The sequence below is a fragment of the Salirhabdus euzebyi genome (genome assembly GCF_014207435.1).
Classification (GTDB): domain Bacteria; phylum Bacillota; class Bacilli; order Bacillales; family Alkalibacillaceae; genus Salirhabdus; species Salirhabdus euzebyi.
In genome coordinates this window covers 1-57,671 of the sequence record NZ_JACHGH010000015.1, presented here as the reverse complement: position 1 = coordinate 57,671, position 57,671 = coordinate 1, and the positions used below count along the sequence as shown (strand labels likewise).

Below are 57,671 nucleotides of genomic sequence, written 5' to 3'. Positions count from 1 at the left end.
GCTGTCTAGAGGAAATTCGCTTAGGAAAAACGAGGCGTGAAGCCTTATCAGGAATCCGAGAGCGACTCGACGTCGATGAAATTAAAATGCTTATTAGTAGCATTTTACAAGCCGAAAAACTCGGAATTGGTATGGTTCAAGTGTTGCGGGTCCAATCAAGCGAAGTACGGGAGCAACGAAAGCAACGTGCCGAAGAAGAAGCGATGAAAGCACCGATTAAAATGCTCTTCCCACTCGTGATTTTCATCTTCCCTACTATTTTCATCGTCTTACTAGGGCCAGCAGTGATTGATTTTCTCAATGCATTTTAGAAAGGTTTACTTCTACTCTTTACTACTTACGAACATCGCTCTTTCTAGTAAAAGGGCGATGTTTTTACATTAGTTAAATGTAATGGCATGACTTCCCATTTGCTCCCACCCAGCAATGAATTTCTGTTTATCTATTTGTCTATTTTTTTCATGCGTTAATGGATCATTAATATATATAAACTCCTCATCATAGCCGGTTATTACGACACTATGTTCTTTGTATGTAATATCGATTTTACCAGTTGCCGTTTCCCAAGTTTCCCAATATTCATTCGGTACTGTTGTAAACCAAGTATTATTTATAACCCAGACAGGTTGTTTATCGTTTAAGGCTTTATAAATAGCATCAAAGCTTTTCCCAGATAGGTTTTTTATTTTTCCAGGTAAATATTTTTCTGCAAGTTCATATATTGGTTCATTATATACACCAAGACCTGGTTGATCGATGGTAGTCATACTCCCTACAAATCCATCATTGGGATTGCCCGATAATCCATCTTCCAGAAATGGCACTTTATCTATTTCATTGGCAAGCTCCATTTTATTAACATCGATGCCTTTATATTGTAGCATCATGGCTAATGATGTCACTTCACAGCCTCTAGGTAATTCAGGCAATTGTGAAATAAGGGGAACATTTAATATAATACTTTCCTCTCTTATGAAACTAGTTACTTTATCTTGATTGAACATAAAAAATAATATAATTAAAAGGAAAACTAGCATCCTTCCCTTTCGATTTAATTTTCTCCGTCTCCTTCTATTTCTCATATGTATATAGTCCCCTCTATTTTGTTCTATAGTTTAGAACGGAAATAGAGTAGGGAAAAACTACAAAAAAAGAGATTATTTTTAAAATAACCTCTTTCCTACTTAAATTGTTTTATTTGAAAATCTAGTTCCCAGCCCCGCGATAACGCTTCACACCCGTATTCCAGACAAAAATAGCGAGCATAAAAAACACGATACCTACAATTGGGGTTAGAAAGGCATATCCATACCATTCTTCCCTTCCTAAAAAGTACGCAGAAGGGTAAACACCGACAAATGCGAACGGTAAAATCCACGTTAAAATAAAGCGAATAACGCCATTATAAATATCCACTGGGTACCGTCCGTAGTTTCCGATGTTATACATCATTGGCATGATCGCCGTTTTGGCATCAGCCCAAAACCCGATGCTTGCTAGCATCACGAAAATACCACCATACACGAGTGCTCCGCCGATAACCATGACGATAAACAATAGTGGATCGTACCAGGATAAACTTAAATCGAGCTGCGCCCCAGCGTAAAACATAATCGCAATACCAGTGATTGCTCCGAAAAGAGACTCCAATTCCATTCGTTCCAAAATGACCTGAAACAGACTGTGAATCGGTCTCGTTAAAATTCGGTCCATTTCCCCTTTTACGATATAACGATCATTAAAATCCCAGATGTTAAAGAATGAGGAAAAAAGAGCATATGGGACGAGAAAGAAGCCGTAAATAAAAATAATTTCTTCCCGGTTCCATCCAGCTAATAGCTGTGTATGACCAAAGACAACTAGAATGAAAATTAAATTTACTGCTTGGAACATCAAATCAGATAAAAACTCCACCACAAGGTCCGTACGGTATTGTAGTCTTGTTTTGATGTATTGCCCGATATATTGACCAAACATGCTCACATAAAACATAGGCTACCCTCCTTGTACGACTAGTCGTTTTTTTGCTACACGCCATAATACGAAGATCGGAATGAGTAAAAGCACCGACCACATCAACTGAAACATAATGGCATCGTATAATGCGTTCCCTTGAAAGCCGTTCGTGAAGATCATACTCGGAATATAACTAATTGCTTGAAAAGGGAAAAAAGCCATTACATCCTGAGCCCAAATAGGGTAAAAGCTTATTGGTAATAATAAACCGGAAAACAAATCAATAATGACCCGCTTCGCTCGGATTAAGCCGTCATTGTTAAAAAAGAAAAACGTTAGTACACCTGTAATTAAGTTAATTTGAGTATTAATAATGAAGCTAAAAATTATTGATAATCCGAAAAATAGCCACGTTGATAGGTTTGCCGCAAAGGATAACGGAAAAATGAGCGAAACGATGAACATACCAGGGACCGAGAAAAAGAATAAACGGAAAAGCCCTTCCCCCAGTCCTTGCATCGTTTTCATCCCTAAATAACTGTAAGGACGAATCATTTCAACCGCTACTTTTCCCTCTTTTATTTCTTGGGCAATTTCCCGGTCAATATTATTAAAGTAAAAAGCCCTCGCCATCCATGCTACCGCAATGTACGTCACCATTTGAATGACAGAAAGACCTTCAATATCAGACTTTCCTCCATAAATGGCTGTCCATAAAAAGTAGTACGCACCAATGTTAATACTATAAATAATAATTCCTGTGTAATAATTGGTTCGATAGGCAAGCATCATTAAAAAGCGTATCCTTATCATTTCCAGGTACTTACTCACGGACAGCACCCTCTTCATAAATGTTCCGGACAATTTCTTCTGTCGTAATCGACTTAATGTTGACATCAATTATTTTTAATTCATTCACAACACGGGCGATAATATCGGAGATGACTTCATCATTATCTTCAACGTGACCAATCCACAAGTCCTTTCGTTTTCCAGGCTGCCAATCAACCGTAATTCCATTTGATAGCTTTGTTAGCTCATCCTTTTCCACTTCACGCTTAAACTGAAAATGGATCTCTTTTCCTTCCATCCATCTCGCGCGTAAGTCATTGATTGATCCATCATAAATGACCTTCCCTTGATCGAGCATCACGACTCGCTCGCACAGTGCCTCAATATCTTGTAAATCATGGGTCGTTAACAAAATCGTCGTATTATAACGTTCATTTATTTCCTTTAAAAAGGTGCGAATTTTATTTTTCACTAGTACATCCAATCCGATTGTTGGCTCATCTAAAAAGAGCAATGGTGGATTATGAATAAGGGCCGCAGCTAGCTCACAACGCATACGCTGACCTAACGATAATTTCCGTACTGGCTTGTCCAGTAATGGCGCGATATCTAACGTATCAATCACATGCTCCATATGGCTTGCGTAATCCTCGTCTGACACTCGGTAAACCTTTTTTAGCAGTCGAAAAGATTCTTGGACTGCAATATCCCACCAAAGCTGTGATCTTTGACCGAAGACAACACCAATCGTCCGCACAAATTCTTCTCTCTCTTTATGTGGATTCATTCCATTGACGATGACCTCTCCACTAGTAGGCGTTAAAATCCCTGTTAACATTTTAATGGAGGTGGACTTCCCGGCTCCGTTCTCCCCAATGTATCCAACCATTTCTCCTGGTTTAACGTTAAAAGAAATGCCATCAACGGCACTTAATATTTTATAATTTCGTGTAAACAGATCCCGAAATGCCCCTTTTAAACCCGATCTACTAGAATATGATTTAAAATCCTTCCGCAAATTGTTTACATATATCATCTGATTTTCTTTCATCATGTTTTCCTCCTGCTTGAACCTACCTCATCTAAAATAGTTTATTGAAACTTTACTAGAAATACAAATTTCCGAATTGTTTCATTTCATTCGGATTAACTCAATTTCGCTAATGCAGGAATGTGAGTTAGGCAATATCGGTCTGTAGATGGAGACAAAAACCACCAGTAGACCCTCTCTTCTCCCTTTCAAGTTTTATAAGCTATACTTAACAACTTAAAAAGAAACGGGGAATAAAAATGAAAAATCTATTTAAGCTTTTCCAAAAAAGTAATTATCGGAATCTATTTTTAGCCACCCTAACCTCCCAAATGGGTAGCGTCATCGGTATGACTGCCTTCATGTTTTATCTCCTTGACCGCTTCAGTGAACAACCCGCCTATGCAACAATTACAGAGCTCATGTATTCATTACCGACATTAGCCGTATTTTTCCTCGTTGGTGTCCTTGCAGACAAAATGGATCGCCAAAAAATAGCTGCGAACTGTGACTGGATCAGCTCCATTCTTTCCATCGTCCTATTAGGTGCCGTTTATATTGGTTGGATGCCTCTTATTTTCACTATTCTGTTTGTCAGAAGTGCCATTTCCAAGTTTTTTGGGCCAGCAGAAACTTCTCTTGTCCAAGGTGTGTTAAGTAAAGATGAGTATGCATCTGCAGCTGGACTTAACCAAATGACTCAAAGCATGTTCAATCTGTTCGGTAGCGCGATCGGTGCCATCATTTATTGGAATCTAGGACTTTTTGGTGCAATTATACTTGATGCTGTTACCTTTGCAGCTTCAGCATTATTTATTAGAGCATGTAAGATTTCTGAAGATGTTCGATTACCTAACGGCGCACATAAATTCAAAGAGTTAAAAGTGAAAGCAGTGCTCGTAGATTTTAAAGCAGGTATGACTTATATACTTGGACATAAGTTATTGCTTACTCTCATTTCAGGTTTCTTCTTTTTTGGTATCGTAAACGGTGGTCTTAGTGTTATGCCTGCCTTTATTTTAAAATACAAGCTCGCACCTGAAACGTATGAACAAATCATGGTCATGCTTAGTATCGTTTTTGGTATAGGAATTCTCGTTGGCAGTGTCGTTGCTTCTATCGTGGCGAACAAGCTTAAGCTTCGGCTGATGCTCGTCATTGGACTTATCGTTAGCGGAAGCTTCATCGCCACCCAAGCGCTTGTAAGTGAAATTTATGCTTTATTTATATTGAACGCTATTGTCGCTTTATTTTTACCTTTCATCAACATCGCTATCGGCGGATGGTTGCCGAGTATTGTCAATCCGAAAATGATGGGTCGTGTTCAAGGCTGGATAAGTCCCCTAATGATGTTATCCCATTCTACGACTCTAGGAATTATCGCTTTAACATTTCAAAAAAGCTTAACGATTGAAGCTTTATTTTGGATCGTCGGAGGATGTTTAACGGTAGTGGGTGTATTCTTTGCCCTTTTATTACCACGATTTGACGAGGAAGATCCTGATCAAGCAGGCGAAGATGTACCAATAAAGGAGACGAAAGAAATCGAATACGCTTAAAATAATTGGGAATACTCCAGTCTACATCGGCTGGAGCTTTTTTATGTTGTAGCTGGATGTACCGGTTCTGTCCCCACATACACTAATCAGCTAATATGCTACAATACAATGGAACAAATTAATGGAGGGTTTTAGATGAAATTTGATAAATCAGAAGCTTTATATCAAGAAGCTCAAAATCATATAGTTGGTGGCGTGAACTCCCCTTCCAGAGCCTATAAGGGAGTCGGTGGAGGCTCGCCTGTTTTTATGAAAAAAGCCCAAGGAGCGTATTTTTGGGATGTAGATGGAAATAAATACATTGATTATTTAGGTGCATACGGTCCAATCATAACTGGACATGCCCACCCTCACATAACAGAGGCCATTACAAAAGCAGCACAAAATGGTGTCCTTTATGGTACTCCAACTGCGCTTGAAAACAAATTTGCTAAAATGCTGAAGGAAGCTATCCCGTCAATGGACAAGGTTCGGTTTGTCAATTCAGGAACAGAAGCAGTGATGACGACGATTCGCGTTGCTCGTGCTTATACGAACCGCACAAAAATCATCAAATTTGCTGGCTGTTATCATGGACATTCCGACTTAGTATTAGTTGCAGCTGGTTCTGGACCTGCTACTTTAGGTACGCCAGACTCTGCTGGAGTTCCAGCTTCTATTGCCCAAGACGTCATCACCGTTCCTTTTAATGAAGTAGAACCGTTTAAGGAAGCACTTGAAAAATGGGGAAATGAAATTGCTGCTGTTTTAGTAGAACCGATTGTCGGTAATTTTGGTATTGTAGAACCGAAAGAAGGCTTTTTAGAAGAAGTGAAAAGATTGACACACGAAGCAGGATCCTTGCTTATATTTGATGAAGTTATTACCGCATTCCGCTTTACATATGGAAGTGCACAAAAACTGTTAAATATAGAACCTGACATGACCGCATTAGGGAAAATTATTGGTGGTGGCCTTCCGATTGGAGCTTACGGTGGAAGAGCCGATATTATGGAACAGGTTGCCCCACTTGGACCTGCCTATCAAGCAGGGACAATGGCTGGTAATCCCGCTTCGATGTCAGCAGGTATTGCTTGTTTAGAAGTGCTTCAAGATGAAAGCATTTATGAGAAAATGGATCAGTTAGGCGCGAAACTAGAAGCTGGAATTTTAGAACGTGCAAAAAAACACCAAGTAGACATAACAATTAACCGCTTAAAAGGGGCCCTAACTATTTATTTTACGAATGAAAAAGTCGTAAATTACGAGCAGGCAGAAGCAACGGATGGAGAACAATTTGCGACATTTTTCAAACTAATGTTAAAGCAAGGAATTAACTTAGCTCCATCAAAATACGAAGCTTGGTTTCTCACGCTATCCCATACCGAAGAAGACATTATCCAAACACTAGATGCGGTGGATTATGCCTTTTCTAACATGACAAAAAAGTAAAATATACACATTTTATGCAGCCTCTGTCGAAAAGTTTTTGACAGGAGTTTTTTGAAAATTTTATGAAAACGCTTACTATCAACATTCACAGGCTGTACACCCCTCCAAAATTAACTCGAATTATCTGATTCTTCATGCATATAAATGAATATATAATTGATTTCCATCTGTTGCTATGCTAAAATAAGACTTACAATTCAGAAAATTTACGCGCTTTATTAAGTTACTGTCACTTTCATTTCTTACCTTTTAGTAGTTTGAGTATTTGCAGGTACTCAAACTCCCTTCCTTTTACGTTTTTCCTTACGAAGGCTTTTGCATATCCATTGCGAAAGCTTTTTTTTTCAAAGTAAGTAAGGATGTAGCTATTCGAACTAAGTTGTTCCAATAACTACATATAAAAAGAGTCGTAAGCTAAGTTTTCCCACAAAAGCTTAGACTTTCTTTAAGTCACTCTTTTCTTACTTTTAACATAGGCGCGATATCTTCTAGGAGGTGAAGGCCTTTTGGCCGATTATATGTATTCACAATGGAAACCTAGTTCTTTCAAAGATTTCCACAAGCATGAACATGATGCATGTGGGATTGTCTCATGTATTCAAAAAGAGAACATTCCAACAAAGGAAAATGTTGATGCAGTCATTAAAGCATTAACGACGATGAACCACCGAGCAGGATTTGTAAATCAAGAAGGCGATGGAGTCGGTATTCATATTGATCTTCCTAAAAAACTATGGGAAGAAAAATTACAAGAAGCAAACCAAGATTCTTCCATCGTACATGAAAAGCAATTTTCTGTAGGTCATCTTTTTATTAACCGCACGAATCATACCGCTACTATTCAATCAAAAATTCGCAACAAACTTAGTGATAGTAACTTAACTATTTTATTTGAAAGTACTTCTGTTACAAATCCCGAAGCTTTAGGACCTCTTGCTACAAAAGAAGAACCTGTTTTTTGGCAATTCGCGATTTTACCAACAGAAGAAGTAGAAAATCTCGAAAGTTTATTATTTGACCTAACACTTGCGTTTGAAGAGGACGAAGATGTACATGTTGCATCCCTTTCTTCCCACCATGTTGTATACAAACTAATGGGTGCTGCTGATCAATTACCAAAGTATTATGCTGATTTAGCAAGTCCTTCTATTGCATCCAGCATGACACTTGGACATAACCGTTACTCAACAAATACAAAGACAAACTTCTTCCGTGTACAACCGTTTAGCGTTATCGGTCATAACGGGGAAATTAACACGATTGCTAAGCTACGTGATGAAGCAAAAATGCTAGATGTTCCACTGACAAAAGGTGGTAGTGACTCACAAGATGTCAACCGTACGTTGGAAACATTTATTAAGCGACATGGTTTAAGCTTGTTTGAAGCGCTGGATGTTATGTTTCCACCAATCGTAAACGAAATCAGAAAATATCCGGACCATTTACAAGATATGTACACATACTTAAGAGAAGCGTGGGGGCATTTTGCACAAGGCCCAGCAGGAATTATATCTCGCTATGAAAAGGAAGCAGCTTTTAGCCTTGATTCTCTTGGCTTACGTCCTTTATGGCAATTAGAAACGGAAAATGCATTCATGTTCTCTAGTGAGCCAGGCATTGTGCCAAACTCACAATATGTGGAGGATCCTAAGCCACTTTCTCCAGGGGAAAAAGTTGGGTTATCTTATGATGAAAACGGAAAAATTAAAGTCTATCAGAATCGTGAATACCAGGAAGAAGTATATAATCGAATTCAACATAAAGTAGATTTTACGCAATTCAAAGAACGATTACAGCCAAACACATCTATTAAAGCGAAAGCGAACCCTACGATTCAAAGTGTCCATAACGGTTGGTACTCTGCGTATGGATGGGATCGTGAACAAGTTCAATTGCTTGAGCAAATGGCTGATAAAGGAGCAGAACCAATTCGCTCCCTAGGACATGATGTGCCTCTAGCTGCGATGCAAGAAAACCGTAAAAACATAGCAGATTACTTTAAGGAAAGTGTGGCAGTTGTTACAAACCCGGCGATTGACCGTGACCGGGAAGCTGAGCATTTTTCAACTAGAACAATTTTAGGTAGACGCCCTTCCCTTTTCCAAAAAGAAGAGGCTCCATTAACGTTGGAGTTATATTCCCCTATTTTAATAGAGGGAACACAGGCTAAGCTTGTTACAGAATCAGATAAACAACCTACATTCGAACAAGTTCGTAATCTCTATTTGGAGAATGATAAATTAAAAGAAATAAGCATCACTTGTCACGATGATGAAGATGTGAAGTCGGCTCTTTCCCGTATTGCATTTGAAGCTGAAAATGCTGTTAAAGAAGGAAAGGAACTAATCATTTTAAATGATGCCCTTTCTCATAAGGAAGGACATTTGTGGTTAGATCCACACTTAGTTATTTCCAAAGTCGATCAACAATTAACAGAAAAGCAGTTAAGAAGAAACGTTTCCCTCATTCTTCGCTCTGCTGCTATTCGCTCCTTACATGATTTTATTACGGCATTTGGACTAGGTGCGGATGCGATTAATCCGTATTTAATGTTCGCAACCGTTGCAGGTGAAAAAAGCGAGCCGATTCACAACCTATACGAGGCTTTAAATAAAGGCTTAGAAAAGGTTATCTCTACGATCGGTATTCATGAGCTTAGAGGATATGCACGATTATTTTCTGCGATTGGGCTTCATGAAGATTTTGCGGACATTTTGAATATTGTCAACTTCTTGGGCGCTGATCACTTAGCTTATAACTGGGAAGCTTTAAAAGACGATGCGATTAAGCGAAGAGAAGATTTTGCCGATGAAAAAGCAAAACCTACTAGAAGCTTCCATGTTCTACCGAGAATTTGGAAATCTATTGGTGATATTGCCCGTGGAAATTCTTACGATACACTACGAGAAAAGCTGGCAGAAATAGAAGAAAGCAACCCATTGTCTATTCGTCATTTAACTAGCTTAAAAGAATCAGAGAAAAAAGCAAAACCAAGTGAAGTGGATATAAAAGTTGGGGACCATAACTTCCCGTTTATGATTTCTTCCATGTCATTCGGTTCTCAAAACGAGACAGCATTCCGCTCCTATGCAGAAGCTGCTGACCGCTTGAACATGATCTCCTTTAACGGGGAAGGTGGAGAAATCAAGGATATGCTCGGTAAATACCCGAACACTCGTGGACAGCAAATTGCATCCGGACGTTTTGGTGTTAACGCAGAGCTACTTAATTCTTCTAATCTATTAGAAATTAAAATTGGCCAAGGGGCAAAGCCTGGTGAAGGTGGTCACCTCCCTGGTTCAAAAGTTACCGAAAAAATTGCAGAAGCACGTAATGCGACGATTGGATCTGATTTAATTTCGCCATCCAATAACCATGACATCTACTCGATTGAAGACTTAGCACAAATGATTTCTGAGTTAAAAACGGCTAACGATAAAGCAAAAGTGGCAGTAAAGGTTCCTATTGTACCTAACATCGGGACAATCGCTGTTGGTATCGCTAAAGCCGGTGCAGACTTTATTACATTAAGTGGGTTTGATGGTGGTACTGGTGCTGCTAGGGTTCATGCTCTTCAACACGTTGGATTGCCTGCAGAAATTGGTGTGAAAGCTGCTCATAACGCTTTAACAGAAGCTGGCCTTCGTCATAAAGTAGAGGTTTGGTGTGACGGTGGGGTTAGAAGCTCTTTAGATGCTATTAAGCTTATGCTTCTTGGTGCAAACCGAATAGGTTTCGGTACGTTATCGATGATTGCAGTAGGTTGTACTGCTTGTCGTGGCTGTCACTTAGACACATGTCACGTAGGTATCGCTACACAAATCGATACAGAAGCACAAGCGAAAGAGCATGGGTTAAGACGTTTCGTTCCACGTCAATACGATCCATCTGTAGAAGGCTTAATGAACATGTTTACGGCTTTTGGTGAAGAGCTGAAGGCTTTAACAGCTTCTTTAGGCTATACGAATACGCAAGAAATTGTAGGTCGTTCTGATTTACTTGAACAAATCAAAGGGCAAGAAATGATGGACCTAAGCCCACTTCTTGAAAAATTAGAAGTGAAAGAAATGGAAGCATACCGTAGACAAGAAGAAAAAATTGAACAACGCCTTGCAATGGCTGTTGGGGCAGAGTATTTGGATAAAGATGAACAAATGCTTATGGAATCCCGTGAATTTTCATCCGTTACAAGTGAACAACGAAACCTTGGAAGCAGAGTATCCTGTGTAAGGGTTCGAGGACGTCTAGACGGATCTTACCGTCAATTAGAGCCGACTACACTCAAGTATGACAAAGGCTCTATCGTCGGTAATGGTTTTGCCGCTTATATTACAGACGGCATGAACTCCAAAGTTTCAGGCGGGGCTCAAGATGGTGTTGGTAAAACGGCTTTCGGTGGTCTAGTAGCCATCACTAAATCAAAAGGGGCAAACGGCAAATACATTAACGGATCTGTCGGAAAAGGCTTTGGATATGGTGCACAAAAAGGTATGCTAATCGTTCAAGGCTATGCTGATTCCCGTGCTGGTATCCGTTTATCCGGAGCTGACATGATTATTGGTCAGCAGCTTGTGAAGCCACTACCAGAGGTGCAACAAGGTAATATCGGCTGTAACAGTAGCATTAAAGGCTTTGCGTTCGAATACATGACGAACGGACGCGGACTCGTTCTTGGAGATCCAGGTCCGTGGGCATGTGCTGGTATGACTGGTGGAGTCGTTTACTTCCGTCACCAACCAGAAATGGGCCTTACGAAAGAAGCATTGTATGAGCGAATCGCAAAAGGAGCAAAAGTTAAAATAGAGTCTCTTAATGAAGCAGGTAAAAAAGACGTTGAAGAAATGTTATCAGCTTATATCAACGTACTGAAAGAAACGGGACAACAGGAAGAAGTTTTAGAATTACAAAATCTACTACAAAATGCAGACGAAAACTTCTTACAAGTCGTACCAGAAAAAATTCAAGCAGACCCATCCGTTTCAACAGAATAATCATGTTAAAGGGAGAAAACCTATTGTTTTCTCCCTTTTTTATGGGGACTGTCCCCCATTACGGTAAAGTGTTAAAATGTGAGTATTATACATATAGGAGCGTTTTAGATTATGGACTTATCGGTATTTCAATCTATTCACAACTTAGCACGAAAAAATGAATTGCTAGATTCTATCATGATATTCTTCTCAGACTGGGGTATTGTTTTGTTTATTGGAATAATATTTTCTCTATTCATTTTCTCTCCTACAAGAAAAGTTGGACTTATTGGATTCCTATCACTCGTAGCTGGATTACTGATAAACCGGATATTGAAAATCTTGTTTGATAGACCAAGACCATTCATGGAACATGACATTGATCTATTAATTCCGAAAGACCCCTCCCCTTCTTTTCCGAGTGATCAAGCATTAATTGCAGGAATTTTCGCCACAACCTTTTGGTTGTTAGGACCAAGGTACCGCTGGCCAGCACTCATTTTAGCTGTATTAGTTCTTTTTTCAAGGGTTTTAGTGGGGCATCATTATCCGTCTGATGTGTTGGTAGGGCTTTTACTTGGGGCTTTGTTTACATTTATCATAACTATGTCCTTTAAGAGAAAGTCAAAACAGTCACATAATACTCTAACTATATAAATCTATAAACAAAAATCACTCTTCCATAAAAAGGAAGAGTGATTTTTAATCTTGATTGTTTACTTAGCTTTTTTAAACAATTTATTTAGTTCATGTTCAATTTTTTCTTTTTCTACTGAACTATTACCTTTATTTTGTTCAATTTTTTCTAACGATTTGACTATATGTTTAAGCGTTGAAGAAATGTGCTGACTAGTATTGCCTTTTGTGATTACTTTATCAGTAAGCTCCATTTTTAACATTTCAGACACTGTCATAATACCTAAGTGTGGCGCAGCATCTAGAAGCTTTGCTTTTGCATTAGCTGCCGTTTCCCCACTTAAATCTTCACTCACAAACTGTAATTTTGTCGCATCATCAGCAAAGCGAGGTAGTAATTTGTATTGTCCATAAGTGTAAGTTAACACCCCAACAAGGCTTTTATACGTAGTGCCAACCTCTACGAATTTAGTGTTGTCAATAACAAAGCTTCCTTGAGCGTCTTCTGCTGAGTATTCGCCAAACCCGTCTACAGCATTTACTGTAACGTATTTTAGACTAACTAACTGTCCTTCTAACTCTTCTCCTAATTCAGTAGAGTTAATTTCTTTAGGTGCAGGTACCCCAACCGCTTCTTCTACTACTTTTACATTTTGTAATGTCGGGATAATTTGTAGTAATTCAAAATACTCTTCTGTTCTAGCTTTTGCACGAATTTTATCTCCAACGTTTGCAGTAAAGCCCTTCTCTTCCACTCGCACAACAATTCCTGCCGTTTCATCTTGAACAAAGTAGTTTTTACCGTCAATCGCTGTTACAACACCTTCAATTTGCACTTTTGTATCAAGTGCAACTTTACGAGCTTCGTCTATCGTAATAACTGGAATATCTTCAACAACATCTCTAATAAATAAACGATAATCACTGAACGCATACTGAATTACCCCAGTAAGCGTGTCATATTTTTGACCAACATTCAATGCAGTATCTTCAGAATAAATAACAAACGTTTTCCCTAACGCATCGCTAGCAATATACTCATCGTATTTTTCTGCAGAAATAATAGTTACTTCCTCCACTGCAACAAACTTAGCTTCATTCTTTTCCACAAAATCCGCTGCCTTTATATAAGCCGGCCCAGGTTCCCCAACTCCCGCTTCTACTACTTTCACGTCACTTGTTACTACTTGAAGAAGACCATAATATTCAGAAGTCTTCCCTGAAGCACTAATTTTGTCCCCAACTTGCGCATCTAAATTATAAGAACGTACAACAATTGCAGCTGTTTCATCTTGAATGTAATAGTTACTGCCATCAATTTGCGTGACAACACCTTCCACCGTCACCACAGAACCGACTGGTGCATAGCGAGCATCCGCAATATTTGCTTCCCGCTCAAATGCTGGCGTATATTCATTTGCAATTGCCTGTTCTTCCGAGAAGAAAACACGCTTATCAACTGGTACTAAAGAAAAATCTTGTGGTTGTACATATTGTTTTGTTTCATAGTTACCTACATAACGTAACAAACCTTTACCTTGCTCACGTGCACGAAATTCAAATGGAAATTCAAGTACATCCGTGTTATTGTCTGACCAAATTCCTAAGTTGTTGTCATAAGCATACTTTGCTGCTGATTGGAATTCAAGGTATGTCGCTTCCTCACCTATTGGCCAAATAAAATAAGTCGAAGCATAACCTTGCTTAACCATCTCTAAATTGGTATTTAATCCGTCTGACTTACGGATAACTTGTGCTAAAATACGTCCATACGCATCTGTAATTTCTTCCCCAACCTTCAGGACAACCTCATCACCTGGCTGAAGAAGTGTTTTTAAATGTTCTTTTGCTAATTCACCATGATACTTTTGTGCATGATCTGGATTTGTATTTACTAGATTTATATCATAATCACCTAAATGATATGTTTCTGGCGTGTCGATGTTTAAATAACGAACTGTCGTACCACCCATAACAGCTGGTTCAAAATGAATCGTATCGCCGTCTACCACACTAGTAACTGTAACTGTATATTCTTCTTGCGGCACTTCTGGTGCTGGTGGTTCTACATCAGCATGAAAAGAACCTAAATAATCATACGTGTCTTTAGGGAATGCAATCCACTCAGCAGAAGGATCATAATCATCATTAACATTTGTATCGCCACTTACGATAGCAGGATTACGAACTAATGAAGCATCTTGTGTTTTTACATCTTGCCCCCAATAACTACCTGGGTCAGCTCCCACTTGCCCAATCGAATCAATAATCGTTCCCTGACGCGTAGAAGCATCATAGTTTTTAAACAATACTAACGCATCGTCACCATTAAACTGAAGAACAGCGGCATTACCTGTTACGTCTGCTATCGCTTTAATAGCGTCGTTAGCAGTTGAGTGGGCAATAACAAAAACATCCCCCGCTTTTACTATTCCGCTTAACGGCAACTCACTAGCTGTACCATTACCAGCTTGGTCAGCGCCATTAATAAAACCAACCAAAGAATAACCCATTAAGTCAATATCTTGACTAGTACCATTATAAATTTCAATTGCCTTGTTATAAGAACTACCCTCTATATACTCAGAAAAAATCAAGTCCCCTGCTTGTACTACGTTTTCATCCGCACTTACAACCGTTGAAACTACTCCTGAAAAATTTGAAAAGACTAACGATAAAACTAAGAAAATATTAAACAATTTCATAGATGTGATACGTCTCATGTTTCTCCCCCTTGTTCCCCATATTTTATTAGTACAGAATTAATATTATGTACAAAATAATAACAAGTCAACATTTTGTTCGTAAATACTATGTAAATTTTTATTAAATATATGTTAAATGTCGTTAATTTTAACAAAAACCGAACATTATACCTATTTACAATGAATTAACCCTTTAAGAAATACGTAAAATATTATGTATTTTTTGTGAATACAAACCTTTTTCCATGAAATGATGTATAATACGTGTTTGAAAGGTTTATTGAAGAGCTTTTGGAGGAATTAAGTTAAGAAGAACTTATTACTTTGTTTTTCTTATACAAGGAAGGACTATTTTTGCAATGAAATTTGGATTTGGGGCAAGAGTATTAAAAACTGGCTTAGCAGTGTCCATCGCAATGTATGCAGCGATGATGTTTGATTTTACTTCTGCTGTTTTTGCAGGAATTGCTGCCGTGTTTTCTATTCAGCCGTCTATATTTCGCTCATTCAAAACGATTATTGAGCAAGTTGAGGCTAACCTAATCGGGGCTATAAGTGCAGTGTTGATGGTTTACTTACTTGGGAATGACCCGTTTGTGATTGGGTTTACGATCATATTAGTTATTACAGTATGCAGAAGTTTTGGTATGAAACAAGAAATTATTATGCTCGCTATTGTAGCTGTTATCGGTATTATGGAAACAACTGATGTACCTTTAATTGAATTTGCATTTACTCGTTTTTCCTCTGTTTTCATTGGTATTTTTGCAGCTTTTATTGTGAATATGCTGTTTTTACCACCTAAATATGAAACGAGGTTATTTAAAGAAATTGAAAAAACAACGAACGAAACGCTTCAATGGATTCGCATTACATCAAGACACCTTTCTGATCAACCCGCTTTAAAAGACGAAATCAAGAAACTAATTAATGACATTACAAAATTAGATCACACATACATGCTTTATTCGGAAGAACGCGTTTATTCTAAAAAAACTCGTTACATGAGAGCAAGAAAGCTCGTGCTATTTCGCCAGCTCATTCAGTCGGCGAAAAAAAGCTTAGATGTTTTACGTATTTTGCATCGCTTCGATAACGAGGTGGAGCATACGCCATTCGAGTTAAGAACACACATTATCGATGAAATTGACAAAGTTATTCATATACATGAAAAGCTAATCTTGATGTGCTCAGGAAAAATAAGGGACATAGAAGATGATATAATTGAAAAACATACTAGCCCTGAAATAACAAAATTAATAGAAGAATTGGTAGATTGTAATCAGCTAAGAGAGGGCAATAGGGATCATCTTCAATTCCTACCATTAGCAGCTAAGTTAATGGATTACGATTATCAGTTGGCCCATTTAAATAGGCTAATAAATAGTTATCAGCATTACCATCGTAAAGAACAGTTTAATCTGAAAGAAAAAGAAGTGTAAAAACGAAGAACCAAGTTGCGATAACAGCAACTTGGTTCTTTTTATACTTCTGACGTTTCCATATCCAAATCTTGTACTTGGAACAATTGATAGTAACTTCCCCTTTGTTTCATCAACAGCTCATGGGTACCTTCTTCTTTTATTTCTCCATCTTCAATTAATATAATCTTATCAGCGTGGGTAATCGTAGCTAATCTATGCGCCACGATAAAGGTAGTACGATTATGAGCAAGTTTTTCTAACGCTTCCTGAATTAAGTGCTCACTTTCTAAATCTAATGCAGATGTTGCTTCATCCAAAATTAAAATTGGTGGATTTTTAAGAAATACTCTCGCTATTGCGACTCTTTGCTTCTGACCTCCAGATAGCTTCACACCTCGTTCTCCCACAAGCGTGTTGTACCCGTTTGGAAAATTCATTATAAATTCATGGGCATTGGCTAACTTTGCAGCCTCGATAACTTCTTCCTCTGTCGCATCTGGTTTTCCCATCTTAATGTTCATCGCAACTGAATCACTAAACAAAATGTTGTCCTGAAGTACCATACCAATTTTATCTCGTAATGACCTTACTTGATAGTCTCGAATATCCTTACCATCGATTAAAATTCTACCTTTCGTTACGTCATAAAACCGAGGGATGAGACTGATTAACGTGGATTTACCTCCACCACTCATGCCCACAAAAGCAGCTGTTTCTCCCTTTTTAACTTGCAAGGTAACGTCTTTTAATACCTCACTTTCATTATCCGCGTATCGGAAAGAAACATGGTCAAACTGTACTTTTCCATCTACATGCTTTAGTTCTTTTGAATCCGGCGTATCCGCTATATCATACTTTTCATCTAAAAATTCAAAAACTCGATCCATGGATGCGATAGATTGAGTAAGTAACGTAGCAGAGTTTACTAATCTTCTTAATGGATTATAAACACGGTCCATATAGCCCACAAAAGCAACCATAGTTCCGATCGTTAAATCCAACATCACCACTTGATATCCGGCAAAAGCAATGACGAACAGTGGAGCAAGATCAGTAATGGTGTGTGTAACAGAATAAGCTTTTGCATTCCATGACGTATGATCAATTGCACGATCCAAATACTTGTTATTTTGCCTATCAAATTGCTTCTGCTCATAATCTTCTAGGGCAAAGCTTCTGATAACTGGCATCCCTTGTACTCTCTCGTGCAAATGGCCCTGTACTTCGGCTAACGCCTGTGATCTATCCCGCGTCAATTTTCGAAGTCTGGAATAAAAATATTTGACTGAAAAACCATACAACGGAAACAGCAAAACCGCTACTAACGTTAACCAACCATTCATCGACCACATAATTGCAATCGCAATCACTATCGTAAGCATATCCAACCAAATATTCATTAAGCCTGTAATAACAAACGTCTTCGTCTGCTCAACATCATGAATGACTCGAGAAATAACTTCTCCCGTTTTCGTTTCCGAATAAAATCGCAAGCTGAGCCTTTGAATGTGGTCAAATAGTCGATCCCGAATATCGTATAGAATTTTACTACCCGTCCACTGGGCTAAGTACTGGCGAAAATATTCTACTGGTGGGCGTACGATGAGGAAGAAAAAGAAAGCCACTCCCATAATGTAGTAAAGCTGATTCATTTTCTCATCCTGCGTCAGATGTGTTGCCCCAATAATATCGTCAATAACATATTTTATAATTAAAGGCATTAATAATGGGATGCTAAATTTTATGATCCCAATGCCTATCGTTAATACAATTTTCCATTTATAAGGCTTTACAAATTGTAAGTACCGCCTGATGCTCCCCAAAATTCCTCACCCCTAAAATCTTCCTGTTATCTATTTGAAGTAAAATGCTTTATTAGTGTAATTAATCCATGTTTTCCTTCAATCCCGGGCCTGTTCGTGCAATTATTCCCTGTGTTCCTTAAAAATCCCGACCCATTCCGTGCAATTATTCCCTGTGTTCCTTAAAAATCCCGATCCATTCCGTACAATTATTCCCTGTGTTCCTTCAATTTCGCTCCCGTTCCCTGCAATTAAAGCCCAGTTCCCTTCACTTGTGCTCCTGTTCCGCTTCAATTCCTCTCCTACTCCGTGCAATTCCCCATTTACCTCGGCTCTAAGCACTTAATAAAACGAAAAAAGGGCTCCTTTCTCAATCCTGCTAGGAAACCCTCACTGATTACATATTCTCTTTCGAAAATATTATGTTAGATACGTTAAGTATCTTTCATACCATTGGTCAATAAATTCAGGTGCAAATGGACCTTTGCGTTGACGTATCCATCTTTCTAAAATTTCTACGTTATTTCTTAAAATAGAGTCTAACACTTTTGGATAATTCATCTGACGTTTATGTAGCTCATACTCATCTTCATCCAACAAAGCGAAAGTCATATCTGGATACACTTTTATATCTAAATCATAGTCGATATACTTTAATGCTTCTTCGTCAAAAACAAATGGCGATCCTATATTACAGTAATAGTATACACCACCTGTGCGTATCATGCCGATAACATTAAACCAATACTTTGCATGAAAATAACAGATTGCTGGCTCACGTGTTATCCAAGTTCTGCCATCACTTTCTGTAACCATTGCTCGGTCGTTTCCACCAATTAAGACATTACGGTTTGCCTTCAGGACTGTCGTTCGATCCCAAACTCGGTGAAGTTGTCCATTATGTTTATAGCTTTGTATTTCAATTTTTTGACCTGGTTCGGGAACTATCATAAGATCTCCCTTTCTTCCAACGATACCATTTAGGCTTTCTATGTTTTTACTCTTTTATAACATTATAACGATTTATTAATCCAAATGAAAATAGAAAACATAGAAAAGGGCACCCCACATTGGAGTGCCCTTCCGAAATAAGTCTCGTTTAAGGGGTAAGACTACTGTTTGTTTTGTTGAGATTTTTGGTTTTGTTGTCTAACGCGTTGCACATCAGTTTCAGAAGCAAATTCAGTGCCAAACTGTTGACCTTGTTGGCCTTGCTGACCTGGTTGGGCTTGAGCAGATTTTTGGTTTTGTTGTCTAACGCGTTGTACATCAGTATTAGACTGAAAGTTGTTTTTAGCCACCTCATATCACCTCCGCAAGTTTAATTTGTCCATTTTTACGGATTGTATCCCTAATTTTAAATTACCAATAAAATCCAGTTATGAATAAAAATTCTTCTTATGAGGAACACTACATAAAATAAAAAAACCCTACGTTAATAGGGTTTTAACGAAGGGTAATAACTTTTGATGGGAAACAGGAAATGGTAATAATTCTAAATCCTTTAATGAACAAAATGTCGCAGGTCCAACATCAAGTTTCCCACTTTGTACGGTTGCTGAATAAGCATCCAGTTCCCATGTCAGGTGAGAAAAAACATGTTTTACGACCGTCTCTTTCTGGATAATATCTATATGCAGGCCGTATTCTCCATAAAACCAGTTTGGAATCGTCGTTAAATCTAAATCCTTTAAAGAGGCCATAGGAAATTCATAAAGATTAGCTAACAGCCCTTTTTCCGGTCTTTTTTGCACTAATACTTCATTTCTTTCATTCTTTATTAATAGAGCCGCATATGGTTCTACTCGTTGGGACTTCGCTTTCGTTTTAATTGGTAATATATCTTCTAGACCTTGCTCATATGCCATACAATATTCCTGTACAGGGCATAATAAACAATCTGGATTTCTTGGTTTACAAATTAAAGCGCCAAGTTCCATCAATCCTTGGTTAAAAGCGGAGGGGTCTTCTTTGGAAATAACGGACCTTACTAGATCTTCATGAATTTTACGCGTTTTTGGTTTTGCTATGTCCTCTTCCACTTTAAAAATTCGAGAAAATACTCGCATTACGTTTCCATCAACTGCTGGTTCTGGTTGTCCAAAAGCAATGCTAAGGATTGCACCTTTCGTATAGGGGCCAACGCCTTTTAAATTACCTAGCTCTTTTGGATTGTTTGGCACTTTTCCACCGTAATTTTCCATTACTTCCTTTACTGCTGATTGGAGGTTACGGGCTCGTGAATAATATCCAAGACCTTCCCAGGCTTTCAGTACTTCCTGTTCATCTGCATTGGCTAATGACTCCGGTGTAGGGAACTTATCTAGAAAACGATAAAAATAAGGAATTACCGTATCTACCTTTGTTTGTTGTAACATGATTTCAGATACCCAAACCTTATAGGGGTCTTGGTCTTTTCGCCAAGGTAAATCACGTTGCTCAAGCTTAAACCATGATACCAATGCTTCTTGAAAAGCATGAATCGGAAATTGTTTAGGTAAAAAGGAAATAGTCAAAAACATTCACCCTTTATAATTTTTGTCTGCTTGAAGAAAAAAGGAGGAACAATTAATGGACACAGCTACCCATATTACAATGGGAGTCGCACTAGGTGGCCTTGCTACATTAGATACTTCTGTACAGCAGGATCCTGCTCTTTTTCAAGCCATTATGATTGGAACATTAGTCGGGTCAAATGCCCCTGATTTTGATACTATTCTAAAATTCAAAAATAACGCTGTATATATACGAAACCATAGAGGTATTACGCACTCTTTACCTGCTATCTTTTTATGGGGAATAAGTATTGCCTTCCTCATTCATTTATTTACACCACAAGTTAGTTATGGTCAGTTGCTTTTTTGGACTACTTTAGCCGTCGGAATACACGTACTTGTAGATATATTTAATGCGTACGGTACGCAAGCGGCTCGTCCTATTAACCGAAAGTGGATTGCATTAGGGTTCATCAATACGTTTGACCCTTACATTTTCTCACTTCACATTATAGGTATTGCAGCCTGGTGGTTTTTTGGAGCAGAACCAGGCATTACTTTCCTTATTCTCTATTTCGTTATGGCACTGTACTATTTAAAACGGTATTTAGATAAAAAGGAAATTGTAAGGCAGATTCACGAAAGGTTTTCGGATGTAGAGCAAGTTGTGACGTCTCCTACAATAAAGCATAACTATTGGCGAATTGCTGTCACAACAAAAGAGCATTTTTATGTTGCTCGAGCCATTAATGGAAAAATAATGGTGTTAGATCAATTTGAACGTTTACCATTACCAAATCATCCAGCGATGACAGAAGCTTTGGAAGACCAAAATGTTCAAGCATTTCTATCCTTTTCCCCTGTATATCGCTGGGAAATAGAAGAAGAAGAAGAACATGATCATGAAACAGAAGTTCGATTTATCGATCTACGTTATCGTTCAAAAGAACATTATCCTTTTGTTGCCATTGTTAAATTGGATAGTAATTACGAAATTTCGAATTCCTACACTGGCTGGATTTATTCAGAAGATAAATTACAGGAAAAAGTCCAACCGATAACCAATTAAAGAAAAAAGGAATTGGCTATATTATTGATAATTAGCCAATTCTTTTTTTCTCTATTCGTTAATGAGGTTTGCCACGATTGATACGCTTTTCCCATTTTTCAGTGTGTAAATTCATTTCATGAAGCTTCGGACCATAATTTTGTATCCACTGTTTGACAATGGATTCAGTCATTTCCTTGCCTTTATATTCTCTCCCTGCTTTTGCACGGGTTGTTTCAAAATCTTCCCATAATAACTCTACCCACATTCTTGCCTCTTGTTCATTTAATTGATCATTTTTCATTAACAGATCATTGGTTAATCGTTGAAATAATTCGTCCAACTTTACCACCTCATTCGTTTAATTCCATAATTCGTTATCTATTTTAACACATACATTTTGCCTATATCACAAAAAATACTATAGCACGATATAATGCGTGCAACTTTTAACAAAGGGGTTTTTCGTATGGTCCGTAATAAAGCTAAAGACTTCCCAATTAAAGGATACGAAGAAAAACCACACGCAAAGGCTCGTTTCTCTTCTAAACGAGCGGATGGATCAATCAATACGCATCCCCAGGAACGAATGGCTAAATCATCTCGACAAGATGAAAAAGAGGTGGAGTAACCATGAGCAAAAAGGATAGAAATCCATTTAAGCAGTTAAATAACACACCTTTCCAATCACCTAGAGCAAAACCTAAATGGGCTTCTTATCAAGTGAACGGGGAAACAAGAAAGTCTCAAGCAGAAATCATTACAGCAGTTCAAATGCGTAAGAGAACGTAAATGTTTAGCTGTCGCCATTTAGGCGGCAGCTTTTTTAATGCGTAGTGCGACGTTTGGATCTTTTCTCGGGCGAATTTTTATGTATGTTGAGGGACATTCACATTTTACTTGCACTTTTCCTGTTCATCCAGCCACTGTTTTCCGTTTTATTACGCGACATTCACTTTTTATCACGCGACTTTTCCCGTTCACCCAGCCACTTTATCCGTTTATCCAGCCAATTCTCACGGTCATCCCGCCACTTTCACCTTTTATCCCGCCAAACAGGTACAATGTCCTATATAACACCACAAAAAACCCTAGTCACATCACGACTAGGGAACCACTTTTATTCAGAAAGCTCATCTATATAATCACCGAGCATAGAGATTGGTAGTGCCTCTTCTTTTTCTTCAATAGAAATTTTTTCACCTTTTTTATTTACTCTTGTTCCCCAAGCAAATATTCCGTTCATGTAATCTATTTTAAAATAAGAGCCGGGATCGCCTAATATTTCGTAAATTTCTCCGCTATCGAAATCTTTTGGATTCATTAAATAAGCTTTTGCCATGACAATCTTTCTTTCATGAACGGAGTATTCATTAACCATTCCCATTTGTTCTGCTTTTCTTGCTTGCTCCGTTCGTCTTGCAATTTCTTCTCTTAATTCTTCCACGGTCATTTCACTATATCTTTTTTCCATAGTTGATGTCTCCTTTAATCTACATTTTCTTTTACGTGTTCATCCATAAACGCTTCTATTTGATCGATGTGAAATCCTTTGCGATAAAGAGCTGCTTTCACCTTTTGTTTTAGCTCATAACCTTGGGACTTTTTCTCATATTTACTTAATATTTTCAATCCCTGGTATGTGACTGCTTGTTGTTCTGCTTCTTCATCCTTCCAGCTTTCCTTTGCTTCTAGCAGAGCCATTTGAACAAGATCACTGCTAAAGCCTTTTTGGATAAGGGTTGCTTGAAGTGTCTGAAGCTGTTGTTGCAAGGACTTTTTGCTGCCACTTCTAAGCTTTTTTTCGACTAATTTTTCTAATTTGCGTTGCTGTAACTCAGTAGTATACCATTTCAGACCCTCTTCCGTTTTTGCCGGATCTACACCTTTTTCAAAAAGCTCTTTTTTTAATAAGAGAGGCCCTTTACTTGAAGTATTCATTCTAGAGCGGACAAAAACATTCGCAAACTCTTGATCATCTATATATCCTTCTTCTTTTAATTGCCGAACAACTTTATCAATTTGCTCGTCTTCCGCTTCCTTTTTCCGCAAGTAATCTTTAATTTCCTTTTCCGAACGAATCCGAAAGCTAAGCAGATTAAGACACATGGAATAAAATTTATGTATTTCATCTTGTGATTTTAACATTTCAATAGTGGCATCATCTAAGTCTAAATCTTTTCTAAGCATATATTTGACTAGTAAATCCTCGTCTACACTAAAAGCATACGAATCGGATTTACCGTCTTGTATAAATATATTGTATCTACTTTTGTTCTTTTTTTGTGTTGTAATACGAGCGATTTTCCCCATTTCATACACTCCTTCTTTTTTATTTTAACATGATTCCAACTAAATAATCTTCCTGGCAAAACGTTGAAAGCGATTACGTAGAAAATAGGCGGAAAAAGGAGAAAAATAATTAAAAAAAACCATTCCATTTTGGTTGTAAATCATGTAATATGAAATAGCTAATCAATTAGATGTAGCAAGGGAAGGCAAATGGTGCGCCACCAGCAGAATGGCTGGTTCTAGTAGGTTCGATTCCTACCCCGAATTTTTGTGAGCTTTTGATAAAAATTCGAGGGTGGGAGAGAGGTCGAGCTTGTAGTATGACCTTGTTTTCTTGAGACTGCCCTCTGTTTAGAAGGAGGGTTTTTGTATGCTTAAAAAACGTGAATTATCCGAGTCAAGCACTTTATTCGAGCTATTGTCTCATCCGGAAGTTTTTCCTTATGTAAGACATAAGGCAGCTTCAAGTGATGAGTACTATTTCTTAACGAAACAGTTAATCGAAGCAGAAGATCGTGGCGAACTCATTTCACGCACCATTTTAGACGAATGGCATCATCCAATTGGAACCATTAATCTATGCGACATTCATAACAACACTGGTTTTCTAGCGACTTGGATTGGCAAACCTTATTTCGGTCAAGGTTACAACAACCTAGCAAAGGAAGCCTTTTTATATGAACTATTTTTCGAACTAAATATTGCTACTGTGTTTATGAAAATTAGAAAAGGTAACTTACGATCCAGAAAAGCAGCTGAAAAGCTACCTTATTCTGTTTTTGCAAACAGCCTTTATCCAATGGAGTATGCGTTAATAAACAAAGAGCAAGAAATGTTTGATTTATACGCAATATCGAAGGACCAGTTTTTGTTCCATTACTATCAAGAAAATCAATTTGCTGAGAAAGAAGCCTAATTCTAAAAAAGAATTGGGCTTTTTTTTGCAACTGAATAGGTATTCCTTCTACTGGTTAAACTTTAAATAGATTACTTATAAAGGACTGGTGAATATGGGAAAAGAAAGAAAGCCGCACGATTCGAAAAATTTTAATATTTCTAAGACTCAACAAGTGTTATATCAGCGAGAGTTTAAGATGGCTGACAAAGCTTACGAAAGAGCAAAGAATAAATAAGTTTTTTCATCATTAATGGAGGGTATGTAGTAAGTAGATAAAAGTGGTTTTTACTCTGTGGATGAAAGTTATCCACAAGGTTGTGCACAATGTGAATAAGTCCATACATCCTTTTAACTGTGTATAGTGATATTGTGAATAAAAGGATGTGTATAACTCCCTATTTTTTTGTGGATATTGTGCATAAAGTTTCCCTTCCCTATGTATAAAGGTATTTTATTGTGGACAACATTGTTAATAAGTGATTGTCAATGCTAATTTATTGGTCGATTAAGTTCGGCAATAGATTCCTCCCCTTTAACCATATAGTCCCCATTGGCAATCATTGATTCGATAGGCGGCTGATCTTTCAGCCGCATTTTTTTTATGATTTCTTTCCGTGATTTTTTTCTATGTTTCGAAGTGCTCTTCTCCTAGCTATCTTTTTAGCGGAATCAAAATAGAAGGAAGTATAAACCGCAGCAGTCTCAAACTGAATTGCAGCCTGTAAAATCACTTCTTTTTGAACACTTTTGCATAAAGCTAAAACGGTTTGTTCATCCACAATTTCAAAAACAGGCTCTTCTAGATGGTATTCGGAATTCGACGTATAAGCATTTTGCCCATTTAATGTGGCCATTAGCATATATAATTTTGTATGATTTGTTATTTCTTCATGCCTTAAAACTAAACAACTGTACACAAAATCACCACCTAACGTTTCCTTACAGACGACGCCCGTAATAGAAACAAGTAAATCAGCAATGAACACGTGCTCATACCTTGTGTTGCTAATAGCATTGCTGATATTAAAATCCATACATAAAAATGCAGAAAGACCATTGCTCTATTTTTTCTATTGTGTTTACAAATTTTTTCCACCTTTATATATTAACCTAATAGTGCCGACCATTAAACACTTTATACCAAAATAATACAATTTTCGCGTAATTTGTAAGTTTTAAAAATAGCTTTACATGTCTTATCAAAAGTTTTATATTATAACTTGTAATAGATATTATGGGGCATTAGCTCAGCTGGGAGAGCGTCGCGCTGGCAGCGCGAAGGTCAGCGGTTCGAGCCCGCTATGCTCCATCTAGAAGCTACTGTTTGTCTAATAAGACAAGCAGTAGCTTTTTTTCTTACAGGTAAATGAAAGTAACGGTGACTAAAATCAAATAAACACGTGAATAATGAGGGTGACTATTTTATTTTGGAGGTAATGTGTAATGGAAGAACAAAAAAAGGCGCCTTTTTATAAAAAATGGTGGTTTTGGTTAATTGCTGTTATTTTACTTATTGTAATTTTTGCAAGTGGTGAAACAGAAGAGGAAGATCAGTTAGATCAAGCAGATGATACGGAGCAAAATCAACCTAACGATACAGAGGAAACCCCGCCTACAGAAGAAGATACGGAAACTACAGATGATGAACAACCAGTGGAAGAAGATACGACGGATACGGCAGAACCAGAAGCTAATACGTTCGGTTCTGGGACCTATGTCGTTAATGATGAAATCGAACCAGGTTTGTATAGAAGCTCCGGTACGATTAACTACTGGGCTCGCCTATCAGGGTTTGGTGGAGAATTAGAAGAAATTATTGCAAATGGAAACCCTTCTGGTGTAGCTCTCGTGGAAATAGCTGATACAGATGTAGGTTTCGAAACCCAAGGTAGCGGGGAATGGACAAAAATGGATGAAGCTACTTATGAGGGTGAGCTGCTAACAGAATTTGGTGATGGAATGTACATTGTAGGAAAAGATATAGAGCCTGGTACGTATAAAAGTAGTGGAGGATCTGAATTTGGTGGCTACTGGGCAAGATTAGCTGGTTTCAGCGGAGATCTTGATGATATTATTGCGAATGGCAATCCAGATGGTTCAGCCATTGTAGAAATTAAAGAAGGCGACAGAGGTTTTGAAAGTAGTGGTGGCCTTACATGGTCAAAGGTTGAATAAAATCAAAGAGGAGGACATTACGGATAACGTGATGTCCTTTCTTATTGGGTCTATTTCCAATTATTTTTTCATCTCTATTCCACTACTTTTATTTGCTTTGGAAATACTACTTATACAAGCTAATTAATGAAAAAAGGGAGGCAAATGTATGTTCCCAAATAATAAACGTACTGAACAAAATCATCTTGAAGTAACAAACCACTCCTCCCATGAAAACGAATTTGACACATATACCGTAAATGCCGGTGATACATTAATTGCCATCGCTACGTTACATGGTACATCTATGGATGCAATTAAAAATGAGAATGGCTTAACATCTACTCACATTCATGCAGGTCAAGTATTAAAAATACCCGACAACTTGGAGTAATTTATTAGAAAAACTAAGGCTTGTCACCAAGTCCTTAAGTCGAAAGCCTTAGTTTTTATACTTTATTCCTTGAACATAGTTAAACTTTCTTAAAGGATTAAAAAATACAAAAAGCGACATTTTTTGTCGCTTTTTTTGTTGTACTAGGTTTTCGATTAGTGTTTAATTTAAATAGGAATATTTAGGAAAAATAGTGAAACTTAACTATTCAAAATGCCGTAACTATTCTAAGGGAAAGGAGGAATTGACATGTGGGAAGAATTAGCAGCGTTAAACTGGGCATTAATTGCCCCACTTTTAGTCATTGAATTAATTTTAATTGTTGTAGCTTTAATTGACTTATCACGGATAGAAAAAGCTAATGGACCGAAATGGGCTTGGGTACTTATTATTTTATTTGTTACTGGTATTGGTCCTATTATTTACTTTATTTTTGGGAGGAGACAGTAAGCATGTCTTTAATAGAAGTAAAAAACTTATCGAAATCATTCGATGGAGAAGATGTAGTAAAAGGAATTACGTTTGAACTCACCCCAGGAAAATGTGTTGCTTTATTAGGTCCAAACGGTGCCGGTAAAACAACTACTCTAAGAATGCTAGCAGGGTTTAGTAAACCAACAAACGGTACTATTACCTTTGATGAACAATCCTTATCTTCAGACATTCGTAATTACATTGGGTACTTACCGCAGTTTCCAGTATTCCATAATTGGATGTCTGGAAAAGAATTTTTAATATATGTCGGGCAATTATCGCATCTATCCAAATCGGAAGCAGATAGTAGAGCAGATGAACTGTTGGATAGAGTTGGATTAACAGATGCTAAAAAACAACGTATTGGTAAGTATTCTGGTGGGATGAAACAGCGTTTAGGAATTGCTCAAGCAATGATGAATCGACCAAAATTAATTATGCTTGATGAACCAGTTTCTGCCCTTGATCCAATAGGTAGACGAGAAGTATTAAATTTAATGAGAGAAATTAAAAAGGATGCTACGATTTTATTTTCCACTCATATTTTAAATGATGCAGAGGAAATTAGTGATGAACTTTTGCTTCTTCATCACGGAGAATTAGTGGAGCAAGGTTCCCTAGATGAATTAGGAAATTTATATGATTCAGGTAAAATCATATTAGCATTCCAGGATAACATTCCTGCTGACATGGAAGAGAAACTGAATAAACTTTCCCATATTACGGATATAGAGTTTAAAAAGCAATCGATTGAATTTATATCGAGTGACGTTATTGCGTCAAGAGCGGAAATTTTACAGCTAGCTGTACAAAATGATTGGCCACTAACTAAATTTGAAATTGCTAAGACGACATTAGAAGACTTATTTATGAAGGTGGTGAATCAATAATGCAATGGGCTGTTATTTTCAAAAAAGAAATGGTTGAGTACGCAAGAAACGTTAAATGGATTTGGGTTCCTATGGTATTTTTACTTTTCGGTATTATGGATCAGATTACTACATACTACCTACCTAAAATTTTAGAATCTGTTGGTGGAATGCCTGAAGGTGCGGAATTAAATATCCCGATCCCAGACCCACCTGCTGCTTTGTATATGAGTATTAGTGAATTTAATATGTTAGGTGTTATGGTGATTGCATTAATTTCCATGGGACTCATTGCTGGGGAGTTAAAAAGTGGTGTATATGAGCTCGTATTATCTAAACCTGTAAAATATAGCAATTATATTACAGCTAAATGGGCTGGGTTATCTTTATTAGTCCTTTCTTCTGTATTCCTTGGTTATTTAGGTGGATGGTACTATGTGAACATACTATACGGTGAACTTGCATTTTCTACATTTATTGTTTCTTTCTTGATTTATACGATGTACATTTTATTCTTTATTACAATTTCTGTATTCGTGAATACGTTGGTTAAAAATCCAGGACTTGTTTTATTTCTTTCCATTGCTTTATTAATTGCTATAACTATTATTACCCGCATTTTTGGGCATATTTTATCATGGAGCCCTGGACATTTATCCTCTTATGTAAATGAGTATTTGCACACAGGAACAATGACAGGTGACATGTGGGCAACAATGGCTACAACGTTGGCAATTATTGTGCTCTTACTTTTTACCGCTGTTACTATTTTAAAAAATAAAGAGCTTTAATAGGAAAACAGTCCCTCATCACTAGTTGTGATAATCGGGACTGTTTTTTTATTCCTCTATGGTTTTTCTATAGCCGTAAAACGGGCGAAAACCTAGCTGTTTATAATAAGTTTCTGAGCTTGTAGAAGCAAGCATCTCCATTCGAGTTTTCGGATAGCGATTATGACAAGCGTTTAATAATGCCTGTCCAATACCTATTCCTCGATAAGATTTCTTTATTAACAATTCACAAATATACAGCGTTACAGCTCCATCCGTTAAGCCTCTAATATAGCCCACAATATTATTTTCAACCTCCGCGACCATCGTCACATTTGAGTTTTCCCAAGCTAACCTCGTCTCTTCATCATGCTTGACGAGATTACTCCAACCCTCTTCTTTATTTAATTGTTGGATATCGGCAAAATACTTTTCTTCATAGTCCCGTATGTTCATTTTTAGTAATCCCCTATATTTTTTATGGAAATTATACCAATTAATGCCTACATAAGTCGACAATATTTGATATAATTGCCTGTGAAATCCTACATACATAAAAACAATACGTTAAGCTTCATACTAATGAGTAGCTTTTCATAAATGATGGATGCAAGAGTTAATCAAGGAGGAGTTTCCATGTTGATGTTAAAATTCAGTGATGAAGTACGAGAAGCATTAGATCAAAAAAAACCTATTGTAGCTTTAGAATCAACAATTATTTCTCATGGTATGCCCTACCCAGAAAATGTAGAAATGGCTTCCACGGTAGAAGAAATCATTCGCCAAGAAGGCGCAGTGCCTGCTACTATTGCCATTATGGATGGATTTATTAAAATCGGCTTAACGCCGGAAGAAATCGAACGATTAGCAACGGAAAAAGGTGTAGTCAAAACAAGTATTCGTGATTTACCTGGAGTTTTAGCTAGTAAACAAACCGGCGCAACAACCGTTGCAACAACCTCCTATGCTGCTAATGAAGCAGGAATTCGTTTTTTCGCAACTGGTGGTTTAGGCGGTGTACATAGAAATGTTGCCGAGCACCTAGATATATCTGCAGACCTAATCACTCTAGCAAAATGTAACATCTGTATCGTGTCAGCTGGTGTAAAATCCATACTTGATATCCCCAAAACACTTGAATTATTAGAAACACTTGGTGTTGCTGTTTATGGATTTGAAACAGACCGATATCCAGGTTTCTATTTCCAAGATACGGGTATCCCAGTTCCCAGTGGTTCCGTTCAGCAACTAGCTAACATCATGAAAGTCAAAGAACACTTATCATTGGAGCAAGCCATTCATGTAGCTGTTCCAGTCCCTACGGAAGATGCGATGGATAAACAATTTATTCAAGGGATTATTGATGAAGCACTCGTAGAAGCAGATGAACAGCATGTAAGCGGAAAGGATATTACTCCTTTCCTATTAGCAAAAATCAAGGACAAAACAGGTGGCGATAGCTTAAAAGCAAATATTTCCCTTGTCAAAAACAACGCAAAGATTGCTGCTCAAATTGCCGTGAGGTACCGCCAACCATGATTACCACAATAGGTGATTTAGTTGTAGATCTAATTGTTAGCCATAAGGGAAATCACTTCGGAACAGATAGTGAATCGTCCATTGCTACTTATGCGGGTGGGCAAGCTAATCATGTCGCTGCCTGGATTGCAAAATGCGAATCAAACAGCACCCTAGTCGGGCGGGTCGGTAATGATTTATATGGTGACTTTTTATTAAAGGAAGCAAAACAATTAGGCATTACAACTGCTGTGGAACGAGACCCTGTTCTGGAAACTGGTAAGATAATTATTTTGGTCGATGAATCCACAAGTGAGCGCTCGATGTATACGGATCGTGGAGCGAATATCCATTTATCACCTGATCAAGTGGAGGCTTCTGAAGAAACGATTCAACAGAGTAGTTGTCTCTACATTTCTGGATACGCATTGTTTCAGGAAAACACGTATCAGGCTATGGTAAAAGCAAAGGAAATTGCTAAAGCTCATCACGTGCCTGTTGCTCTTGACCCTAGTTCCACTTATTTCTTGGAAAAGTTTAAAAAGCGTATCATCACTTTTGCGGAGGACGTAGATTTTCTATTTCCTAACTACGAGGAAGGTGTATTCCTCACTGGTGAACAAGACCCTGATGCGATAATGGTTGCCTTAAAAAAAATGAGTGCTAATCCTATTTTAAAGCTTGGAGACAAAGGATGTCTGCTTCCTAATGGGGAATATATTACTGCTACGAAAGTGAAAGCAGTAGATACAACAGGTGCAGGTGATTCCTTTATTGGCGCATTCCTCGCTAAATATGAAAAAACAAAGGATATTTTTGCTTCAGCAACTTTTGCCAATCAAATAGCCGCTACAGCTGTACAAAAATACGGCGGTAGACCTAGCCTATCTAGTTAATTGGATAGGCTTTTTTCTTTTAGATAAGGGATTGCTTTCGTGAGAAGATTGTTGATTTGGAGTTTATTGTATATTTCTTAAGTTCAGGCAACTTTATCAGGATTTGACGATTACTTATCAGAAGTACATAGCAAAGTATCAGCAGTTCATAACAGTATATCAACTGTTCACGTAAACTTATCCTTCGTGCATCACTATTTTTAACAGTAAAAAACCCTTTTGAGCAAGATACTCAAAAGGGTTTTAAATTAGGAACGATTAAATGGCCACCAGTTTGCTTTCCCTAGTAATTTCACCATTACAGGAATAAATAATGGTAGCATCACCATTGCATAAAGGAAAAGACCAGCTAATACGATCGTAGCTATTTGTAGTAATGATAGCACTCCTGATGGAAGCATCGCTGCAAAGGTTCCACCTAAAATAACTGCCGCTGAAATAATAACGGTTCCCATATTTTTCATCGAAGTCATTAATGCTTCACGCACATTCATATCTTTGTATTCATTGAATCGATCCATTAAGAAAATGCTATAGTCAATTCCTAATGCCATTAAAATAACGAAGGCGAAGAATGGAACTGCCCAGCTAATTCCTTCAAACCCTAATCCATTAACAAAAATTAGTTCTGCAATGCCCATTGATGTGAAATAAGTTAAAACGAGAGAACCGATTAAATAGATTGGCATAATTAATGATTTTAGCAGGATAACTAAAATGATAAAAATTCCTGCTAGCATCAAGACAACTGTTCTTGAATAATCCTCATCGGACATATTTTGTAAATCATTATTCGTACTGCTTATTCCTCCGATGGATTGTGACGCATTCTCAAAGGAAGTATTTACACGAGCATCCTCTGCTGTTTGGGAAATTTTCTCGATTAAATTCTTTGCTTCTGTAGAATAAGGGCTATTTTCTAAAATAACTTCAAACTTCGTAATCGTTTTGTCCTCTGACAAATAAGGTTTAATACCTTCCATAAATTGTTCGTTTTCTAGTGCTTCTTTCGGAATGCTTACCATTGGAGTAGAGCCTTCTGCCGAAAATTCTCCCAGGTAATTTTCCACTTGAGATAACCCTTCCGATACTTGGTCCAAGCCATCTGCGCTTTGCGTTAAACCATCAGAAAGCTGTGTCATTTGGTCCTGCATCATGACGAATGCATTTTGCAATTCTTCTTGACCACCATAAATTTGTGTTAATCCACTTTGAAGCGCTGGGACACCATTTATCACTTGATTTTGCCCACTAGCTGCCTGACCTAGGCCAATTTGAAGCTCTTCTAAACCACCTATTAATGCGTTTAAGCCTTCTATAAGCTGCTCCGGATTGCTATCTTTTGTTTGTTCATTAATTTGTTGAATTGCAGTTGTTAATCCTTCACTCATAGTAGTGAGTTGTGTATTAATGTACTCCATACTCGGACTATCATCTGTACCATTTACTACAGACCTGAGTGTAGCAATCGCTGTTTGTAATTGCTCATTTTTTTCCGGTTCAGGGTGTTCCTGTACATTATTCGCTAAAATATTGTATGCACCACTTATAGCACCGAAGTATCCTTGATAAGCCTGAACGAGTGGTTTTAATCCTTGCTCCACCTCGCCTAAATTAGTTACTAACATCTGATTAAAATCAATCACATCTTGGACCCCGTCTCTAATGAGAACGAGATTTTCTTTCATTTCCTCAGCACCTTGTGAGCCAGATACAATTCCGTCACGGATCTGGGTTAGTGCCGTTATCATTTCACCTACACCGTTGTTTGCCTCTAAAGTTCCTCCTAAAAGCTGCTCGATCCCTTCTTCCGCTTCCTCTAATTGAGGCTGATTATTACTGATTTGCTCAGCAGCTTCATCTAGACCCGTTTGGATTTGATCAATGCCGGACACACTTTGCCCAATCCCCTCACCCAATTGATCTGTTTGATTCGTTATTTTAAAGTTCTCCAAAATTTCGCCTGTCGGTCTTGTCGCACTTCTTACCGCTTTTACTCCTTCAATTTGAGCAAGACGGTGAGAAATTGTTTCAATATCTTGAAATTCTACTGCATCGTCTATTTTCTCATCCGTTTGTAAAACAACTGTTGCTGGCATTGTTTCTCCCGGACCAAAACTATCAGCAATCCAATTAAAACCTTTAACGGAACCGTAATCGTCCCCTATTTCTTCTAATGAATTGTATGACTTCACCCCATCGTAAGTTAGTAGTACAGGGATTGTAATAGCAACAACAATGAGCAATGCAACGATTGGACGTGTCCATGCGAAGTTACCAACTGCTCCCCATAGCTTACTCTGCTTATGAGCAACATTTTTATCAAATGGCCAAAACATTTTTTTGCCTAACAAAACGAGGAAGAACGGAACTAAAGTAGGTAAAGCAAGTAAAACAACTGCTACCCCAACCGCTACAGCAACTGCTGATTGATAAAGAGAAAATGTAGATAATCCAATCGTCGAAAATCCAATCAACACCGCTAAACCGGCAAAAAATATCGTTTTCCCACCTGATTTGTACGTGGCAATAACTGCTTCTTTCGTAGAATCATGATTGGCTAGTTCTTCTTTAAATCTACTAATAAGTAAAATGCAATAATCAGTACCAATCCCAAACATAACAGCTACCATAAAAATTTGGGTAAACGTGGATAGCGGAAAATTAACGGTATCCGCCAAAATCGATACGATTCCTTGTGCAGCTAAATAACTAATCCCCACTGTAATAAGCGGAATAAATGGGGCCACTAAGGAACGGAAAACTAAAAATAAAATAAGTAAAATGAATCCAACCGTAATGTATTCCGTCTTTTTTAACCCTTCTTCTGAGTTAATAATAATATCTTGTTGAATATACTCTTCGCCTGTTAAAAGGTGTTCGACTTTTACATGACTAATAGCATCATAGATTTTTTCTCTTGACTCCTCAATTTCTTGATCTTGGAACGAGACATTCATCGGAACTAAAATAGTTGTGTTATCCTCTGAAATGACTTGTTCTGCTATTCGCTCATCTTCAGAGAAATCTAATATATTTGAAATTCCTAATTCGATTTCTTTTTCCTTTAACAGTTTAATAGCAGCTTGTATTTCTGCTTTTCCATCATCACTAATGCCATGGTTATCACGAAAAACAATAACACCACTTATGGAGTCCTCTGCGGTTTCTGATGACATTTCATCGATTAAATTACCCGCAATGACAGAAGAGTAGCTTTCCGGGATTGTGATTTGGCCTTTTTCTCTTACTAGTTCTTGAAGATTCGGGGAAAATAAAAGCAAAGAGACTGCAGCTGCTATCCACAACACAAAAATCAACCAACGAAATTGAATAACCTTACGCATTGATAGTTACCCCTTCCTATCCATTTTCCTTTAAAATGCGAGCTAATTTCTGGAGTTGCCAAATAAAAAAGGTCATTTCTTCTTTATCAAAATTAGATAATATTTCGCCTAACACTTCATATAATTTATCTGTGCCTTCTTTCATCAACGTTTTACCTTCTGTAGTTAAACGCAAGTAAACAATTCTTCGGTCATCACTATCACGGTCTCTTTCAATTAAGCCTTTTTCGTATAGTCGATTAACCTGAGCCGTAACAGCACTTTTCACAATGCCAAATTCATTCGCAATGTCGGAGCTAGTACACGGTTCATTTTTTTGTATATAGCGCATCGTTAGAAACTGGTCACCCGTTAGTTCTTCATGAACCCGATCATTCATAATGGCACTAATTCTGCGATTGACCTCATTCATTGCGGATGTATAGTCTTCTATTAGTTCATGTAGTAGTTTACGGTCCATTCCATCACCTCTTTAAAAAATAAAAACTAGTTTCATTAGTGAATAGTTCTACAATAGAACTATTTAAAAATACCACCATTTTTTGTGGATTGCAATTAAAAAATATTGTATTTTTATAATTCTTTAAGGGAGAGAATCTATACTTATCTTGATTAGAAAAACTAAGGCTTGTCGCCAAGTCCTAATGGCGAAAGCCTTAGTTTTTCTTATACTTTAATCCTTTAACAAAGTTAAACTTTCTTAAAGTAAAAAAATCCCAAAAGGCTTAGCCTCTTGGGATTTACTCATCTAGTACGCTCCACGTATATGTTGATGTACATTTTGTTTATAAAAACTTCTAAGCTTTGCCAGCTCCTCTTCATGGAAAGAAGGAACCGTTAAAGCTTGTAAGCTGTCCTCTACTTGCTTTACATTTTTAAATCCTGGGATAACGGATGAAATTTCTTCTTGGTCTAGAATCCAACGTAAAGCAGCTCTCGTCATGTTCCCACGACCTTCTGCAATCCAATTAAGATCAGAGGCAAGTTCGACCCCTTTATGGAATTCTAACCCCGCAAATGTTTCTCCGACATTGAACTGTTCTCCATTTCGATTGAAGTTTCGATGATCATCCGCTTCAAAGCTCGCATCCTTTTGGAACTTACCTGTTAACAGTCCACTTGCTAACGGGACACGCGCTAAAATGCCAACACCTTTTTCCTTTGCTTCCGGTAACAATCTTTTTAATGGCTTCTGGCGGAAAATGTTAAAGATAACTTGTAAGGCCCTTACGTTTGGATTTTCTAAGCAAAGCATCCCTTCTTCCACTGTTTCCACACTCACACCGTACTGCCTAATTTTCCCTTCTTGCTGTAGCTTATCTAAGACTGTAAACACACTTCCATCCTTTAAAATTTCTAATGGGGGACAATGTATTTGATATAGGTCTAGACGTTCGCGATTTAATCTCGTTAATGTATTTTCTAAATAGCTTCGGACTGATTTTTCCGAGTATGTTTCTGGATCATAAATATCTCCCGCTCGACAAAACTTAGAAGCAATATAAATGTCGTCTTCTATCCCTTTTGTTGCTTGTGCTAAAAGTTCTTCACTATGCCCATCTCCATAGACATCTGCTGTATCAAAAAAGTTAACTCCCGCATCCATCGCAACTTGTAGCCCACGTAAAGCTTCTTCATCTGACGTTTTCCCCCAGGAACCACCTATCGCCCACGTTCCAAAGCTTAATTCACTTACTTCTAAATCTCCAAGCTTACGATATTTCATAGTTAACTATCCCTCCGAAAATTACTTTGTATTTTGTTTAATTGATTCATAACAGGCATCGATGATTTTCATATTTTTTATCGTATCTTCTCCGGAATAAATCGGATCCTTATTTTCTAAAATAGCATTGGATAGATGTTCAACCTGTGTTTTATACTGATCTGTGACAACTATTTCTTCTCGGACGTTATCCTCTTTTTCTATAACAATTAAGCCTTCATGATCATTTTTATCCGGACGAAAAGCTCGTGGAACTTTAATAACACCTTCCGAACCAATAACCTCATAAGCTGTACGGAAAGGCATAGTAAAGCTGCAATCAAACATGGCTCGAACACCGCTCTTCATTTTGAAAATGCCATAAGCAGAATTATCGATGTTATATTCTGGATGCATATCCGCTTCCACATATATCTCTTCTGGTTCATCATCTAAAATGTGTCGGATGGAATGAATACAATAACAGCCTATATCGTAAATGCTTCCCCCACCCATCTTGGGATCCATACGAATGTTACCTTCAGGGTTAGCCATGAAAAAGGAAAAGCTAGATTTCATTAGTTGAACGTCACCAATTTCACCAGACGCAATGATTTCTTTTACACGCTTGTGTTGACCATGAAATTGATACATAAACGCTTCCATGTATTTCATGCCATGCTTTTTGCACGCTTCCACTAATTCTTTGGTTTCTTCGGCATTTAATGCTGCAGGTTTTTCAGATAAAACATGCTTACCTTTTTGCGCCGCTTTCATTACCCATTCCTTATGTAAATGATTTGGTAACGGTATATAAACAGCATCAAGATTTGGATCATCTAATAGTGCATCATAGCTGTTATAAACAGTAGGAATATTAAATTTTTCAGCAACTTCCTTTACATTAGGATTTCCACTTCCAATAGCAACGACTTCTGCATTTTCTGCTCGTCCAATAGCCGGAATTAATGCCTTTTGTGCGATATTAGCTGTACTTAAAATCCCCCAACGAATTTTAGTCATTTGGTTTTCCTCCTTTGTTTACCTGTACCACTATCATAACGTTAAATAACGATGTAACAAATGATTTAAATCAAGGACCTATGCATCATGACATTCATTTACTATTTTTTTGCCAATTCTTTGAAATTTTCTGAAACATTTCCCTATATGTAATCGTCTATTATAAGGAAAGGGGAAATGGGATGAGGAAAGTACTAATTTGTTTGAGTAGCTTATCAATCTTGCTTTTGGCTGCATGTACCAATTCTAACCTTTTACCTAATAAACCAATTAAAGAAATCGTTCTAACCAATACGGAAAACGGAGCAACTTACTATATAACAAATGAAAAGGATATTGAAGTATTTAAAAATGCTTTTACCGAAGTGAAAAAAATTGATGGCGTTATTGATATACAACAACAGGATTATGAAGTTACTTTTACCTTTAAAAATAATGATCATAAACCACTTTACATGTGGCTAAGTAGTACGGCAGGTATGGTAATGGATCCTAAAAAATCAACTATTGGATATGACCTGAATGAGGAAAATGTTAAAGCGATCCATTCACTTTGGAATTAGAATACATAAAAAAATATCTTTAAAATCCGTATGCAAATTGCGGATTTTTTATTTTATGACGGAACTTTTCTATTGCAAACTCTCTTAATTCCTTTTTGGCAATATCCATTGCTTTTGCTTTTGAATACGACTGGGCAAAAACTACCTCTTCTTTCTCGAGACCATTTAGAAAAACAAATACATTATACCCTTCATTCGTCCCGTATATTTCGGTTGGATAAGCATTCCCCATTGTATATAATTCCGTCATGTCAGCTTCAAATACTTTAAGATTAGCCAATTGATATTGTTTATATTCCCACAACGTTCTATACATATTTTCTCCCCTTACACCTAAAAATTACCAATATTACTATAATCATATCTTAAAAAATAGAACATTCCAACTAGAATAGTAGTTTTTCAAAAAAAATCCCCGTTATCCATGTTGATAACGAGGATTCTTTCCTATTTTATTCGGGATCATCAGAACCTCAACATCCCCAACTTTACTAGCTTCTTCGTTCCATTAAGTTAATACCAACACCCATCATCACAACGCTCATTAGTACTAATATACTAATAGGAAAAAGTGCACCTGAAATTGGTTCCCCATAAATGGTTACTGCTTTTAAAGCATCCATCACATACGTGACCGGATCTATTTTAGAAAGGGCGAGCATAAATTTACTCGTTACGATTTCAATTGGCCAATATGACCCACCAATCATCGCAAAACTAACCGATACAATTGGAATGATTGCATTAAAGGTTTGGGTAGTTTTAGATATTCCCGCTATTAGAACAGATAAGGAAACAATCGCCAGCACATATGGAATAAGTACTAATAGCGCATTTCCGAACCCATCATAAAAATTAACTCCTAAAGCATATCGGAAGAAACTAAAGACGATAACCACTTGGATATACCCTAAAAAGAAAGCATAGCATAATATTCCTACGTACATTTCCCATTTCCTTGAAGGGGATAAGATTATACGATCCCATATTCCTTCTTGCTTCGCTACTAAAATATGAATGACGTTGAATGCAATCGTATAAATAACGAAGAAGACTGCAAAACCAAATATCGCCTGTAATTTACTGTCATAAATAAAGGAGTCCTCTCCGAAAAACGTCTTCGTCTCTACGGTAAACATTGGTTCATTAAGTTGTTTAATTAGTTGAGCCCCATTCACATTATCCGCTTGCTTTAGTTGCTTTTCTTGCAGATAATGACCGTAAGCCTTTTGAATATTTTGTTCTAGTAAGGTGAAAGTCCCTGTCTTAGAAGCAATCACTATTTCATAATGATCGTCAAATAAAAATAGCCCCGCCTCTGCTGATCCTTCCCGAACCTCCTTTTCTAGCACCTCTTTTTCCACAAGCTCATAATTCTGTGCCCCATACTGCTGCAAATGGCTTAACACCTGCTCGGTTTCCTTTTCTTCCATTTCACTATAAATAGGAATGTAAGACTGATACGTACCACTACTACTACCTATAAAAAAGGCAAATAAAATACAAATACCTGTCATGATTAAAAATGTTGCTGGGTTTCTAATTAAAAGTTTGAGTTGAGCATATAAAATACCTTTCATGCTTCCTTCCCCCTTTTTGGAAAGGTCCATACAGCCGCAAGAATCATGACAACTGTAAATAGTAATAAATAAATCAAGTACATATATATTTCGCTAAAGCCATATCCTTGAGCACTAGTTAAATAAGCGGACATTCCAGCCCCGTTAGGTGTTAAGTCACCAAGAAATTTAACTAGCTCTGACAAATTACCAACTGGATAAAAGCTTCCTCCAAGGAAGGCGAAAACCGTAATAATGACACTACTAAAAACAGTCGATGCTGTTTCTGATTGAAAACGATAGTTAATTGCCGTTAGAAGCGAAGCTATACCTCCTACTGCCAGACTTACTCCTAGTGAAATCAGTAGAAAGTGTGTAACATTCGGCCAGTGGACCCCAAAGATTACGGCACAAAACCCATATAAAATAAATAGCTGTGCTAGAGCTATAATCGCACTAGCAAAAAAAGTTCCCGTAAAAAAAATCCATCTTGATACATTTGCTAATAAAATCCGATCAAACACATGGATTCGTTTTTCCTCAAAAGCATAAGAGCCCATTGTGGAAGCAATATATAAAACGAACATGACGCTCATCCCGACTGCATAATACGTTGTACCGGAAACGGGATCGACTTTAGATATAGAGTGAATTTCCCCTTTAATATCCTCAGGCATTACCATTAAATCTGCTAACCCATTTCTTTCTAAAACAGAACTTGTATGCATTTGCTCTTCAAAGGTGAGGAGTAAGTCTTTTACGATATTAGCAACGAAATCTTCTCCTTGATCAACATATAGCGTTAGCTGGGCATCAGACTTCCCATTAAAAATCGTACTCTTTACTAACTCGTAGCTGAAACCAGCGGGTACTTCAATAATTGCCGTATATAGCTCCTCTTGTTTTGCTTTCTCTATTTCCTCTGGTGTTATTTCTTCAAGTGTGAACATCTCTTTTAATTGTTCATGCCCAAATACTTGATCTTTTAAAATTTGAATTGGTTGAAAAGAAGATAAGTTATTTTTTATCTTTTCTTTATCCCCTTCTTCCATCGGTAACAGCATGAGCTCATCTACTAATCTTTGAATGTCTTCTTCTTCGTTTGTATGTTCTACAATTGCAACTGCTGCATCAATTTCAGGAACATCCTGGTGCATTAAATCACCAATGGCAAATTTAATGATGAACACTAACACTAGTGGCATTGCTAACAATAAAGTGAAATTTTGCCGATTACGAATAATTAGGAGTAACTGTTTTTTCACAAGATTGAAAATCATATATGAAGTCCCTCCTTAATCCCGTAGTGCTCGACCAGTCAAATGAAGAAATACATCCTCAAGAGAAGGTTTTTGTACTTGAACAGATTTTAATTCCGTATTGGTTTGTTCAGCAAGTTCGATAATTGTTTGGAAAAAAACTACTTCTTTTGGGACTAATAGAGTTACCGTTTTTTCTTGAACGGTTAACTGTCGCACAGAAGGATGTTCCTTTAATAGATTCGTGAATTCTTCTTTTACGACTGCTGTTTCTATTTGAAATGTTTGTTCAGCAGATAATATATTTTTAATGTCATCCTTTGAACCCGATGCAATAATATGACCTTGATCCATAATATAAATACGGTCACATAAGTACTCTACTTCTTCCATGTAATGACTCGTATATAAAATAGTCATGTTTTTTTCTCTGTTTAAACGTTTTACCGTATCTAAAATATAATTTCGGGATTGGGGATCAATCCCTACTGTAGGTTCATCCATAAACACTAAACTTGGGTCATGAAGTAATGCTACTCCTATATTTAATCTTCTTTTCATCCCACCTGAAAAAGTTTTAACTAAATCATTTTGCTTGTCGACTAATCCGATAATTTCTAGTACTTGATCTATTTTAGCCCCTAATTGCTTCTTATCCATTTTATAAATTTTCCCGAAAAACTGTAGATTCTCTCTAGCCGTTAAATTCAAATACAAAGCAATCTCTTGCGGAACAACCCCTAATTTCTCCCTTAATTTTTGCGGTTGCTTAATGACGCTTTCATTTAAAAATCGTACGTCACCCTCAGATGGTGGGATTAAGGACGACATCATCGATATTGTCGTTGATTTTCCCGCACCATTAGGTCCTAGTAATCCTACTATTTCCCCTTGCTCTATAAATAGATTAACACCGTCAACAGCCTTCGTTTGTTTATATTGTTTTTTTAAATCCGTCACTTCTAACACGTTCATTCCTCCTCATCTGTTATAAGCATAATCCTATTTCATTTACATGCCATCTATCCTCCGTCACTAATTGTCATTATTTCATATGACTGGAGTCATTTTTTGATTGAGGATGCATTTTTGCATATATATTAATTTAAGAAAAATAAAAAAAGAGAAAATCAATTCGATTCTCTCCTTTCTTTCGGTAACGTTTTTATTTTTAACATGAACCACGTAAAATAACTTGCAATGAGTACAAGCAATATTTTCACGAGGAAAATAGGTATGACAAACAGCGTTGTGTAGCTGATCGAAGTCCATAGTACCGTTACTCCGATGACTTTTGCCTTTAGAGGTATTCCTTTTCCTGCTCGATAATTCACTATATATGGACCAAACCACTTATTATTTATTAGCCATTGATAAAGCTTGTCTGAGCTACGAACATAACAGGCTGCAGCTAGTAAAAGTAAAGGGGTTGTCGGGATGAGAGGTAAAACAATACCAATCACTCCTAGTACTAACGAAATGGTCCCACTTATGATGAGTAATATTTTTTTAATGTTATGCAATTCGCTTCACCCAACTCGATTAAACTAACTACATCTCATTATATCAAGTCATATCCATTTCCGAAAAAAATGCTCGCACAAATTTATGACTTCTTATGCTAAGTCATTTTTTACAGCAAAAATAGCAAGCTGGGTACGATCCCTTAGTTCAAGCTTATGTAATATTTGAGAAATATGATTTTTAATTGTTCCGACGGTTAAATAAAGTTGTTCAGCAATTTCTTTATTTGTTTTTCCTTCACCCACTAATTTTGTAATGGCTAATTCTCTTTCAGACAGCGTAAATGGTTGTTTGTGTTCTGTCGATGATTTTTTTAATAAACGGGGAACCATTTTAGCTGCAACTTCTTCGTGAATGGCCATGCCCCCTTGTAAACAACTATGTATTGCTTTAATTAATTTATCTGCGTCTGCTGACTTTAATAAAAATCCATCAGCCCCTTCACGCAAGGCCTGTACCGCGTACTCGTCGTCATTAAAGGTAGTTAAAATGAGCACATGTACCTTTTCCCATTTCTTTTTGATTATTCTTGTTGCCTCAATCCCATTCATAATAGGCATGCGGATATCCATAATGACAATATCCACTATATGGCGCTCCATTTCAACTATCGCTTGCTCCCCATTTTCAGCCTCTGCTATAACTGAAAATTGTTCATCTTGTTCAATCATCATTTTTAATCCATTACGTACAATTGTTTGATCTTCTACAAGCAAAACTTTATAACCCATCTCACTCTTCCCCCAATGGAATAATGCCCGTTACGACGAAGGTATTCTCTCTTTGATAAATTTGTAACGTCCCATTTATTTCTTCTAGTCTTTTTTTCATGTTTGTTAAGCCAAATCCCCATTCTGTTTTCGTATCCTGATGTACTTTATTTTCTATTTTAAATTCTAAATCCCCTACTGCATTTAACGCTAATACTACTTTTACTTCACGGGAATAAGCATGGCGCATTGCATTCGTTAAGGATTCCTGCAAAACTCGGTATAAGACGATGCTTTGCGTATTATTTAACGGCGTGGATAGTACACCTTTTTTTAACGTAAAGTCTAAATGGATGTGACTCTCCGCTTCAAGCTTACGGATTAATTGTAATACAGAAGATATCCCTTCTATTTCCTCATTTTGTAGTGCTTTAACAGCGTGCCTCGTTTCTTCTAAGCTAGCTGTTGCAAGCTCCTTTAACTGTTCATATTCCACTTTTTTCTCCTGTATGCTTAACATGTTTAGCTTCATTAATAGCGCTGTCATCTTATGGCCTACCGAGTCATGGATATCCCTCGCTATTTTCGTTCGCTCCTCAAGCCTAGCCGCTCGTTCCGATTCAACTATTTGGCGCTTCATTTTTCGGTATTCCCCAAGTATCGACTCATATGTATGTTGCAGTTCTTTCAGACTTTGAGCAAGCTCATTTAAGCTAATGAGTAAATAGAAAAGCAGTAAGGAAAATATAGTCCACCCAATAGTATATTGTTCATGTATGTATAACCAAAAATGAAAAACAAACACATTCAGAATCGTTAACAAGCGAAATTCCATCGTTGAAATCCAATTGATGCTATCGATATTAACGTACAAAATAATAAATAGTAGATAGAGACCGATAGAGTGGACATTTACGATTTCCATCAAGATAACGAGGAAAATCATGACAATATATAGTAGTAATCTGAATTTGATAATTGGTAACAAAAAATAGGCTATCATAATCAAGCTAGTTATGATTAGTAGGACAGGAAAGCTAGATTGATCATAGCTACTTGATACTGCTAAAGCAAGCAATATAACGAGAGGAATAAAAGAAATCCAAAACTTACTCAACCGTTCTCCCTACTTTCTTTACAATGTATCCTTAATGGAAAGTAGGGCTTAATGACAATGCTAAAACTGAACACATGTCATCAAACCCTATGAAAATCTATTGCAATGGATTATCTTTATTTGCTGGTGCCGGTATTGCTATCGTTGGATTGCTACCACGTAAAGTATTTAACCCTTCTTTATAAAAGGCTGAGAACGTTAAGTCATATTGCAAACTCTCCTCCGAGTCTGGTTGCGTAAAAGAAACCTGTTCAATGGAAACTATTCGTTCACTATTTTCTAAGCGGTCAACAAAATCTATCATATTTGGGTATGCGGGAGAAGTAACTTGTAAAGAAAAAGTTACTTGCATTAATTCTTCTCCTTCTGCACCATCCATTGTAGAAAGGGTAAACTGTATCGGCTCTGAAATATTGTATGAAGTTACCACACTATTAGAAATAGCCTGCGCTTCGTTTACTTCCCAAAATAACTGCTCATAAAATGGATCTAATGGAAGTTGCTTTTGTAGGACTAAAGAGTCTCGAGAACGGTCCACTTGTTGCTGCTCCTTGTATTGCTCACTAATTTTTTCATAGAGAAGCTGTTCGTTACTTAAGGAACTTTCCGCTTGTTCTTGATTTTCCATTAAAGGCTTAACGGAAAAAAAGTAAGCCCCTCCTATTCCTAGAAGAACGATAAACGTTAAGGCAAATAAAATAATCTTCTGACCACTATTCCATTTTTTCATTGTACCTCAACCTCCTTATCCCCTCTTAACAACTCTTTATTAATCATAATGTCATATTGGGCTATATAAGGAGAAGCTTGTTCTTCTTGTTGCTGCTGTTGATTATTAGTGGAAACCGTTAGTAGTTTAACAGCGTTTATCCATTGCTGCTGTGCGAGATGGTTTAAGTAATATGCTGCATCCATATCGTCTTGAACAAACACTTCCAAAACTAACTGATCACCACTATATTGAAAGGATTGAAAATACCCATTTTCCGGAAGAAGTTTGGACGTACTCCTAATTAATCCGTCACTATTAATTGGATATTTTTTCAGTTCTGAAACTGTCTTTTCAAGCTTCTGGAAATCACTTATCCCTGCAGTTTGTAGTAATTCTTGTAGCTCCAATCTTTCTGCTTGTACTTTTTCTATTTGTGACTCTGTTTGGGTAATATCCTCTTTTATTTGCGAAGTGACATAAAAGGTCCCGAATACTGTTGCTCCAACTAGTACAATGAGAAAACCTAACAACAAAAGGAAGGCTTTATTTTTTCTTTCTTTATTTTGTAATAAGTTTATATCTACTAACATCAAAACCCCTCTTTCATCGCCAGACCTATCACATTATAAAACTGGTAACCAATTTTCATATCTTTTGTTGTTTGGATTTTTTCTGGTGGTAAAACAGCAAGCGGAATTTCCTTTATACGGGTCGTAACCCCTTCCCGTAACTCTGTTAAATAAGGATGATCCCCTGCGATGAAAAACTTCGTAATCTGCTTTTCACCTTTACTCAATGAATATTGATAGAAACGGAGCACTCTTTCCATTTCTGTGTATATTTCATCAAAGGCAATCTGGACTTTATCATAATCAATTTGTTCCTTAGTCAATATTCCACCCTCTGTAAGGGGAACAATTTTCCACGTATCTTCCGGATAAGGAATAGAAACCTGTTGCATAAACACGGGTTTATGATTTTCGAAAATACTTAACGTTACGGATTTCACGTTAAACTGTGCCAGTAAATATACGTCTTGGTCACTTGTCAGCCCATAATGATCGTAAAGGCGATATTGACATAAAGACGATACATCCGCTACAACAGGTGTTGTATTCTCGTCTTTCAAATAGTCATAATATGTGTTAACCACTTCATCAGAGGAAGCTACGACAAGTACTTCCTGCTTATCCCCTTTTTTTCCTAAAGAAACCGAATCGACAACTGGATTATCAAAAGGTAGATGAATACTATGACCTAATTCAAAGTAAATGTGCCCATTTAATTCCTCTTCTGTAATGTCAGCAGGTATATCTACAGTCCGGATAATGACAGATGAATCCGGAACAATAAAACGAACCTGCTTTCCTTTCAGCTTCCATTTCTTTACACAGTGCTTTAATGTCCGCAAAAAAACCTCATCATTAACAATTTGACCATTTTCCATTACACCGGATGGGAAAAAATGCTCATCAAAATTTGTCACGATTGCAGGCTTTTTTTGCTTTATTTCTGCGTACCGAATAACATAATCTTTAATTTCTATATTTACATACTTATTACTTCCGAATAACGCCATCTTTTTCACCTAATTCTAGTCATTATTGTTATATCGAAACTAGTAAAGAAAAGAATTTATATACCAAGCAACTATTTTACTTCCATAAAAGTAAGCTATTAACGCTCCCATCGCGATAAATGGACCGAACGGGATTGGATTTTTCCGTTTAACCTTTCCAAGCAAAATTCCAATAAGCCCTGCAATTGATCCTAACATTGCTGCAAAAAAGAAGGTTAATAAAACATTTTGTAAGCCTAACGCAATGCCAAGAACAGCAACTAGCTTAATATCTCCACCGCCCATTCCTCCACGACTAACAATCGCAATAAGAAGTAATAGACCAAATCCAGCAATAAACCCTAATGCAGGATCATACCAAGGATCTAACGGAATAGCAGCCCTTAACACAATGAATAAAACAAAAAACACAAGCAATACTTTATTGGGGATAATCATAAATGTAAGATCACTTACGGTGATAATGAGAAGTAGAGATACTAGGGATAATGCTACAATCATCTCCATATCATATCCAATGACATAAAACGAAAAAGCAAATAAAACACCTGCTAATAACTCCATAAAAGGATACAACGGTGATATTTTTTGATCACAATGCTTACACTGACCTCTTTGCCATAAATAAGAAAAGACAGGAATTAATTCCGTCCATGATAAGGTAGTATGACAATTAGGACACGCTGACCGGGGAGCAACAATCGACTTCTTCTCCGGAACACGTAAGCCAACCACATTAAAGAATGAGCCTAATAAAAGACCTATGATGAATAAGTAAGATAATATAAAGGCCACGTTGTTTTTCCGTCCTTTAGTTCTTTTAGTTTGATTTGATAAAAAGCGTGGTTATGGTTTAACCACGCTTTTTATATAATTAAGATCCTTCTTATGGGGTAACTGCAGATGGATTTGGAATAGCATTAATACCATCTCCACTTTCATCATCATTAATTTGTTTTATTGTTGCATCTGTAAATTCAATTGTTACTTTCCCAGCCTCTGCTGAACCAGTAATTGTTAATACATCTCCGGAAAAATCAATAGTTGCATCTGCTAATTTTGTGTCAGTTAATTCAACATACTCACTTAAATCATCTACATCAACAGCTGTACCTGTTTGATCAGGGTTTTCAATTTGGTATAGTTTTGCACCTTCCAATATAGCAATAGCATCAGACTTAACCCCATCTTCCTTCGAATTCTGAATAATATTCCCAATAGCCGGAATAGCAATTGCGGCAATAATACCTAAAATAACAATAACTGCTAAAAGTTCGATTAATGTTAAACCTTTTTCATTTTTTAAAACTCTTTTTAACATCTTTATTTCCTCCCAATTTAATTTTTATGTTTTTATATAATAAGTTAACTAGATTTAGTTAACATTATTAAAGATTTCAAACATTGGAACCATAATAGATAGAACGATGACACCAATAATTCCTGCTAAAAATACGATTAGTAGTGGTTCAATTAGTGATTTCAATTGGTCTGTTGCGGTTTCTACTTCTGACTCGTAAAAGTCGGCTATTTTTCCTAGCATTTCGTCTAATGAACCTGTTTTCTCCCCCACAGCTATCATTTGTGTGACGAGTGGTGGGAACGCCCAATGCTTTATCATTGGTTCGGTCATGGAGCGTCCTTGTTCTAATGTTGTCCGTGATTTTCTTAATACACGGGCAATTACTTCATTTTCTATTACTTTTTCCGTTAGGGTCATTGCTTGTAGAATTGTAACGGAATTACCTAGTAAAGAGCTTAGGGTTCTTGTCATACGAGCGAGTAATGCTTTACGAAAAAGCTTGCCGAAAATGGGCATTTTGAGCAGTGCATAATCTAAATAGAATTTCATATCCCTTTTTTGTTGCATCGCATATAGCCCCACAACGACGCCAATAATCATAAGCAATAATAACCACCATTGGCCTATCATCCAGTCACTGGCAGCCATGACGAACTTCGTAATCGCTGGAAGCTCTCCACCAAACTGGTCAAACATCCCAACAAAGGTTGGTACAATCGAGATTAATAGAAAAGTCACAACTACTAATGCTAGAATCCCAATCACAATAGGATAGGTCATCGCAGACTTTACTTTTTGCCTCGTTCTTTGCTGGCGTTCAAAGTAATCGGCCATTTCTTCCAACGTTTCTTCCAATGACCCACTAACTTCACCAGCATGTACCATATTCGTAAAAAGGCTTGAGAATATTTTCGGATGCTTCCCATAAGCACTAGAAAGGGGGTTCCCCTCTCGTAAATCGACTTCTACTTGGGCGAGTGTTTTTTTCAACACTTTGCTCTCGGTTTGGTCAATTAATATTTTAGTAGAATCTACTATCGTTACACCTGCTTTAATCAGGGTTGAAAACTGCCTTAAATAAATAACAAAATCAGCTAATTTTACTGGTGCACCTAAATAAATGTCTTGTGACCATATCGTTTCTCTCTTTTGATGAACCTCGAGTAATCGTAACCCTTTTTCTCTTAATAACGGCCCTACCGCTGCTTTTTTGTCGGCTTGGATGACACCTGTTCGTTTTTTACCTTGGCGATCACGGGCAACGTAATTAAATTGTCCCATAGTGATTCTCCTCTAGATATCCTTGAACAGATTCATAGGAAACGAGCTGTCTTTGTAGTAGCGACTTTATATTCATTTCCAAAGTGTGCATACCTGCTTCCCTTGACGTTTGCATCACGTTCGGAATTTGATGGATTTTTTGGTTACGAATTAAGCTACTAACGGCGCTATTTTGCACCAAAATTTCCGTTGCTGCTACTCGACCATGACCTGTGTTTAGTGGGAAAAGTCGCTGCGAAATAATGCCTATTAGGACAGATGCAAGCTGATAGCGAATTTGTGCTTGCTGTTCTGCCGGGAAGACGTCAACGATACGTTCTATCGTTGCTGGGGCACTAATCGTGTGCAACGTACCGAATACTAAATGCCCTGTTTCGGCTGCTGTCACAGCTGTCGAAATAGTTTCTAAGTCTCGCAATTCTCCTACGAAAATGACATCTGGATCTTGACGTAACGCCGCTCTTAACCCAGAAGAAAATTTTCTTGTATCCCGACCAACTTCTCGCTGTTCGATTACTGATTGTTTATGGTGATGAATATACTCAATCGGATCTTCTAACGTAATAATGTGCCTCCGTTGATTGGTATTGATATAATCAATCATTGCTGCTAACGTCGTTGATTTACCACTTCCCGTTGGCCCTGTCACTAAAACAAGCCCTTGTGGTTTCGACGCAATTTTTGTTAACACACTTGGAAGCTGTAAATCTTCAACGGTTGGAATTTTCGTTGGGATAAGACGAATTGCAATGGAAACACCTTCTCGCTGCTTGTACACATTAATTCTGAAACGAGAAACGTCTGAAATTTCATACGAGAAATCGACTTCCCCTTCTGCATGAAAGGTTTCCTTTAAGTTATCGGACATAATAGCAAGTCCCATGTCTAACAGTTCATCCTGCGAAAGAGGGGGTTGCTCAAGCTGCTTTAATTGCCCGTATATCCGTAAAACAGGAGGTAAACCAACTGTTAAATGTACGTCAGATGCAAATTCTTTATATGCAATATAGAGTAATTCATCTAGCTTTTCTTTCATTGACAATCCCCCTCCCTCCTAGTCTAAAGCAACTCGTAAAATTTCTTCTGTAGTCGTGACACCTTTTTTCACTTTTTGAAGTCCATCTTCTATTAAAAATTTCAATCCGTTCTTCACAGCAATATCTCTTATCGTAATGGTTGTCTCATTATTTAATAAAGCTTGTCTTATTTGATCGTCTATGACGAGTACTTCATGAATAGCTGTTCGACCCCGGTAACCTGTTTCGTTACAAGTGGGACAGCCAGTTCCATAAGATACTTTATCTGTTGTGATTCCATATTTAGCAAAAATTTCACTTTCTCTAACTGTCACATCTCTTTCCACTTTACAATCACGACATATTTTACGAACGAGACGCTGGGACACAACTCCATTTAAAGAAGAAGCAATTAAGAATAACTCCACTCCCATATCTTTAAGACGAGCAACTGTACCGAGAGAATCATTCGTATGAAGTGTACTGAAAACTAAATGCCCTGTAATAGAAGCACGAACAGCCATATCTGCTGTTTCCCTATCACGAATTTCCCCAATCATTATAATATTAGGGTCTTGGCGAAGAATGGAGCGTAAACCAGTTGCAAAAGTTAACCCTACGTTCGGATTTACTTGAATTTGGTTGATTCCTTCTACTTGATACTCTACGGGATCTTCAATCGTAATAATGTTTACATCTTCGTTATTTAACTTACTTAAGGCAGAGTACATCGTGGATGATTTACCAGATCCTGTTGGACCAGTCAGCAACACAATACCATGCGGTTGTTTAATTAAACTTAAAAATTTATTTAAATTATCTCCTTCAAACCCGATTTGACTTATATCATTTTGCGCAAGACTTAAATCTAACAGACGAATCACAATCTTTTCACCATAGATAGTAGGCAAGGTACTAATACGCAAATCGATTTGACGATAATCTACATTCAACTTGATACGGCCATCTTGTGGTACACGCTGTTCCGTAATATCCAAATTGGCCATAATTTTAATTCTCGTAATTAAGGATCCTTGGACATGCTTAGGTAGACTTCTTTCGAGACGAAGACTTCCATCAACACGGAAACGGACTAAAACTTTGGCTTCTTGACAATCAATGTGAATATCACTAGCCTGCTGCACAACGGCTTGCTGTAGCAATTGGTTAACGAGCTTCACGACAGGAGAATCATTATCTTCCACTTGAGCATCTAATTGCTCATCTTCCATTTCTGTCGTTGCAGCAATTTCCTTCCCAAAATCATCAATATCATAATATTTACTAATGCTACGAATAATATCATCCTTCGTAGCAATTAAAGGTTCAATACTAAAGCCCGTCGATAAACGCAAATCGTTGATGACGATATAGTCCATCGGATCGGCCATCGCAACAAAAAGTTTGCTAGATTCCTTTTTTAATGGAATAACTAGATTTCTTTTGGCAAACTCTTTCGGAACTATTTTTAATAATGATGTGTCAAAAGGATAGTTATACAGCGTTACTCGTGGGATTCCTAATTGGAATTCCAACACTTCAATAAGCTGCATTTCTGTTACGTAGCCTTTTTGGACTAATGCATCACCAAGTCTTTGATCAGGACTTTTTTCTTTCAAAGTCAGCTCAAGATCTGCTTCAGATATTAAGCCACTTTCAACTAGAAGATCTCCTAGTCTCATATTTTTCTTAATAGCCATGATCGAAAACCTCCAACTTTCTAAGACTTCACACATCAAATTGATAGACCATTATGACAAAATCCAATAGATTTCTACTTCTATTATCAAACATTGACAGGGTATAAACAAGTGATAGTTATATCCAATTACCGAATAAATGGGAAGGAAGACACTAGGTAGAGTTATTGTAGGTGTTTTTTATTTGGTTTAATGCGGTATTATAAAGTCATACTTAAGTACTATATAACATTAAAAAAACTATCGAATTTTGTGAATATACTACTATAAAATGGTGTTTGGTGCAATAAAATGTAAGATTATTAAGAAATCTTTACCTCTTTTTGTAGGATTTTATCCCTATTTGTATTTTATAATGAAAGAAAATACGTTACAGTTAATATAGATGTTTTTCAAACTCCAGCCCCTACCAAGACCTTCCACCGCATAATTAGTTCCTTCTTCTATTTTGATAACACAAATATGATAAAATAAACTTTTAGAGTCTATTACTATACGGAAAAATGCTCTACTGAAAAGAGGTTTCCTATGAAAAAAATACTACAATCAGAAAAAGGGCTTACGCTTGTCGAATTAATAGCAGCTTTTGTCATTATTACGATTTTATTAATATCCTTTTTCTCTTTTTTTAGCCAAGGCGCAAAATATAGTGAAATAAATGATGATTCTATTAAGGCAAGTAACCTAGCAAGACAGGTTCTAGAAGAGCTACGATCTAACAATGAAGCGATGCCCGTAGGAGAATACACATCGTTTAATAATACAGGGAAGCCAACCATTAGTTTAGTAGAACAAAATGGTGTTTTTCATTCCAATGCAGAACTTAAGTTGAAATTAGTCTTTTCAGACGAAGTAAATACAGATTTAGTAAAAGTAAAAATAGAAATTTTACAAGTCTCTGGAAAGTCGGTCACAGAAACCTACGGATATTTGGAGGTGGGATAAGTAATGAAAATATTATCCTATTTTCGCAACCAAAAAGGGATTACACTAGCCGAATTACTAGGAACAATCGTACTTATTTCTATTGTTTCTGCATTATTAATGGGGATCATTATATCCAGTATGAAAAATTATGAGTCCGTTGAAAGCAGTAATCATATTCGTAACCAAGCGAATCAAATCATGTTTCAATTAACGACGATTCATCAAAATAATTTAGAGTATACACTTCAGTATATAGATCAACATGCATTTGAAATTGAGTATGTAGCAACAAATGGCGAGAAAAAGAGCTTATTGGTTGAAAGAGAATCCTATCAATACGAACTGGAAGTAGATGGACTAGTCCTGTCCCCTACTCAAGAAATATTTATTGATTTAACTAATCAAGATCAGTTAAGTGTTACAGTTGAATTATCATTGCAAAGTATCGGTAGTGCTCGTAATGATGACGTTACAGTTCAATCGACTATTTCAAGAATGACTACTGCGAGAGAAGGTGATTAAGATGGTAAAGATTAAATATTTGAAAAATGAACGTGGGTACGCGCTCGTACTTGCCTTATTTGCCATTGTTATTATTTCATTACTAGGACTCACCTTACTTGGAAGTACGATTTCTACTGCTAAACAAACGAATCAAACAGACACGTATTATCGCACCACACATTTAGCTGAAATGGGAGTGAAATTCACCGAAGCTCACATATACCAATATGTGCAAACAAACGAGCGTCCTTTACCAGGTAGTTCCGAATCAACTGTAAAAGATTATATAGAAGACATGTTCCGGCATATAAGGGCACAAGCTGACCTTGTTGTTGTTGACTCACAATATCCGAATCGGGAATATCAAATTTTAGAAAACCTCGAAATAAACGTTAGTGCTGCTGATGCAGAAACGGAAGTAGTCTTCTCCGTTAAAGGGATTGATGATGAAAAAGAAAAAGAACTGGATGCTACGTTTGTTTTGGATGGTTTAGGTGGGCAGAGTGATAGTTCTGATTCTGATGATATTAATTGGGAAGATTTATTTCCTACTTCCCCTACAGAAGAATGGATTGTACAAGAAGGAGAAGCCTTCCCCAATCCTCCAGGTGACGATAATAAATATAATGGGAACACTTGGGTTAATGGAAACTCCACCGTCAAATTAACGGATGTCACCATTAATGGGGATTGTGTGATGAACGGTAATTTTTATAGTGGAAATGGGCATCCGGATATAACCATTTGTGGAAGTGCTAAATTTAATAAAGAAGTAACGGACACGCAGGGGCAACCGGGATTTAAAGCAAACTTAATGATAGGTAACCACGCTATTTATGAGGACAAACTTTTTTGGCACAATGGAAATAGTCGGGATTACCTTTCTGGTGGTAGCACATACTTTAAAAAAGGTGCCGAAATAGGTAATGGTCCTTTTGTAGTAGGTCAAGATTTAATCATTGACGCAAGTACTGGTGTGTATAACTTTTCATCGGATGTTAGCATTAAGAGGGATCTAATTATTTTAAACTATGACCCTACCGTTAATACGGATGTCTTGACAATAAAAAATAGTGATTTTTACGTTGGCGGATCTATTAAAATATTCGATAAGTCCGGTAAGCCTGTGACAGATCAATCACGTATCCCTCCTACAACTCAGACTAGTGACAGTAACAATGGAAAAGACAAAAATAACATTGTGTATCATTATAGTTTTTCAGATACATCGATTTTTGAACCTACCTGTAAAATTACGAATGGTACGGATGACCTCTTTGTTGATGTTGTTCACGTAGAGTATTAGTCATTATGACCGAATTCTTTCATAAGAATTTGGTCTTTTTTTATTTACATATATAAATTTTCTAAACAAATACTAACCGTAAATATGTCTTAGGAGGAATAACGATGAAGGCTGTAACCTATCAAGGTAGATATACGGTTGGTGTAACCGAAGAAGACGATCCAAAAATCGAAAAAAGCGATGATATTATCGTCCGGATTACCTCTACAGCAATTTGTGGTTCGGATTTGCATTTGTACCAAGAAAACTTTCCAATGCCTGAAGGATACATAATTGGACACGAGCCAATGGGGATTGTGGAAGAAATTGGACCCGATGTTACGAAGGTAAAGAAAGGTGATAGAGTGGTTATCCCTTTTACTGTCGCTTGCGGCCATTGCCCTTATTGTTCTGACGGTTTAGTGAGTCAATGTGATAATTCTAACCCTCATTATGATTCGGGTGGATATTTTGGTTATTCTGAAAAATTCGGGAACTATCCTGGTGGGCAAGCTGAATATTTACGTGTACCTTATGGGAACTTCACTCCTTTTGTTGTCCCACAAGATTGCGAATTAGAGGATGACTCCCTCCTCTTCCTATCAGATGTTTTACCAACAGCTTATTGGAGTGTGGAGAATTCAGGCATGAAGCCTGGGGACACAGTAATCGTATTAGGTTGTGGTCCAATCGGATTAATGGCACAGCAATTCGCATGGCAAAAAGGTGCCGAGCGGGTTATTGCAGTTGATTATTTGAAATATCGCATTGAGCATGCTCGAAAAGTGAATAAAACAGAAGTATTTAATTTTGAAGAAGATCCAGATATGGGAGAAACGCTGAAAGAAATTACGAAAGGTGGAGCTGATGTCGTTATTGATTGTGTTGGTATGGACGGCAAGAAATCTCCATTAGAATTTATTGAACAAAAGTTGAAGCTACAGGGCGGTACACTTGGACCAATTCAAATTGCAACAAAAGCCGTTAAAAAGTGTGGAACTGTTCAGCTTACAGGTGTTTATGGAGGATTATACAACATGTTCCCGCTAGGGCCATTTTTCTCTCGTAATGTAAGTCTAAAAATGGGCCAAGCACATGCTCGTACTTATATGGATGAGCTGTATAGACAAATCATTAAGGAAGAAATTGATCCTACTTCGATTATTACACACCATATGCCATTAGGGGATGCACCTCGAGGGTACCAAATTTTTAACGATCATGAAGATGATTGCATAAAGCTTATTTTAAAACCATAGTTGATTCGACAATTTTCATTGTTGCTGCTTTAGGGACGTGCTATCATGATAGTTAGCCCTAATCGGAGAGGTGTATGAATGATGGATCACATGATTTTTGACATTTCAGTAGAAACATATAACAAGTTGAGTGACTCTGAACGTTATTTATTAGAGCATATAAATAACCATATTGAAGATATTCCTGAAATGTCGATTGTGAAGCTTAGCGAAAAGGCCAGCGTCTCTACCGCAACAATCGTGCGTTTAATGAAGAAAATAGGATATGACGGCTTTACTTCCTTTAAATATAGCATTCGGGATAAGTTAAAATTGTCCGAAAAAGACAATGATTTGATGGACAATATCGACACCAAAATCAAGCATGCTATTAAAAAAAATGAGCATGAAGTAATGAGAACAATTGAAATGCTTAATGTCGGAAACATCGAAGACGCGATTCAAAAAATTCATGACGCTGAAAAGATTTACGTCTTCGCTCGTGGTTTTTCTGAAATGATTGGAACAGAAATTACGATGAAGCTTCAGCTAATCGGTAAAAACTGCGAATTGCACAATGACCCGAATATCATAAGGATAAAATCACAAAGACTGAAGGCAAGAGAATTGGCCATTTTCGTTTCCTTAAATGGGGAAACGGAAGAGCTGGTGGAAGCAGGGAAAAACTTTAAAATTAAAAAGATTAGTTCCATCACGTTAACAACGAGAATGGACTCAACCTTAGCCAATTTATCTGAAATCGTTCTTGTAGGATATAAAGCGTCACACTCCTTATTCCCTGATTATGAAATTAGGTCGAGGCTACCGCTTCAAGTTATGTCCCGCATCCTACTAGACGCGTATGTCATACGGATGTCCGAGCTATAGTACCAACCGAATGGGGTGCACCCATTCGGTTTTTGATTGCCCAATTTGAAGCTTATCCCGCCAGATTTTGCATTTATCCCGCGACTTTTGACTTTTATCCCGCGACTTTTACACTTTATTCAGCCACTTTCGCTCCTCATTACGCGACTTTCACACTTTATTCAGCCACTTTCGCTCTTTATTGGGCGACTTCTTGATTTTTTCCCTCAATTGCTTTTAATCTCCGATTAAGTCCTTATAATTGTGTAAAAAAGAAGAGTCATTTTATTCCTTTTTGTCAACAATGTTTTCAACCACGAAAAACAATGAAAAGAGGAA

At 37.2% G+C, this 57,671-nt stretch carries 57 protein-coding genes and 1 tRNA gene (1 of these 58 running past the window's edge); 25 read left to right on the top strand and 33 right to left on the bottom strand.

Annotated features, from left to right (window positions below; translation table 11 throughout):
* On the top strand, nucleotides 1-311 hold the end of the coding sequence (locus HNQ94_RS17720) for a type II secretion system F family protein (RefSeq protein ID WP_174497578.1). The gene continues 610 nt to the left of window position 1, outside the view; 311 of the gene's 921 nt are visible here — the last part of the coding sequence; the start codon falls outside the window, past its left edge; it ends in the stop codon at nucleotides 309-311.
* 69 nt (nucleotides 312-380) lie between these two features.
* Here HNQ94_RS17720 and HNQ94_RS17715 read toward each other — a convergent pair whose 3' ends face one another.
* From HNQ94_RS17715 to HNQ94_RS17700, 4 genes are all read right to left on the bottom strand, one after another.
* Nucleotides 381-1,082 carry a C39 family peptidase gene (locus HNQ94_RS17715; protein ID WP_246200066.1) on the bottom strand — a complete coding sequence of 234 codons (702 nt, stop codon included), beginning with the start codon at nucleotides 1,080-1,082 and terminating at the stop codon, nucleotides 381-383.
* Between the two features lie 124 nt (nucleotides 1,083-1,206).
* The gene (locus HNQ94_RS17710; protein WP_174497577.1) at nucleotides 1,207-1,992 is read right to left on the bottom strand and encodes an ABC transporter permease; all 786 of its coding nucleotides are present in this window, start codon (nucleotides 1,990-1,992) and stop codon (nucleotides 1,207-1,209) included.
* A 3-nt stretch (nucleotides 1,993-1,995) separates the two neighbouring features.
* Nucleotides 1,996-2,787 (bottom strand): ABC transporter permease, encoded by a 792-nt coding sequence (locus HNQ94_RS17705; RefSeq protein ID WP_174497576.1) that lies wholly within the window; start codon nucleotides 2,785-2,787, stop codon nucleotides 1,996-1,998.
* Complete coding sequence (locus HNQ94_RS17700) at nucleotides 2,780-3,799, bottom strand: ABC transporter ATP-binding protein (RefSeq protein ID WP_246200064.1); 1,020 nt, start codon at nucleotides 3,797-3,799, stop codon at nucleotides 2,780-2,782. Before HNQ94_RS17700 ends, HNQ94_RS17705 begins: the two co-directional genes overlap by 8 nt.
* A 239-nt stretch (nucleotides 3,800-4,038) precedes the next feature.
* Here HNQ94_RS17700 and HNQ94_RS17695 point away from each other — a divergent pair, with 239 nt between their 5' ends.
* The 4 genes from HNQ94_RS17695 (at nucleotide 4,039) to HNQ94_RS17680 (ending at nucleotide 12,395) form a co-directional block, all read left to right on the top strand.
* On the top strand, nucleotides 4,039-5,337 hold the full coding sequence (locus HNQ94_RS17695; RefSeq protein WP_174497575.1) for an MFS transporter: 1,299 nt from the start codon (nucleotides 4,039-4,041) through the stop codon (nucleotides 5,335-5,337).
* A 135-nt stretch (nucleotides 5,338-5,472) separates the two neighbouring features.
* The gene (locus HNQ94_RS17690; protein WP_174497574.1) at nucleotides 5,473-6,768 is read left to right on the top strand and encodes a glutamate-1-semialdehyde 2,1-aminomutase; all 1,296 of its coding nucleotides are present in this window, start codon (nucleotides 5,473-5,475) and stop codon (nucleotides 6,766-6,768) included.
* A gap of 518 nt (nucleotides 6,769-7,286) precedes the next feature.
* Nucleotides 7,287-11,759, top strand: a complete 4,473-nt coding sequence (locus HNQ94_RS17685) for a glutamate synthase-related protein (protein ID WP_174497605.1) — start codon at nucleotides 7,287-7,289, stop codon at nucleotides 11,757-11,759.
* A 111-nt stretch (nucleotides 11,760-11,870) separates the two neighbouring features.
* Complete coding sequence (locus HNQ94_RS17680; RefSeq protein ID WP_174497573.1) at nucleotides 11,871-12,395, top strand: phosphatase PAP2 family protein; 525 nt, start codon at nucleotides 11,871-11,873, stop codon at nucleotides 12,393-12,395.
* A 59-nt stretch (nucleotides 12,396-12,454) separates the two neighbouring features.
* Here HNQ94_RS17680 and HNQ94_RS17675 read toward each other — a convergent pair whose 3' ends face one another.
* Nucleotides 12,455-15,097, bottom strand: a complete 2,643-nt coding sequence (locus HNQ94_RS17675) for a thermonuclease family protein (RefSeq protein WP_174497572.1) — start codon at nucleotides 15,095-15,097, stop codon at nucleotides 12,455-12,457.
* Nucleotides 15,098-15,438: 341 nt separating this feature from the next.
* On the opposite strand from HNQ94_RS17675, the gene HNQ94_RS17670 reads away from it, so the two are divergent.
* On the top strand, nucleotides 15,439-16,521 hold the full coding sequence (locus HNQ94_RS17670) for an FUSC family protein (RefSeq protein WP_174497571.1): 1,083 nt from the start codon (nucleotides 15,439-15,441) through the stop codon (nucleotides 16,519-16,521).
* A gap of 41 nt (nucleotides 16,522-16,562) precedes the next feature.
* Here HNQ94_RS17670 and HNQ94_RS17665 read toward each other — a convergent pair whose 3' ends face one another.
* The 4 genes from HNQ94_RS17665 to mutY all read right to left on the bottom strand — a co-directional run bounded on the left by HNQ94_RS17665 (nucleotide 16,563) and on the right by mutY (nucleotide 20,815).
* A complete protein-coding gene (locus HNQ94_RS17665) occupies nucleotides 16,563-18,326 on the bottom strand; it encodes an ABC transporter ATP-binding protein (protein WP_174497570.1) in 1,764 nt (587 codons plus the stop codon).
* A gap of 399 nt (nucleotides 18,327-18,725) precedes the next feature.
* A complete protein-coding gene (gene ntdP / locus HNQ94_RS17660; protein ID WP_174497569.1) occupies nucleotides 18,726-19,256 on the bottom strand; it encodes a nucleoside tri-diphosphate phosphatase in 531 nt (176 codons plus the stop codon).
* Between the two features lie 161 nt (nucleotides 19,257-19,417).
* Nucleotides 19,418-19,606 carry a gamma-type small acid-soluble spore protein gene (locus tag HNQ94_RS17655; protein ID WP_174497568.1) on the bottom strand — a complete coding sequence of 63 codons (189 nt, stop codon included), beginning with the start codon at nucleotides 19,604-19,606 and terminating at the stop codon, nucleotides 19,418-19,420.
* Between the two features lie 129 nt (nucleotides 19,607-19,735).
* Entirely contained in the window at nucleotides 19,736-20,815 is a 1,080-nt protein-coding gene (gene mutY / locus HNQ94_RS17650) for an A/G-specific adenine glycosylase (protein ID WP_376697757.1), read from the bottom strand.
* A 61-nt stretch (nucleotides 20,816-20,876) separates the two neighbouring features.
* Here mutY and HNQ94_RS17645 point away from each other — a divergent pair, with 61 nt between their 5' ends.
* Entirely contained in the window at nucleotides 20,877-21,869 is a 993-nt protein-coding gene (locus tag HNQ94_RS17645) for a metal-dependent hydrolase (protein WP_174497566.1), read from the top strand.
* 58 nt (nucleotides 21,870-21,927) lie between these two features.
* On the opposite strand, the gene HNQ94_RS17640 is transcribed toward HNQ94_RS17645, so the two are convergent.
* Nucleotides 21,928-22,191, bottom strand: coding sequence for a YfhJ family protein (locus HNQ94_RS17640; RefSeq protein ID WP_174497565.1), 264 nt, complete (start codon nucleotides 22,189-22,191; stop codon nucleotides 21,928-21,930).
* Nucleotides 22,192-22,317: 126 nt separating this feature from the next.
* Here HNQ94_RS17640 and HNQ94_RS17635 point away from each other — a divergent pair, with 126 nt between their 5' ends.
* Nucleotides 22,318-22,479 (top strand): small, acid-soluble spore protein K, encoded by a 162-nt coding sequence (locus HNQ94_RS17635; protein ID WP_174497564.1) that lies wholly within the window; start codon nucleotides 22,318-22,320, stop codon nucleotides 22,477-22,479.
* A gap of 2 nt (nucleotides 22,480-22,481) precedes the next feature.
* Nucleotides 22,482-22,640 carry a YpzG family protein gene (locus HNQ94_RS17630; RefSeq protein ID WP_174497563.1) on the top strand — a complete coding sequence of 53 codons (159 nt, stop codon included), beginning with the start codon at nucleotides 22,482-22,484 and terminating at the stop codon, nucleotides 22,638-22,640.
* A gap of 328 nt (nucleotides 22,641-22,968) precedes the next feature.
* Here HNQ94_RS17630 and HNQ94_RS17625 read toward each other — a convergent pair whose 3' ends face one another.
* Complete coding sequence (locus tag HNQ94_RS17625; protein WP_174497562.1) at nucleotides 22,969-23,322, bottom strand: YfhH family protein; 354 nt, start codon at nucleotides 23,320-23,322, stop codon at nucleotides 22,969-22,971.
* Nucleotides 23,323-23,336: 14 nt separating this feature from the next.
* Nucleotides 23,337-24,161, bottom strand: a complete 825-nt coding sequence (gene recX, locus HNQ94_RS17620; protein ID WP_174497561.1) for a recombination regulator RecX — start codon at nucleotides 24,159-24,161, stop codon at nucleotides 23,337-23,339.
* Between the two features lie 349 nt (nucleotides 24,162-24,510).
* Between recX and HNQ94_RS17615 the strand changes: the two genes are divergently transcribed.
* Together HNQ94_RS17615 and HNQ94_RS19850 are read left to right on the top strand one after the other, a co-directional pair.
* Entirely contained in the window at nucleotides 24,511-25,056 is a 546-nt protein-coding gene (locus HNQ94_RS17615) for a GNAT family N-acetyltransferase (protein ID WP_174497560.1), read from the top strand.
* A 94-nt stretch (nucleotides 25,057-25,150) separates the two neighbouring features.
* On the top strand, nucleotides 25,151-25,273 hold the full coding sequence (locus HNQ94_RS19850) for a YfhE family protein (RefSeq protein ID WP_174497559.1): 123 nt from the start codon (nucleotides 25,151-25,153) through the stop codon (nucleotides 25,271-25,273).
* A 364-nt stretch (nucleotides 25,274-25,637) separates the two neighbouring features.
* Here the strand turns inward: HNQ94_RS19850 and HNQ94_RS17605 are convergent, their stop codons facing one another.
* Nucleotides 25,638-26,072 carry a hypothetical protein gene (locus tag HNQ94_RS17605; RefSeq protein WP_174497558.1) on the bottom strand — a complete coding sequence of 145 codons (435 nt, stop codon included), beginning with the start codon at nucleotides 26,070-26,072 and terminating at the stop codon, nucleotides 25,638-25,640.
* A gap of 202 nt (nucleotides 26,073-26,274) precedes the next feature.
* Here HNQ94_RS17605 and HNQ94_RS17600 point away from each other — a divergent pair.
* From HNQ94_RS17600 to HNQ94_RS17575, 6 genes are all read left to right on the top strand, one after another.
* A tRNA-Ala gene (locus tag HNQ94_RS17600) sits at nucleotides 26,275-26,347 on the top strand.
* Between the two features lie 134 nt (nucleotides 26,348-26,481).
* A complete protein-coding gene (locus HNQ94_RS17595) occupies nucleotides 26,482-27,213 on the top strand; it encodes an Rv1352/Rv1906c domain-containing protein (protein ID WP_174497557.1) in 732 nt (243 codons plus the stop codon).
* A gap of 148 nt (nucleotides 27,214-27,361) precedes the next feature.
* Nucleotides 27,362-27,586: a LysM peptidoglycan-binding domain-containing protein gene (locus HNQ94_RS17590; RefSeq protein WP_174497556.1), complete on the top strand. Its 225-nt coding sequence runs from the start codon at nucleotides 27,362-27,364 to the stop codon at nucleotides 27,584-27,586.
* Between the two features lie 249 nt (nucleotides 27,587-27,835).
* Nucleotides 27,836-28,036, top strand: coding sequence for a PLD nuclease N-terminal domain-containing protein (locus tag HNQ94_RS17585; RefSeq protein ID WP_174497555.1), 201 nt, complete (start codon nucleotides 27,836-27,838; stop codon nucleotides 28,034-28,036).
* A 2-nt stretch (nucleotides 28,037-28,038) separates the two neighbouring features.
* The gene (locus HNQ94_RS17580) at nucleotides 28,039-28,950 is read left to right on the top strand and encodes an ABC transporter ATP-binding protein (RefSeq protein ID WP_174497554.1); all 912 of its coding nucleotides are present in this window, start codon (nucleotides 28,039-28,041) and stop codon (nucleotides 28,948-28,950) included.
* The gene (locus HNQ94_RS17575; RefSeq protein ID WP_174497553.1) at nucleotides 28,950-29,720 is read left to right on the top strand and encodes an ABC transporter permease; all 771 of its coding nucleotides are present in this window, start codon (nucleotides 28,950-28,952) and stop codon (nucleotides 29,718-29,720) included. Before HNQ94_RS17580 ends, HNQ94_RS17575 begins: the two co-directional genes overlap by 1 nt.
* A 48-nt stretch (nucleotides 29,721-29,768) precedes the next feature.
* Here HNQ94_RS17575 and HNQ94_RS17570 read toward each other — a convergent pair whose 3' ends face one another.
* Nucleotides 29,769-30,155: a GNAT family N-acetyltransferase gene (locus HNQ94_RS17570; RefSeq protein ID WP_174497552.1), complete on the bottom strand. Its 387-nt coding sequence runs from the start codon at nucleotides 30,153-30,155 to the stop codon at nucleotides 29,769-29,771.
* A 180-nt stretch (nucleotides 30,156-30,335) separates the two neighbouring features.
* Here HNQ94_RS17570 and HNQ94_RS17565 point away from each other — a divergent pair, with 180 nt between their 5' ends.
* On the top strand, nucleotides 30,336-31,238 hold the full coding sequence (locus HNQ94_RS17565) for a pseudouridine-5'-phosphate glycosidase (RefSeq protein ID WP_174497551.1): 903 nt from the start codon (nucleotides 30,336-30,338) through the stop codon (nucleotides 31,236-31,238).
* The gene (locus HNQ94_RS17560) at nucleotides 31,235-32,113 is read left to right on the top strand and encodes a carbohydrate kinase family protein (RefSeq protein WP_174497550.1); all 879 of its coding nucleotides are present in this window, start codon (nucleotides 31,235-31,237) and stop codon (nucleotides 32,111-32,113) included. The genes HNQ94_RS17565 and HNQ94_RS17560 overlap by 4 nt, the downstream gene beginning before the upstream one ends.
* Before the next feature lie 248 nt (nucleotides 32,114-32,361).
* Here the strand turns inward: HNQ94_RS17560 and HNQ94_RS17555 are convergent, their stop codons facing one another.
* The 4 genes from HNQ94_RS17555 to HNQ94_RS17540 form a co-directional block, all read right to left on the bottom strand.
* A complete protein-coding gene (locus HNQ94_RS17555; RefSeq protein ID WP_174497549.1) occupies nucleotides 32,362-35,460 on the bottom strand; it encodes an MMPL family transporter in 3,099 nt (1,032 codons plus the stop codon).
* 16 nt (nucleotides 35,461-35,476) lie between these two features.
* A complete protein-coding gene (locus tag HNQ94_RS17550; protein WP_174497548.1) occupies nucleotides 35,477-35,920 on the bottom strand; it encodes a MarR family winged helix-turn-helix transcriptional regulator in 444 nt (147 codons plus the stop codon).
* 288 nt (nucleotides 35,921-36,208) lie between these two features.
* Nucleotides 36,209-37,186, bottom strand: coding sequence for an aldo/keto reductase (locus HNQ94_RS17545; RefSeq protein WP_174497547.1), 978 nt, complete (start codon nucleotides 37,184-37,186; stop codon nucleotides 36,209-36,211).
* A gap of 21 nt (nucleotides 37,187-37,207) precedes the next feature.
* Nucleotides 37,208-38,188 (bottom strand): Gfo/Idh/MocA family protein, encoded by a 981-nt coding sequence (locus HNQ94_RS17540; protein ID WP_174497546.1) that lies wholly within the window; start codon nucleotides 38,186-38,188, stop codon nucleotides 37,208-37,210.
* A 182-nt stretch (nucleotides 38,189-38,370) separates the two neighbouring features.
* Between HNQ94_RS17540 and HNQ94_RS17535 the strand changes: the two genes are divergently transcribed.
* Complete coding sequence (locus tag HNQ94_RS17535; RefSeq protein WP_174497545.1) at nucleotides 38,371-38,751, top strand: YhfM domain-containing protein; 381 nt, start codon at nucleotides 38,371-38,373, stop codon at nucleotides 38,749-38,751.
* Nucleotides 38,752-38,770: 19 nt separating this feature from the next.
* Here HNQ94_RS17535 and HNQ94_RS17530 read toward each other — a convergent pair whose 3' ends face one another.
* From HNQ94_RS17530 to HNQ94_RS17460, 15 genes are all read right to left on the bottom strand, one after another.
* The gene (locus HNQ94_RS17530) at nucleotides 38,771-39,067 is read right to left on the bottom strand and encodes a hypothetical protein (RefSeq protein ID WP_174497544.1); all 297 of its coding nucleotides are present in this window, start codon (nucleotides 39,065-39,067) and stop codon (nucleotides 38,771-38,773) included.
* A 175-nt stretch (nucleotides 39,068-39,242) separates the two neighbouring features.
* Nucleotides 39,243-40,331 (bottom strand): ABC transporter permease, encoded by a 1,089-nt coding sequence (locus HNQ94_RS17525; RefSeq protein ID WP_174497543.1) that lies wholly within the window; start codon nucleotides 40,329-40,331, stop codon nucleotides 39,243-39,245.
* A complete protein-coding gene (locus HNQ94_RS17520) occupies nucleotides 40,328-41,590 on the bottom strand; it encodes an ABC transporter permease (protein WP_174497542.1) in 1,263 nt (420 codons plus the stop codon). Before HNQ94_RS17520 ends, HNQ94_RS17525 begins: the two co-directional genes overlap by 4 nt.
* Nucleotides 41,591-41,605: 15 nt before the next feature.
* Nucleotides 41,606-42,538 carry an ABC transporter ATP-binding protein gene (locus tag HNQ94_RS17515; protein WP_174497541.1) on the bottom strand — a complete coding sequence of 311 codons (933 nt, stop codon included), beginning with the start codon at nucleotides 42,536-42,538 and terminating at the stop codon, nucleotides 41,606-41,608.
* 161 nt (nucleotides 42,539-42,699) lie between these two features.
* Nucleotides 42,700-43,092: a YbaN family protein gene (locus HNQ94_RS17510; RefSeq protein WP_174497540.1), complete on the bottom strand. Its 393-nt coding sequence runs from the start codon at nucleotides 43,090-43,092 to the stop codon at nucleotides 42,700-42,702.
* A gap of 93 nt (nucleotides 43,093-43,185) precedes the next feature.
* Nucleotides 43,186-43,824 (bottom strand): response regulator, encoded by a 639-nt coding sequence (locus tag HNQ94_RS17505; protein ID WP_174497539.1) that lies wholly within the window; start codon nucleotides 43,822-43,824, stop codon nucleotides 43,186-43,188.
* A gap of 1 nt (nucleotide 43,825) precedes the next feature.
* Nucleotides 43,826-44,920, bottom strand: coding sequence for a sensor histidine kinase (locus HNQ94_RS17500; RefSeq protein WP_174497538.1), 1,095 nt, complete (start codon nucleotides 44,918-44,920; stop codon nucleotides 43,826-43,828).
* A 97-nt stretch (nucleotides 44,921-45,017) separates the two neighbouring features.
* Nucleotides 45,018-45,650 (bottom strand): hypothetical protein, encoded by a 633-nt coding sequence (locus HNQ94_RS17495; protein ID WP_174497537.1) that lies wholly within the window; start codon nucleotides 45,648-45,650, stop codon nucleotides 45,018-45,020.
* Nucleotides 45,647-46,222, bottom strand: coding sequence for a PilN domain-containing protein (locus HNQ94_RS17490; RefSeq protein ID WP_174497536.1), 576 nt, complete (start codon nucleotides 46,220-46,222; stop codon nucleotides 45,647-45,649). The genes HNQ94_RS17495 and HNQ94_RS17490 overlap by 4 nt, the downstream gene beginning before the upstream one ends.
* A complete protein-coding gene (gene pilM, locus HNQ94_RS17485) occupies nucleotides 46,222-47,211 on the bottom strand; it encodes a type IV pilus biogenesis protein PilM (protein WP_174497535.1) in 990 nt (329 codons plus the stop codon). The genes HNQ94_RS17490 and pilM overlap by 1 nt, the downstream gene beginning before the upstream one ends.
* Nucleotides 47,212-47,250: 39 nt before the next feature.
* Entirely contained in the window at nucleotides 47,251-48,006 is a 756-nt protein-coding gene (locus tag HNQ94_RS17480) for a prepilin peptidase (protein ID WP_174497534.1), read from the bottom strand.
* A 91-nt stretch (nucleotides 48,007-48,097) separates the two neighbouring features.
* Nucleotides 48,098-48,532 (bottom strand): prepilin-type N-terminal cleavage/methylation domain-containing protein, encoded by a 435-nt coding sequence (locus HNQ94_RS17475; protein WP_174497533.1) that lies wholly within the window; start codon nucleotides 48,530-48,532, stop codon nucleotides 48,098-48,100.
* A gap of 54 nt (nucleotides 48,533-48,586) precedes the next feature.
* Nucleotides 48,587-49,795: a type II secretion system F family protein gene (locus HNQ94_RS17470; RefSeq protein ID WP_174497532.1), complete on the bottom strand. Its 1,209-nt coding sequence runs from the start codon at nucleotides 49,793-49,795 to the stop codon at nucleotides 48,587-48,589.
* Complete coding sequence (locus HNQ94_RS17465; RefSeq protein WP_174497531.1) at nucleotides 49,782-50,831, bottom strand: type IV pilus twitching motility protein PilT; 1,050 nt, start codon at nucleotides 50,829-50,831, stop codon at nucleotides 49,782-49,784. Before HNQ94_RS17465 ends, HNQ94_RS17470 begins: the two co-directional genes overlap by 14 nt.
* An 18-nt stretch (nucleotides 50,832-50,849) precedes the next feature.
* Nucleotides 50,850-52,511 carry a GspE/PulE family protein gene (locus HNQ94_RS17460; RefSeq protein WP_174497530.1) on the bottom strand — a complete coding sequence of 554 codons (1,662 nt, stop codon included), beginning with the start codon at nucleotides 52,509-52,511 and terminating at the stop codon, nucleotides 50,850-50,852.
* Between the two features lie 528 nt (nucleotides 52,512-53,039).
* Between HNQ94_RS17460 and HNQ94_RS17455 the strand changes: the two genes are divergently transcribed.
* From HNQ94_RS17455 to HNQ94_RS17435, 5 genes are all read left to right on the top strand, one after another.
* On the top strand, nucleotides 53,040-53,456 hold the full coding sequence (locus HNQ94_RS17455) for a type II secretion system protein (protein WP_174497529.1): 417 nt from the start codon (nucleotides 53,040-53,042) through the stop codon (nucleotides 53,454-53,456).
* A gap of 3 nt (nucleotides 53,457-53,459) precedes the next feature.
* Nucleotides 53,460-53,960, top strand: coding sequence for a type II secretion system protein (locus tag HNQ94_RS17450; protein WP_174497528.1), 501 nt, complete (start codon nucleotides 53,460-53,462; stop codon nucleotides 53,958-53,960).
* Between the two features lies 1 nt (nucleotide 53,961).
* Nucleotides 53,962-55,248: a hypothetical protein gene (locus HNQ94_RS17445; protein ID WP_174497527.1), complete on the top strand. Its 1,287-nt coding sequence runs from the start codon at nucleotides 53,962-53,964 to the stop codon at nucleotides 55,246-55,248.
* Nucleotides 55,249-55,352: 104 nt separating this feature from the next.
* Nucleotides 55,353-56,486 (top strand): zinc-dependent alcohol dehydrogenase, encoded by a 1,134-nt coding sequence (locus tag HNQ94_RS17440; protein WP_174497526.1) that lies wholly within the window; start codon nucleotides 55,353-55,355, stop codon nucleotides 56,484-56,486.
* 81 nt (nucleotides 56,487-56,567) lie between these two features.
* Nucleotides 56,568-57,353 carry a MurR/RpiR family transcriptional regulator gene (locus HNQ94_RS17435; protein ID WP_174497604.1) on the top strand — a complete coding sequence of 262 codons (786 nt, stop codon included), beginning with the start codon at nucleotides 56,568-56,570 and terminating at the stop codon, nucleotides 57,351-57,353.
* Nucleotides 57,354-57,671 lie beyond the last annotated feature (318 nt).

Excerpts from the sequence above, each read along its gene's own strand:
- HNQ94_RS17715 (WP_246200066.1), bottom strand. The coding sequence starts at position 1,082 with ATGAGAAATAGAAGGAGACGGAGAAAATTAAATCGAAAGGGAAGGATG.
- HNQ94_RS17710 (WP_174497577.1), bottom strand. The coding sequence starts at position 1,992 with ATGTTTTATGTGAGCATGTTTGGTCAATATATCGGGCAATACATCAAA.
- HNQ94_RS17700 (WP_246200064.1), bottom strand. The coding sequence starts at position 3,799 with ATGAAAGAAAATCAGATGATATATGTAAACAATTTGCGGAAGGATTTT.
- HNQ94_RS17695 (WP_174497575.1), top strand. The coding sequence starts at position 4,039 with ATGAAAAATCTATTTAAGCTTTTCCAAAAAAGTAATTATCGGAATCTA.
- HNQ94_RS17690 (WP_174497574.1), top strand. The coding sequence starts at position 5,473 with ATGAAATTTGATAAATCAGAAGCTTTATATCAAGAAGCTCAAAATCAT.
- HNQ94_RS17685 (WP_174497605.1), top strand. The coding sequence starts at position 7,287 with ATGTATTCACAATGGAAACCTAGTTCTTTCAAAGATTTCCACAAGCAT.
- HNQ94_RS17680 (WP_174497573.1), top strand. The coding sequence starts at position 11,871 with ATGGACTTATCGGTATTTCAATCTATTCACAACTTAGCACGAAAAAAT.
- HNQ94_RS17675 (WP_174497572.1), bottom strand. The coding sequence starts at position 15,097 with ATGAGACGTATCACATCTATGAAATTGTTTAATATTTTCTTAGTTTTA.
- HNQ94_RS17670 (WP_174497571.1), top strand. The coding sequence starts at position 15,439 with ATGAAATTTGGATTTGGGGCAAGAGTATTAAAAACTGGCTTAGCAGTG.
- ntdP (WP_174497569.1), bottom strand. The coding sequence starts at position 19,256 with ATGATAGTTCCCGAACCAGGTCAAAAAATTGAAATACAAAGCTATAAA.
- HNQ94_RS17645 (WP_174497566.1), top strand. The coding sequence starts at position 20,877 with ATGGACACAGCTACCCATATTACAATGGGAGTCGCACTAGGTGGCCTT.
- HNQ94_RS17635 (WP_174497564.1), top strand. The coding sequence starts at position 22,318 with ATGGTCCGTAATAAAGCTAAAGACTTCCCAATTAAAGGATACGAAGAA.
- HNQ94_RS17630 (WP_174497563.1), top strand. The coding sequence starts at position 22,482 with ATGAGCAAAAAGGATAGAAATCCATTTAAGCAGTTAAATAACACACCT.
- HNQ94_RS17625 (WP_174497562.1), bottom strand. The coding sequence starts at position 23,322 with ATGGAAAAAAGATATAGTGAAATGACCGTGGAAGAATTAAGAGAAGAA.
- recX (WP_174497561.1), bottom strand. The coding sequence starts at position 24,161 with ATGGGGAAAATCGCTCGTATTACAACACAAAAAAAGAACAAAAGTAGA.
- HNQ94_RS17615 (WP_174497560.1), top strand. The coding sequence starts at position 24,511 with ATGCTTAAAAAACGTGAATTATCCGAGTCAAGCACTTTATTCGAGCTA.
- HNQ94_RS19850 (WP_174497559.1), top strand. The coding sequence starts at position 25,151 with ATGGGAAAAGAAAGAAAGCCGCACGATTCGAAAAATTTTAATATTTCT.
- HNQ94_RS17605 (WP_174497558.1), bottom strand. The coding sequence starts at position 26,072 with ATGGATTTTAATATCAGCAATGCTATTAGCAACACAAGGTATGAGCAC.
- HNQ94_RS17595 (WP_174497557.1), top strand. The coding sequence starts at position 26,482 with ATGGAAGAACAAAAAAAGGCGCCTTTTTATAAAAAATGGTGGTTTTGG.
- HNQ94_RS17590 (WP_174497556.1), top strand. The coding sequence starts at position 27,362 with ATGTTCCCAAATAATAAACGTACTGAACAAAATCATCTTGAAGTAACA.
- HNQ94_RS17585 (WP_174497555.1), top strand. The coding sequence starts at position 27,836 with ATGTGGGAAGAATTAGCAGCGTTAAACTGGGCATTAATTGCCCCACTT.
- HNQ94_RS17580 (WP_174497554.1), top strand. The coding sequence starts at position 28,039 with ATGTCTTTAATAGAAGTAAAAAACTTATCGAAATCATTCGATGGAGAA.
- HNQ94_RS17575 (WP_174497553.1), top strand. The coding sequence starts at position 28,950 with ATGCAATGGGCTGTTATTTTCAAAAAAGAAATGGTTGAGTACGCAAGA.
- HNQ94_RS17570 (WP_174497552.1), bottom strand. The coding sequence starts at position 30,155 with ATGAACATACGGGACTATGAAGAAAAGTATTTTGCCGATATCCAACAA.
- HNQ94_RS17565 (WP_174497551.1), top strand. The coding sequence starts at position 30,336 with ATGTTGATGTTAAAATTCAGTGATGAAGTACGAGAAGCATTAGATCAA.
- HNQ94_RS17560 (WP_174497550.1), top strand. The coding sequence starts at position 31,235 with ATGATTACCACAATAGGTGATTTAGTTGTAGATCTAATTGTTAGCCAT.
- HNQ94_RS17555 (WP_174497549.1), bottom strand. The coding sequence starts at position 35,460 with ATGCGTAAGGTTATTCAATTTCGTTGGTTGATTTTTGTGTTGTGGATA.
- HNQ94_RS17550 (WP_174497548.1), bottom strand. The coding sequence starts at position 35,920 with ATGGACCGTAAACTACTACATGAACTAATAGAAGACTATACATCCGCA.
- HNQ94_RS17545 (WP_174497547.1), bottom strand. The coding sequence starts at position 37,186 with ATGAAATATCGTAAGCTTGGAGATTTAGAAGTAAGTGAATTAAGCTTT.
- HNQ94_RS17540 (WP_174497546.1), bottom strand. The coding sequence starts at position 38,188 with ATGACTAAAATTCGTTGGGGGATTTTAAGTACAGCTAATATCGCACAA.
- HNQ94_RS17535 (WP_174497545.1), top strand. The coding sequence starts at position 38,371 with ATGAGGAAAGTACTAATTTGTTTGAGTAGCTTATCAATCTTGCTTTTG.
- HNQ94_RS17530 (WP_174497544.1), bottom strand. The coding sequence starts at position 39,067 with ATGTATAGAACGTTGTGGGAATATAAACAATATCAATTGGCTAATCTT.
- HNQ94_RS17525 (WP_174497543.1), bottom strand. The coding sequence starts at position 40,331 with ATGAAAGGTATTTTATATGCTCAACTCAAACTTTTAATTAGAAACCCA.
- HNQ94_RS17520 (WP_174497542.1), bottom strand. The coding sequence starts at position 41,590 with ATGATTTTCAATCTTGTGAAAAAACAGTTACTCCTAATTATTCGTAAT.
- HNQ94_RS17505 (WP_174497539.1), bottom strand. The coding sequence starts at position 43,824 with ATGGGTTATAAAGTTTTGCTTGTAGAAGATCAAACAATTGTACGTAAT.
- HNQ94_RS17495 (WP_174497537.1), bottom strand. The coding sequence starts at position 45,650 with ATGAAAAAATGGAATAGTGGTCAGAAGATTATTTTATTTGCCTTAACG.
- HNQ94_RS17490 (WP_174497536.1), bottom strand. The coding sequence starts at position 46,222 with ATGTTAGTAGATATAAACTTATTACAAAATAAAGAAAGAAAAAATAAA.
- pilM (WP_174497535.1), bottom strand. The coding sequence starts at position 47,211 with ATGGCGTTATTCGGAAGTAATAAGTATGTAAATATAGAAATTAAAGAT.
- HNQ94_RS17475 (WP_174497533.1), bottom strand. The coding sequence starts at position 48,532 with ATGTTAAAAAGAGTTTTAAAAAATGAAAAAGGTTTAACATTAATCGAA.
- HNQ94_RS17470 (WP_174497532.1), bottom strand. The coding sequence starts at position 49,795 with ATGGGACAATTTAATTACGTTGCCCGTGATCGCCAAGGTAAAAAACGA.
- HNQ94_RS17465 (WP_174497531.1), bottom strand. The coding sequence starts at position 50,831 with ATGAAAGAAAAGCTAGATGAATTACTCTATATTGCATATAAAGAATTT.
- HNQ94_RS17460 (WP_174497530.1), bottom strand. The coding sequence starts at position 52,511 with ATGGCTATTAAGAAAAATATGAGACTAGGAGATCTTCTAGTTGAAAGT.
- HNQ94_RS17455 (WP_174497529.1), top strand. The coding sequence starts at position 53,040 with ATGAAAAAAATACTACAATCAGAAAAAGGGCTTACGCTTGTCGAATTA.
- HNQ94_RS17450 (WP_174497528.1), top strand. The coding sequence starts at position 53,460 with ATGAAAATATTATCCTATTTTCGCAACCAAAAAGGGATTACACTAGCC.
- HNQ94_RS17445 (WP_174497527.1), top strand. The coding sequence starts at position 53,962 with ATGGTAAAGATTAAATATTTGAAAAATGAACGTGGGTACGCGCTCGTA.
- HNQ94_RS17440 (WP_174497526.1), top strand. The coding sequence starts at position 55,353 with ATGAAGGCTGTAACCTATCAAGGTAGATATACGGTTGGTGTAACCGAA.
- HNQ94_RS17435 (WP_174497604.1), top strand. The coding sequence starts at position 56,568 with ATGGATCACATGATTTTTGACATTTCAGTAGAAACATATAACAAGTTG.